Genomic DNA, 57671 nt, shown 5'->3' on the forward strand with positions numbered 1-57671 from the left:
GGACAAGTAACGTTTAGTTATCTCTAATTTTAATTCATGGCTGTAACGGATACAACCTACATGTTTCGATTCTGACATAAGTTTACTTTGGTATTTTGTCAACTTATTTCAGGACAGGACACCGTTACCATTCTGCCTGCCGATAATTGTCAGCAGGCCTGCGCATAATTATCGACAGGCTAGCCCACAATTGTCGACAGACCTGCTTATAATTATCAACAGGCAATTCCATTGGCAAAAATTCAGACAAACATGATGATGATATTTAAAGAGGATCACAATGTTCCGGTATTTTCCAGGTGAAGAAAATGGTTTTCCCGATATTTTCTTAACTTTGCGAATAGTAACGTTGACTAAACAATAATGCGATGAAAACAAACATTCCGGAACGTATTGCCTCACTCAGAGAGGTAATGAAAGAAAAAAATATAGACGCTTATATCATTCCCAGTTCAGATCCGCATCTGAGCGAATACCCTGCCGACCGTTGGAAATCACGCGAATGGATATCCGGTTTTGACGGTTCTGCCGGAATAGTGGTCGTAACAGCCGATAAAGCTGGGTTATGGACAGACTCACGGTATTTCCTTCAAGCCGGTATTCAACTGGAAGGTTCAGGCATCGAACTATATAAAATGGCTTTGCCGGAAACTCCGACAATCCAGGAGTTCCTGCTTCATGAATTGGAAAGCGGACAAACCGTCGGAACAGACGGACAGACATACAGCGTAGCTGAAACGGCAATACTTGAAAAGGCCCTGCGCCGAAAAGAGATCAAACTGGAAACATCCTACGACCTGATCGACCTGGTCTGGAAAGACCGGCCTGCCATCCCCGGTAATCCGCTGTTTGAAATGCCTGTCGAGCTAAGTGGAAAATCCGTCCGCGAAAAGCTGGATGAATTAAATAACATGCTTCGCAAAGAAGGAGCCGACAGCCTGATCCTCGCTGCTCTCGACGAAGTGGCCTGGACATTTAATATACGCGGAACAGACGTCGCTTACAATCCGGTGGTAATCAGTTATGCGTTTGTCTCGGAAGACGAAAGTGTGCTTTTTATCGACCCTAAAAAGATAACGGCAGAGTCTGCTGAAAACCTGAAAAAAGAGGGGGTTATACTGGCCGACTACACGATGATACAGAAATACCTGTCCCGGCTTCCGGAAAACAGCCGCGTATTCATCGACCCGGCAAAAACAAATATATCATTGTACAACGCCCTTCCCAAAGGCTGCACGATCATCGAAGGCATCACACCCGCCAACCACCTGAAAAGTATCAAGAACGAAACAGAAATAAAAGGATTCCGCAACGCTGTGATAAAAGACGGTATTGCCCTAACCCGTTTCTACATCTGGCTGGAAAAGAAATTAGCAGCAGGAGAAAAAGTAACAGAACTCAGCGCATCAGCCATGCTGACGACTCTACGTGCAGAACAACCGCAATACATCATGGATAGTTTTGAGACCATCTGCGGATACGCCGCCCACGGAGCCATCGTGCATTATGCCGCCACGCCCGAGACCGATGTGGAGATTAAAGCAGACAGTATGCTTCTGATGGACTCCGGTGCCCAGTATCTGGACGGAACGACCGACATCACCCGTACGATAGCCCTAGGTGAACCGACCGAACAGATGAAAAAAGATTTTACCCGTGTACTGAAAGGCACGATCGGGATTGCCAAATGCAAATTCCCGGCCGGAGCAAAAGGTGTTCAACTGGATATCCTGGCCCGCAAAGCATTGTGGGATGCCGGCATTAATTACCTGCACGGAACGGGACACGGAATCGGTCATTGCCTGAATGTACACGAAGGCCCGCAGAGTATCCGTATGGAAGCAAACCCTGTCCCACTGAAACCCGGCATGGTAATCAGTGATGAACCAGCCATGTACCGGACAGGCGAATACGGCATCCGGACAGAAAATATGGTTCTGGTCCGCGAAGACAGTGAAACGGAATATGGTAAATTTTACGGATTCGACACACTGACTTTATGCTACATCGACACCAAACTGATCGTTGTCCCGATGTTGTCTGTCAGGGAGCGTGCATGGATCAACAAATACCACCAAATGGTATACGACTTGTTAAGCCCTCATCTGAATGAAGATGAAAAGGCCTGGTTGAAAGAGAAAACAGCAGAAATCTAAAACACTTGTCTACTATAAAATTATGGCAATAATAAAATCAGTAAGAGGCTTTACCCCAAAGATCGGTAAAGACACATTTTTAGCAGACAACGCCGCAATTATCGGCGATGTCGAAATAGGAGACGGTTGCAGCATCTGGTTCGGGACTGTCCTCCGCGGTGACGTAAACTCGATCCGCATCGGAAACGGTGTCAACATACAGGATGGTTCCGTACTGCATACATTATATGAAAAGTCAACCATAGAGATTGGCGATGACGTTTCGGTGGGACACAACGTTACCATACACGGAGCCAAGATATGCAACGGCGCCCTGATCGGAATGGGATCGGTTGTCCTCGATCATGCCGTGATCGGTGAAGGAGCGATCGTAGCTGCCGGTTCAGTCGTACTGAGCAAGACGATTGTCGAACCGGGCAGTATCTATGCCGGCGTACCGGCTAAGTTTGTAAAGAAAGTAGACCCGGAACAGGCGAAAGAGATTAATCAGAAAATTGCTAAAAACTACCACATGTATTCAAGCTGGTATAAAGAAGATTCGGAATAAATGAAAAAAACAGGTTGGGCAATACTGCTGGCTCTATGTTGTATCGGAGGCTATCTGGTATTGCCCTCCAATTATTATCTGCGTCGTGCGCTGATTCATCTGCTCCCGAAGATCGACCAGTATCCGATCTTTGAAAACCGGACCATAGAAGCAGGAGCACCACAAGCATGGATACAGTCTGAGGACTACAACAAACTCTCCATCCCCGAAAAATACCTGCCGGTATTTGATGAACTGGGAACGGTCGCTTTTGTCATTATCAAAGACAGTTCTTTACTTTTCGAACAATACTGGGAAGATTATTCCCCTAAATCGCACAGCAACTCGTTTTCCATGGCCAAAAGCATTGTTTCACTGGCTATAGGATGTGCTATTGACGACGGATTCATCAAAAACGTAGATCAACCGGTCAACGATTTCTATCCGGAATTTCAGGGATACAATGGAAAAGTACTGACCCTCCGTCATCTGCTGACAATGAGTGCCGGTGTAGATTTCGACGAAGCCTACTCCTCCCCTTTCTCGCCTACCACGAAATTGTATTACGGGGATGACCTGGAAAAGATCGCTTTAGGCATGAAAGAAACGGAAGAGCCGGGCGTTAACTTTATCTACCAGAGCGGGGTGACACAACTACTTTCCCTCATTGTAGAAAAAGCGACCGGAGAGAACATCAGTTCGTACGTTTCTAGAAAATTATGGACTCCAATAAATGCGGAAGAAGATGCGCTCTGGAGTCTGGATAAAAAAGAGGGTATCGAAAAAGCATATTGCTGTTTCAACAGTAATGCCCGCGACTTCGCCCGTTTCGGACAACTGATCTTAAACAAAGGCAGCTGGAACGGCAGGCAACTGGTTTCCGAATCCTATATAACGGAAGCGACAACACCCGACACCAGCCTGACCTTCAAAGAGTATAATGAGACAAACCACTGTTACGGTTTCCAGTTCTGGCATCTTACCTATAAAGGCATGGAAATTCCTTACATGCGGGGAATTCTCGGCCAATATGTTTTCGCCATCCCGGAACTGAATGCCGTCGTCGTACGCCTGGGGCATAAACGCAGTGATACACGTTCCGCCCAACATTATCCGGATGATATCGATACGTGGCTGGGAGCCGCGGTGGAAATGATACAGGAATCAACTAAAAATCAGAATAAATCAGAATAAACATACTAAATTAAACAACAAATGAAGAAAACAGTTTTAACTGCGCCAATCGCAGCATTGTTACTCCTTTCTTGTGCAGAAGCGCCACAGGAGAAAGGTAAAGAGATCACTTACACGCCGCAGGCTGCTTACAATCCTCCGACGTATGTATGTTACAAAGCTCCGGCTCCGATCAAGATAGACGGCAAGCTATCTCCCGAAGAATGGGATGCGATTCCCTGGACTACCGACTTTGTCGATATCGAAGGTGACAAACGTCCTAAACCACTTCTGCAAACACGGGCAAAAATGACTTATGATGATAACGGTATGTACTTCGCCGTTCTGATGGAAGAACCGCATGTATGGGGCACCATCACGGAACACGATGCCGTAATCTATCAGGATAACGATTTTGAAATATTCCTCAATCCGACAAACGACACGCATAACTATCTGGAATATGAAGTAAACTCACTGGGTACGGAATGGGATCTGTATCTGAGCAAACCTTACCGGGATAATCCGCAAGTCCTGAACAACTGGGAATTTGCCGGTATGAAATCGGCCGTTCATGTAGACGGGACTTTGAACAACCCGAAAGATACCGACAAATCATGGAGCGTGGAAGTTTTCATTCCCTGGTCTTCCATCTATCAGGTAGCAAGAGGGAAAAACAAGCCTGTACCCGGCGAACATATCCGTACGAACTTCTCACGTGTGGAATGGACAACGGATATACAGGACGGAAAATACGTAAAAGTCCCTATCAAAGGCGAAGATAAGATTCGTGAATACAACTGGGTATGGGCTCCGACAGGGGTTATCAATATTCATATGCCGGAATACTGGGGATTCGTACAGATATCCGATAAAGTGGCCGGAACCGGCGAAACACCATTCGTAACAGACCCGAATGATGAAGTTAAATGGCTTCTGCGCAACTTGTATTACCGTCAGAACGAATATGCTGCTACCTTCGGCGAGTATGCACCATCTGTAACCGCTCTCAAACCCGAAGAATTATGTCCGGCAGAACAGGCCAAACAGATCAAACTGTTCAATACGCCTTCCATGTATGAAATCACATTGCCCGGAACAGACGGTAATGTATGGCATATCCGACAGGACGGATTGGTTTGGGCTTCCAAGAAATAATTGAACCTACTTTTCCCTTGATGGAAAAGTAGACAAAAGATCAAGGCTTAACCGGCTTCACTGCTACGGTGAAAGACTACGCTGTCGCCTCTGAACTCGCTACGCTCAAACAGCAGACGCTCCGAACGCTTCGTCTTTCCCCTTCGCGGACGTTCACCCGCTTAGGCCTTTCCCAAGAAGCACAGCTTCCTCTTTGGATTGCCGATACCGACATCTAAATATAACAGGTGCTTTCTCTTTCAACAGCCGGTATCGGCAATCCCAGGAGAACGCTTTGCGTTCTATGAAAGGCCTCATCTGGTGAGCGTAAAGCGAAGCATCCGGAGTGAGCGCCCGGAGGCTGTGCTGTTTGAGCGTAGCGAGTTCACAGACGACAGCGAACGGAGGATGCGCAGTAGCGAGGCAGATGTAGCCTTGATCTTTTGGTTACTTTTCTATCAAGAGAAAAGTAACATTCAATTCTGATAACAAATGAAACAATACAAATACCTCCTTTTTGATCTCGACGGTACAATTACCGATTCGGAAAGCGGGATTACCCGCTGCGTTGAATATGCACTGAACCATTTTGGCATTCAGGTAAACGATTTACGCGAATTATCACCGTTCATCGGTCCTCCTTTGATGGATTCATTCAAAGACTTTTACAATTTCACCGATGAACAGGCAACTATCGCCGTTGCCAAATACAGAGAAAGATACGCAGTCAAGGGTATTCTGGAAAATGAGTTATATCCGGGGATTAAAGAATTGCTGGCACAAGCCCGACAAAACGGCAAAACCGTCATACTGGCCACATCCAAACCGGAAATATTCGCCAGACGCATTCTGGATTATTTTGAATTAAGCAGTTATTTCTCTTTCGTCGCAGGAAGTGGCCTGGATGGTTCGCTTCATACCAAAACGGATGTAATCAACTATATATTAGAGGCAAACGACATAACAGACCGAGATTCAGTCGTCATGATCGGCGACAGGAAACACGATATCATCGGTGCCAAAAACACAGGAATAGATTCTATCGGCGTTTTATACGGATTCGGAGATTACGAAGAACTATCGGAAGCCGGAGCGGATTATATAGCAGAAGATATTCCGGCACTCCGCAGATTACTTCTGTAGTTTTGCATTATTCTTCCGATTTTATTCACGTTTTCGGTGTTTTCCTCTTACTTTTGCATATGAAGGAAAGCAATTTAGGATTTGCCTTATGATGAATGTTATAGAAAAGATAAACTCTTCGTACCCCATTTCAGATGATACGATACGAATATTGAAAGAAAATGTGACTTTATGCCATTTCCCTAAAAAATATCAATTGATAAAGGCAGATATGTTTTGCAAATCAGCTTATTTCATAGAGAAAGGAATGACCCGCTCTTTCTGGCTGGTAAACGGGGAAGAAATAACAACTTCCTTCTCTGACGAAGGGGGAATTGTTTTCAGCATGGACGAATTATACTATAACAAACCCAGTGAAGAATTTGTGGAAACACTTGAAGACGTTGTTGCCTATAGAATATCACTGACCGACTTACTCCGGCTGTTTGAGACAAATATTGAATTAGCCAATTGGGGAAGAGTCATTCATCAAAACGAATACAGACGATTACACCGTTCACATAAGGAACATCTTACATTATCGGCCAAAGAGAGGTACGAAGAATTTAAACAGCAGTTTCCTCTGGTTTGCCAGCGGGCACAACTGGGATATATCGCTTCATATCTGGGAATAACGCTGTCGACACTCAGCCGTCTCAGAGCTCAGAAATAATCTTTCCCCGGCAAAATTTGACGTAGGACAAATGTTAGGAAACAGAAGTTCTCTAATTTTGGGGCGTCATTGACAACAGCTTACAATAATAATCTAAATTATAAATTTTATCATGCAAAACATTTCTTCCGCTGCATTTACAGACACTAAACCTCATTACGACCTTCTTGACGGATTAAGAGGGGTAGCGGCCCTTTTAGTCGTATGGTATCATGTGTACGAAGGCTACGCTTTTGCCGGAGGCAGCGATACCATCGGAGGTATCAACCATGGCTATCTGGCCGTTGATTTCTTTTTTATCCTATCCGGCTTCGTTATCGGCTATGCTTACGACGACCGTTGGGCAAAGAGTTTAACCCTGAAAGATTTCTTTAAACGCCGTTTAATCCGTCTGCATCCGATGGTTATCATGGGAGCGGTTCTGGGTCTTATCACTTTCCTTATTCAAGGCAGTGTAAAATGGGACGGAACACATGTGGCTATCTCCACAGTTATGTTATCCTTACTTTGCTCCCTGTTTTTCATACCCGCCATACCGGGAGCCAGTTACGATGTCAGAGGGAATGGTGAAATGTTTCCGTTGAACGGTCCCAGCTGGTCATTATTCTTCGAGTATATCGGTAATATTCTTTATGCCTTGTTTATTCGCCGATTATCCACCAAAGCATTGACTGTAGTCGTCTTTTTAATGGGTGTGGCACTGGCTGCGTTCGCTTCCCTCAATGTTTCCGGATACGGTAACATCGGAGTGGGTTGGACACTGGACGGTGTGAACTTTATCGGCGGATTGTTACGAATGCTTTTCCCTTTCTCCATGGGTATGCTCTTATCCCGTAACTTCAAACCCATAAAGATTAGAGGCGCTTTCTGGATTTGTTCAATTATATTACTGGGATTGTTCTCAGTTCCTTATCTGGAAGGAACCGACCCGATTTGCATAAACGGACTTTACGAATCGTTTTGTATCATCATCGTTTTCCCTATCCTTATTTGGTTGGGAGCATCGGGAACTACTACGGATATAAAGTCTACGAAGATTTGTAAATTTTTAGGGGATATCTCTTTCCCGCTTTATATCATACACTATCCGTTCATGTACCTGTTCTATGCCTGGCTGATCGACAAGCAGCTTTTCACTCTCGGAGAAACCTGGCAAATGGTTCTGGGCGTTCTTACCTTAAATATAGTTGTGGCTTATCTGTGCCTGAAACTATATGACGAACCAGTAAGAAAATGGTTAAGCAAAAAGTTTCTGGCTAAGAAATAAGTATTCTATACATTAATTATAATACAGACGCGGATTTTACGGATAACACTTTATACAAGAACCGTAAAATCCGTGTCTGCAATATATTAATAACATAAACCTATCAGATACCGGCAAAGAATATCCCCGCCAAACACAGCCACACAATAAAGAATACCTAACGGATATCCTTTCAAATTACAGGACACTTTCAAAGCCTTGAACATCCATACCAATGCCCACACCAAAAATATCATACCGATCAACGACAGCCATATCCCGACCAGGAAACCGGGTTGAGCCATTAGCTCCATCGGCGGCACATTCATATCGATCTTCGTCAGGTTTTGCATCGGAGGCAGCATATTGAATAAATTCATAAAGATAAAAGGTAACTGGGCAAAAGCAACAGTCCCCAATACATCGATCACCCTTATCCGTGAACGTGACAAGATCAGTCCGCCCAGATAAAACAACACGGCCGGAACTATCCAGACAACCAGATGTTCCACTGCATAACACCACCAGGCCGGATTAGGCGCCGGACCGAAATGTAACAACCCGTGATAATGCCAGCCGGAGAGATAACATATAACTGTAGAAACTACCATTCCTAATAATCCCCACCCTAACGCTTGTCCTCCGGCAATCCATTCAAACGGATTAACAAGAAAATCCAACCACTGTTTTTTCATAACTACTCTATCTTATTTAATTTATCAATCAGATCATCCAGAACATTCCTGACGGTAGGATAACTCACCCCCATACTCTTCGCCATGTCTTTCAGGCTTCCGCTCGACTTAATAAAATCAACGATAAACTGTTGTTCTTTCTCAGTCAACCGTGCCAAAAGAGGCAGTTCAAAGTTCCCGCAAACCTCCGTGTCGCATTGTCCGCAAAACAACCTCCCCACTCTCAGAGGGGAATCACAGGCAGGACACTGCAACGGCAAGCGTTTTCTGACTTCTCCCATAATCACTTTTTCTCTTTAATAAACGAACTTAACGACGAAATCAAAGTGGCATTAACCGGTAAAGAAGGATTTGCATACACCGCCATCTGTTTTTGAGGATCAGTCGTATCACAATCTTTCAGTACATGATTCATCTTTTCTATCAAAAGAAGTGTTGCAGAAGGAGCCGCTTTCTTCAACAACTCCGCATCTTCCACCAGAACCTGTATATCATTTTCCCCTTGTACGATCAACACCGGAATTTTCAACTCCTTAATTATCTGTTGAGGATTATATTTATACCATGATATCATATAGGGTTGGACCGATTGCCTGAACAATGCCTCCATACCGAACGGTACATTCGGGACTAATTTACCCTGCTTCAACGAATCATTGATAGAAGCGACCATATTCCTGACAGATTCAGGTTGGGACGAAAGTTGTTTTTCTATTATCTCATAAGCCGGTCTTCCCGCCCCAGCCAAAGAAACAAATGCTTTTACTTTCGGATTATTACGGCATGCCAGCATCCCGATCAACGAACCTTCGCTATGGCCGATCACCGTAATACCGGTAAAACGTGAATCCTTTCCCAGATAATCGATCCACCCTTTCACATCGTTGACATAATCCTCAAAACGCAAGTCAGACTCTTTCTTTCCTGCCGGTGCACTGGATGCTATTCCCCGTTTATCAAAACGTAAAGAAGCTATACCCTGCTTTGCCAAATCTTCGGCCAGATACTTCAAAGAATTATTCGTCATCTGTCCGATCGCAGAATTACCATCCATATCGGTCGGTCCTGATCCGGCAATCAACAAGACTACAGGAGAAGATTTCATTCCTGGGGGAAGAAGTATTTTTCCATGAATGGCTCCGTTTTGAGTATTCAGGGTTACCGCCTCATCAGCCAGCGGTTGTAATTGCCCGAAACAAACAACGGTAACAAAAGAGAAGATAATGCTGAATAATAATTTTACCTGTTTCATATTATTGCTTTTCTAATAACTTATCCGGACAAATATATGAATTATATTGAATAAAATTCAACACGAGATAAATTTTATTCAATTACAGATAAAAATAATTCATACCAGGTAAGATATTCCTGTCCCGGAATATCCCTTATTTTTCTTTTACCATATTTTAGCCATTCCAATTTGTATCCCTTATCTTTGCAACAGATTAAATACATAACATAAACGAACTATATCATGAAACGAAACAACCTATGGATAACCACCCTGGCCTTGGGTATCGCGTTATCCGCCTACGGACAGCAAGCCGACGGAGGTATTTCCGCGGAGATGCTGCAACAGATCAAACAATCTTACAAAGGAACACCGACTGATAAAGCAATTCATAATGCGATCAGTAATAACGACATCAACAAACTGGCTGTAAACGCTGAAAGCAAAAACAATTTCGACACTTACTTTTCTCACAAAGTAAACGGTAAAGGCATCACCAACCAGAAATCTTCCGGACGTTGCTGGTTATTTACCGGACTGAACGTATTCCGTGCACAGGCAATCGCTAAATATAATATGGGAGATTTCCAGTTCTCACAAAACTATTCTTTCTTCTGGGACCAACTTGAAAAAGCAAACCTTTTCCTGCAAGGCATCATCGATACCCGGGAAAAACCGATGGATGACAAGATGGTGGAATGGTTATTTAAAAACCCGCTCAGCGACGGAGGACAGTTTACCGGAATATCCGATATCCTGGGAAAATACGGCGTTGTTCCTTCCGACGTAATGGTAGAAACCAATAGTAGCGAGAGTACCGGAAGAATGGCAAACCTGATCAGTCTCAAACTGAAAGAATTTGGCTTGCAACTACGCGACCAGTCAGCCAAAGGGGCTAAAGTAGCCGCACTGGAAAAGAATAAAACCGAAATGCTGGGAACTATTTACCGGATGCTGGTCCTCAACCTGGGTGAACCGCCTACGAAATTTACCTGGACACGCAAAGACGCCAAAGGCAATCCGGTTGAAACGAAAGAATACACGCCCCAGTCATTCTTCGATGAATATATCGGCAAAGACCTGACAAACAATTATGTCATGTTGATGAACGATCCGAGCCGCGAATACTATAAGTTATACGAAATCGACTTCGACCGCCACCGCTATGACGGCAAGAACTGGACATACGTTAACCTGCCGATAGAGGACATCAAGGAAATGGCTATCGCCTCTATCAAAGACAGCACCATGATGTACTTCTCTTGCGACGTGGGTAAATTCTTCGATCGTGAACGTGGCCTGCTGGACGTGAACTATTACGATTACGGCTCACTGATGGGTACTACTTTCGGTATGGATAAGAAACAACGCATCCAGACATTCGCCAGCGGTTCGTCGCATGCCATGACCTTAATGGCAGTGGACCTGGACGCCAACGGCCAACCGAAAAAATGGATGGTTGAAAACAGTTGGGGACCGGGTGCCAACAACGGACATTTGATCATGACCGACGAATGGTTCAACGAATATATGTTCCGTCTGGTAGTCGATAAGAAATATATCACCGGCAAAGTAAAAGACGTCCTCAAACAAACACCGACCCGTCTTCCGGCCTGGGACCCGATGTTTGCTGACGAAAATTAATCGTTATATTGGAGAATGCAGATAAAACAAAAGCGGCAGACACAGTCTTACCGCTTTTGTTTTATCTACGCTTTATACCCATCGAATGGTGAAACTATGGATCATCTATTTTCCCCAATCCGAAGGCTTTGCTCCCATCTGCAATACTAAAGTTCCTCCCTTCATCAGATCGGCATGCATCAGATAACATTTATCGTAAGGCTTTCCATTTAGAGTTGCCTGCTGGATATATATATTTTCAGGGCTATTATTGTGAGCTTCAATCACGAAAGTCTTTCCCTCAGCATAGTCCGGGTCCAGATTGAAGACGACCTTCTCAAACACCGGACTCGTCAGTTCATACCGCTGATCGCCCGGACAAACAGGATGTAATCCACTAGCCGCCAACACATACCAGGCAGACATCTGGCCGACATCTTCATTACCGACCAATCCCAGCACCGAATTTTTATAAGCATTCCGGCAAATATCCCGCGTCCATTTCTGTGTAAGCTCCGGAGCACCCAGGCGGTTGAACAAGAATGGCACGTGATGTACCGGCTCATTGGCATGATTATAATATTGATTCCATAAATAGTTGGCAGGTGTTTGTTCAAACATATCCGTCAGATCGGCCAGCACCTTTTCCCGTCCGCCCATCAGTTTAATCATACCTTCCACATCATGAGGTACAAACCAGCCTTGCTGGTAGGCATTACTTTCCACACAGCCATATCCTTCGGCCAGTCTTCCCTGTTCCGGCAACGGCAAATATTCCCCTTTTTCATTACGGGGACGGAACCATCCGTAATCCGGATCGTACAGGGTCGTATAAGTTCCTGCCCTACGATCAAAAACATCCTTATCCGCCTCTTTCCCTAGCCATTCGGCCAAACGGGCCATACACCAGTCGTTGTAAGCATATTCTAATGTATGGGAAATGGAGCCCGGTGTATATCCGTTCTCATTATTTCCAAACATCCGGGATGTATTCAAAGCATACTGATAAGCCTTGTCTATATCATACGAACGGATTCCTTTAGAATAAGCGTCACATAACACGGAGATAGCCGGATTTCCCAGCATACAGCCGGAATAAGCATTCAGCAACTCCCAACGTTCCAGATAGTTATTTCCGCTCTGGTCCGCAATCTCAACCAACGAATTAATCTGGTCATTGATCAGGGTCGGATTAATAATCGTCTGCAAAGGCATCTGGCTCCGGAAAACATCCCAACCGCTAAAGATCGTCCGTTTAGAAAAACGGTCTGTTACATGTACCTGTTTATCCGCTCCCATATACTCTCCGTTTACATCACTGCAAACACGGGGATCGATCATCGTGTGATAAAAGGCTGTATAAAAGATATGCTTTTCGTCTTCCGTTCCGCCAGACACGAATATTTTGGAAAGTGCGTCATTCCATAGCTGCCGGCAGGATGCCAGTGTCGCATCAAAATCCCACGCATTCATTTCCGAATGCAGGTTCTCTTCTGCATTCCTCATACTGGTAAAAGAAATACCGCTTTTCATCAGAATCTGATCGCCGGTTTCCGTATCAAAGTCTGCATAGAATCCAAGATGTTTGCCTACATAAGAAGTCACGTCCGGAATGATCCGGGCATTCCTCACTACTTCCTGATAGCGTTCGCTCTCTATATCTCCACGTTTGCGCGTCCAGTCGTCCGGTATATCGGCCGACCATACGCCATGCGACCGGAACGGTCTCGAGAACTCGGCATAGAAATAGACGGTATAATCTGCTTTACCGTCGCCATTCCCCCAACCGCCGCCTTCGGGAGGACATTTCATCTCTCCGCGGATCGTATGATCGTTAATCACTTCAACAGCTTGCCAAGTGGAAGTTCCCCCCACCCTTCTCGCCAGGTCTATCTGGATACGCGATTCTTTACTTTCAGGGAATGTAAAACGCAACATTCCGCTATGAGGAAGTGCCGTTGCCTCCGCTTTTATCTGATAATCCGTCAGCATCACAGTGTAATAACCGGCAGAAGCTTCTTCCGAAGACTTGTCGTACCGGGACCGATATCCCTTATCCGGATCGTCCGATGTACCCGAAAATGTATGCAGTTTCCCTACCGTGGGCATAACCAACAGGTTTCCCAGATCGCCATACCAGCCAATCCCGCTCATTTGTGTAAAAGCAAAACCTTCGATAGAAGTATGCTCGTCACTATACCCGGGACCGTTATCCCCTCCGGTAATCGTATTGGGACTGACCTGTACCATACCGAACGGTGCCGTTGCTCCGGGAAAAGTCTTCCCCAGACCATGATAAGAACCTCCTGCATCCATACTGGTGGATGCCCCGATAAAAGGGTTTACATAAGAAGAAAGGGCCTGCTGCTCCTCCGACCGGTCTTTCACTGAGCCACAGGAAGTATAAATTGCACCAAGAACCAATAAACACAAACTAATCTTTTTTTTCATAATGCTATCGATTGATAAGAATGGGACAAAGATACTATTTTATCTCCAACACTTCATTTCCCGTTCTCCGCATTCTAAGTGTTTATTACATCATCAGAGGATACAATCACAAACTAACCGGCGAAAGCAGGGATACTAATTTATTCCTCCCTACTAACTAATTGACAAGTAAGGACTCATTATTGCCAGGGTGTACAGGGTAACCGATTAAGGTGTACAGGTTAATTCGCCAAGGTGTACAGGCTGGTCAGTTATCCTGTACAGGGTAATTATTCAGAGTCGGGAGTTAACTATTAGTTTGTTATAGGCTATGATTTAGTAAGACTGGAGGATAGCAATAGTTTAAAGAAGGGGGCATGATAAAAACATCCTTTATACACAAAGTTTTCAACATTCTATTTGTTATTTGCAATATACCGGTGTAACTCACTGTTAATAAGGATAATGAAGCATTGCAAATGGACTTTTTATTTGCAATGCTATTTGTCATTTGCCATTATTCTTCTTGCTGTTTATATATGACAAATGACAGGTTCATTTATTTCTAATCTTGAATATAACACCATTTAATAGGGATTAATCATCATTTTGATGCAGTAGCTCAGAATATTATGCCATCATCTAATGAAAAACTTTTTCGTTTTTATTTGCTTTATTCAACACTTCTCCATACATTTGTTGCCGTACACACTGGTAAAGCGTTATTGGTCGGTACATTTTATTGATTACGGAAGCGTTTTAAAGATATTATCTTAGTTGGAAACTTCGACACTTTTCAATGTAGCTAGATAATAGACAACTAGAACGCTCACGTACCTTTCCTTGTTATATCTGTTCATAGGCATTGTTATATGCATATGTCTTTATGGATATACTAGATAAAAGGGCGTGAGTTGTTGTTTATATTAGCTACAGGGCAGTCGAAGGCCTCCAACTAGATATAATCAACAATCCTCACGCTTTCTTTATTTGTATAACCATCCACTTGGGGATTGATGGATATCTAGTATTTGTATTTGTATGAAAAATCATGTTCTCAGTTTTTTTCATCGGTTCGCCTTGATACTATTCTTATCAGGGATGTTTATCTGTCAGGCCTATGCGCAAAGAACTACCGTTAAAGGTATTGTAAAAGATCATTCAGGAGAAGCACTTATCGGTGTGAATGTTATGGAAAAAGGAAAGACCAATGGGACCATAACCGGTAGTGATGGAATGTTCAGTCTGAATGTATCTGGAAAAAAGCCGGTATTAGTATGCTCTTATATCGGTTATGTAACGGAGGAAGTTCCTGTCATCGGCCAGGAAATGCTCACAATCACGCTAAAAGAAGACACCGAAGAACTGGACGAAGTGCTGGTTATCGGTTACGGCACGGCTAAGAAAAAAGACCTGACTGGTGCTATTTCCCGTGTAAAAGCAGAAAAAATGGAAGCAGAAGCTCCACGGTCTGTCCAGGACCTGCTACGTGCCAGTGCAGCCGGTTTATCCATCAGTATGTCTACCGATGCAGCCGGTACTGCCGACCTGCAAATACGAGGGAAAAACACGTTAAGCGCAGGTTCGGCTCCCCTGATCGTATTGGATGGTGTCATTTACGACGGTTCCATGCAGGATATCAATGCCATGGATGTCGAAAGCATCGATGTTCTGAAAGATGCCAGTTCAGTCGCTGTCTATGGGGCCAAAGCTGCTAATGGCGTTATTGCCATTACGACAAAAAAGGGGAATACGGGTAAGCCGGTTATCACTTTTAATGCCAATGTCGGCCTGGTACATAATTCCCGACTGCCTAAGACTGTCGACGGAGCAGGCTTTCTGGCTTTCCGTCAGGAATATGCAGAAGGCTTGTTATCACAAGACGAGTTAACCGCACAACCTGGCAAATATGCCGACCCGCGAACCTTGTCATTGATGGGAATCGATCCTTTGACATGGTATAATTACGATCAGAAAAATCCGGGTTCAGCCCTGCCTGATGACAAGACACTAGTCACGACCTGGCTGACCCGTCTGAATCTACAGAATATCGAGATTGAAAATTATCTGAACGGCGTGGAAACCAATTGGGATGACATTGTTTATCAGACCGGCCTGCAACAGGATTATACCACCAGTATTTCCAACCGTACGGATAATTTCTCTTATTACTGGTCGTTAGGATATGCCGACCGTGAAGGAGTAAAAACCGGTGACCGCTACCGGAACTTCCGCTCACGACTGAATCTGGAATCAAAGGTTACTTCTTTTCTTACTGTCGGACTGAATTCCCAGTTCGCAACCCGTATCGGCGGTTACCTGGCTGCCGATGTCGACCAGCGTGAACATAATTCGCCTTACACGACCAATGAAATTGACAACCTGGATAGTCCGTACCGAATGTATCCCTCCGGCGACAACAATACAAAAAATCCATTCTTCGACAACCTGTACCGTGACAGACGCGATATAAACCATGATTTCAATGCCAATTTGTATGCCATCCTGAAACTACCCTTCGGCCTGGAATATCAAATGAATTTTACTCCCCGTTACCATTGGTACGAATACATGAACCATGAATCGTCCCAGCATCCCGAATGGGCCGGAGAAGGCGGCAAGTCGGAACGTAAAAACGAGAAAACGTTTAACTGGCTACTTGACCATATTGTACGCTGGAAACAGGAGTTCGGAAAGGATCACCGTGTAGAAGCGACATTCCTGTTCAATGCGGAAAAAGGACAATGGTGGCAAACGGTAGCCAAGAACCAGCAATTTACCCCGAGCGACGTACTGGGGTATCATAATATCGGAGCAGGAGCCATTCCATCCGTTTCCAGTAACGATACTTATAAAACCGGGGATGCGCTGATGGGACGTATATTCTACTCTTTCAAGGATAAGTATCTGATCACAGCCTCGGTACGCCGTGACGGTTATTCCGCTTTCGGGCAGATGAATCCGCGTGCCACATTCCCTGCCGTGGCTTTAGGATGGGTCTTTACTTCCGAAAAATTTATGGAGGCATCGGGTAGCTGGCTGAATTACGGGAAGCTCCGTTTCTCCTGGGGACAGAACGGGAACAGGGATATCGGTCAATATGATGCGCTGGCTTCCCTTAACTCCGGACTGCATCCCTATATCGACCAGAACGGAAATGTGTATGTTACCTCCCAGATATACATCAACCGTATGCCGAACAATACATTGAAATGGGAACGTACTGCCTCTTATAATATAGGTATCGACTTCTCTGTGTGCGGTGACAGACTGAGCGGTAGCATGGAAACCTACATGGCCGAAACCAACGATCTGCTGGTTAACCGCTCCCTGCCCTCTATTTTAGGATATGACAATGTGAAGGCCAACCTGGGAACACTGACCAACCGCGGTTTTGAACTGACCTTAAATGCCAATGTGATAGAGAACAGAAACTTCTCCTGGAATTCAAGCGGAACCTTCTCTTTCAACCGGCGGAAAATCAAACATCTGTACGGAGACAAAGAAGAAATAAAGGATGCCGACGGGAATGTGATCGGTTATAAAGAAGCGGACGACCTGGCAAACAAATGGTTTATCGGGCATGATACGGATCAGATCTGGAACTATGAACGCGACGGCGTCTGGCAACTCGGAGAAGAAGAAGAGGCTGCCAAATATGGGAATAAGCCGGGTGATTTCAAATATATCGACCAGAATAACGACGGGGTAATGGATAATGATGACAAAATATTCCAGGGTTACACCACTCCACGCTTCCGCTGGTCCTGGAGAAATGAGTTCACATTCTATAAGAACTTCAATTTATCCTTTATGGTGTATTCGCACATCGGGCAATACGGGACCTTCAACCGGGCAGCCAATACGGGAGGAATGTTCGACCGCTACACCGTTGTAGATATCCCGCGCTGGACAAAAGATAATCCGACGAACGATTATGGACGCCTGGGCTCCAAGAACATCGGCAGTAATTACGTAAAGAAAACATTCGTACGTATGGAAAACATCACACTGTCATATAATGTGCCGCAGAATTTCCTGAAAAGATTCTCCGTACAGAACATGCGTTTCTCCGTTGCCGTCCGTAATCCGTTCGTCATCACGGGATGGACTTTCGGTGATCCGGAAGGCGGCGACACAACGCTGAGAACCGTCAATTTCGGCGTAAACTTTACTTTATAAACATTGATTAACCCATAAGAATTAAGATTATGAATCAGAATAATAAAAAATACCTGGTACTGGCTTTAGCAGCCTTACCTTTACTGAATTCCTGCAATGACAGTTGGCTCGACCCGAAGCCGCTATCTTTTTATACTCCCGAAAATACCTATGTAGATGCTGCCGGTTTGTATTCGGCACTGGTTGCCTGTGAACGTAATATGCGCCACGAATTCTTTACGGACGGTGCCCCGATCCTGACGGAAATGTATACCGCAGATATTGCCGTACATGGGAAAACCGACGAAAGCGGTTCGTTGGTGGACTTCGATAACGAGATGCTTCCTGCCCGAACCAAGAATGATATGAAAGGCAAGAACGGCTGGTATTGGGCAGAAGGTTTTAAAGGAATCAAGTATGCCAATATTGTGATCAGTCGTCTGGATGCCGCCACTTTCAAGGATGAGGCGGAACGGAATGCCGTACTGGGCGGAGCCTATTTCCACCGCTCCTATCGTTACTATAAACTCACCCACCAATTCGGAGACGTTCCCTGGTTGAGTGAAGAAATTACCCGGCCGAAACTCGACTTTTACTCCTATGACCGTTGGAGCATTCTTGAGCAATGCAAAAAAGATATGGAATTCGCTTACCAATGGGTACCCGAACAAATGGACCGGGGCCGAGCCAACAAAGATGCCTGCGGTATGTTACTGATGAAAATATGCATGTCATTGGGAGACTTTGACCGGGCCATCGAAATCGGAAAGGAAGTCGTCGCACGGCACCCGCTGATGACACAGCGCTTCACGACCAACCAAAACAAGCCCAATACGAATTTAATGCATGACCTGCATAGCGTAGAAGCCAAAATAGACATGAGCAACACGGAGGGCATCATGTATGTGGTAGCCTACCCCGACATCGTCGAAGCCGGAAGCAAACGCATTTATACGATGCGTAACGGACTCCCTTACTGGGCAAAAGGGGCAGCGATCAAGACACCCGACGGGAAGTCAGGAACAGCCATCGTCCCAGCATCCGAAGATAAAAACACGGAAATTGACAATGATGCCAATTACGGCCGTGGCATCGGAACCTGTCGTCCTACGAATTATTTCCAGTATGAGATCTGGACCGACAAGGAAAAGAATGACCTGCGCAGTCCGAACAATCATGACAGCTGGAAACGTATGGAAGACCTGCGGTATAATGAGCCGAGCCTGAAGAAGAACAACAGCCCGTGGTATGGCCAGCAACTGGTACGTCCGAACGACATCTCCGTGGCAGACTCCATCCGTTGCTGGTACATGTGGCCACATTATAAACTGTTTGTCCCAGACCCAACGAAAACCCAGGATCTTCAGGGTGGCGAAACACCCTGGTACATCTACCGTTCAGCAGAAACCTATCTGATGATGGCCGAATGTTATTATTGGAAAGGCGACAATGCCAACGCCGCCTCCATGCTGAATATCGTCCGTGCACGTGCCGGAGCCGAGCCTTTGAGCGGCACGATCGGTATAGCAGAAGTACTGGCTGAACGTGCCCGTGAGTTGTATTATGAAGAGAACCGCCATGTAGAACTGGTCCGTATATCCTATCTGTATGCCAAAACAGGCAAAGCATGTGAGGCTTTCGGAGGACGTATCTATACCCTGAATAATTTCTCAGGACCAGGTGGAACCGGAACAAACAACAAAGACGCAGGCGTGAATTTCTATTTTGACTGGGTGATCAAACACAATAACTTCTATAATAAAGGTATCGTTATCCCTTATGGCGAATATCGTCTGAGTGTACATCATGTACTGTGGCCCGTTCCGGAAAATGCGATCAAGACAAATACCGGAGGAGTTATCAATCAGAATATCGGATATCCGGGAGCAGAAAACAATATCACTCCCCTGAAAGTAGGCGAAGTAATTCCTGAAACAGAATAGACCAATGATAAGAAGCGCAATTCATTAGAAACATCAACAATGCGCTATGCCCCGGACGATCGGAAGAAAGTGGAATACACCGGATTCGGAGACTCCGGGGCTAAAAAACAAAATACCGATTGACTGGTGTCCAATTCCTTATCGGCATAAACCTCAAATCAAACACCAGATCAATCGGTATATTTTTTACAACTTTATTATTCGTAATATCTTATCCGTCGCCCCGGCATTGCCATTTACAAACTGTCCGGCACTTTCGCCCGCAGCGTCCAGCACTTCATGATAGGTCAGCAGTTCGTCCATCTTCTCGCAGAAAGATTGTTTATCTGATACGGAGAAGCCGCCTCCCACCTTGATCAGGTCTTTTGCTTCCTTGAACTTATGATATTTCGGACCGAATAAAACCGGAATGCCATAAACTGCCGCTTCAAGCGTGTTATGAATACCCGCTCCGAAACCGCCGCCAATATAAGCGATCGTTCCATACCGGTAGATAGAAGACAATAAACCGAAACTGTCGACAATCAGACAATCTTTACCTTCCGCCAGAGACTGGTCATGAAACACATCCGACAAACGGACAGAAGGACGTTTCAACAACGATTCGATATACATCAGATGTTCACGGTGAATCTCATGCGGAGCGATAATCAGCTTCATCTCCGGATGCTCATTGAAATAAGGGATCAGAATCTCTTCATCCTGCGGCCAGGAACTTCCGGCAACAAGGGTCAATCTTTTCTCCTTTCCTCCTTCACAGACAAAATGTTCCACTGGCGATAACTCACGTGCCTGGTTACGGACATCCAGTACCCGATCGAAACGGGTATCTCCCGTAACAGTTACATTTGTTATCCCGAACTCTTTCAGCAAAGCTGCCGAACGGTCATCCTGCACAAACAAATGGGTAAAGCAATAAAGCATCTTCCTGTACGGATAACCGAACCACTGGAAGAACAACTGATCGCGACGGAATATGGATGAAATGATGTACACCGGGATATTGCGATGCTTCAACTCTTGCAGATAGTTTCCCCAAAACTCGTATTTAATAAATACAGCAATGGAAGGATTTGCCAGATTCAGGAATTTCTTCACCCGGTAAGGCGTATCGAAGGGCAGATAGCAAATGACATCTGCCCCGTTATAATTCTTACGGACTTCATATCCCGAAGGGGAAAAGAAAGTAAGTAGTATTTTATACTCCGGATGTTCCGCCTTGATCTTCTCCATCATCGGACGTCCCTGTTCGAACTCGCCCAGGGAAGAAGCATGAAACCAGATATATTTTGCATTCCGGTCGATCTTCTCACGAAGAATGGAATTCGTTTTCCACTGCCCCAGACGCATGATCCGGGCCTTCTTATGGAATGGAGAAATCAACGCAATGATAAATGCGTAAAAGTGGATTGCCAGACTATACATAACTTATTTAAGCACTTCAATCGCTCTTTCGATACGGCGAATAGATTCTTCTTTTCCTAATGCTTCTGTAATATCAAAGATATGAGGACCTTTTCCTTCACCGACTAATGCCAGACGGGTAGCATTCATTATATTACCCAAATGGTAGCCTTTGCTTTCGATCCAGGCTTTCACCTCTTCTTCCGTTCCTTCGATATCGAACGGTTCACGAACGCGCAGTACTTCGATCAGTTCTGCCAACTGGGCAGCAGAATCGGCCTTCCAGCGTTTTTTCGTTGTCTTCTCATCGTATTCGGTCGGAGCAATAAAGAAGAATGCACAAACATCCCATAATTCCTTAATAAAAGAAACACGGTCTTTCATCATGCCGACAACCTTCTCCACATATGCCGGATCGGCTTTTATACCGTGGCTTTCAAGGATAGGCATGAACAATGCTGCGACTTCTTTATTGTCTTTTTTCTGGATATACTGGTGGTTGAACCATTTTCCCTTTTCATAGTCGAACTTGGCACCGGCTTTGCTGCAACGGGTAAGATCGAAATAGTTGATCAGTTCGTCCATACTCATGATTTCCTGATCGTTACCTGGATTCCATCCTAACAGGGCCAGGAAGTTAACAACCGCTTCCGGCAGGTAACCGCTTTCACGGTATCCTGAAGAGATATCACCGGTTTTAGGGTCATGCCATTCCAACGGGAATACAGGGAATCCCAGACGGTCACCGTCACGCTTGCTCAGTTTACCGTTTCCTTCCGGTTTCAATAACAAAGCCAGGTGGGCAAACTGCGGCATCGTATCTGCCCAACCCAGATAACGGTACAGCAATACATGAAGGGGAGCGCTCGGCAACCACTCTTCGCCACGGATCACATGAGTGACTTCCATCAAGTGGTCATCGACAATGTTTGCCAGGTGGTATGTAGGCAACTGGTCAGCCGATTTATATAATACCTTATCATCCAGGATAGAAGAGTTGATTACCACTTCACCACGGATAATATCATTCACATGAATATCTTCGTTCGGCTCGATCTTGATACGGACAACATACTGGTTTCCGACATCGATCAACGCCTTTGTCTCTTCAGCAGAAAGTGTCAGGGAGTTACGCATCTGCAAACGGGTGGAAGCATCATACTGGAAATTGGCAATTTCCTGACGTTTGGCATCCAGTTCAGCCGGTGTATCAAATGCAATATAAGCCAGACCGTCATTCAGCAACTGGTCGACATATTGCCTGTAAATAGCTTTTCGCTCGCTCTGACGGTACGGACCGTATTCGCCACCAAAGTTCACACCTTCGTCGAATTTGATACCCAACCAGGTAAGCGCTTCAATAATATAAGCCTCCGCTCCCGGAACAAACCGTTGAGAGTCGGTATCTTCAATACGTAAGATCAAATCTCCGCCATTCTGTTTGGCAAATAAATAGTTGTATAAAGCTGTACGAACACCTCCGATATGCAGCGCCCCTGTCGGGCTGGGTGCAAAACGGACTCTAACTTTCCTTTGAGTCATAATTATTTCATTCTATAATAATGCGGCAAAAGTAGTCCTTTTTTTTCTCTTACTAAACTTTTTTATGTACATTTCGCCCTCAAATGAGAATCTTATGAAACTAAAAAACTATAGCATACACCCAGCCGTATATTTCATCGTGGCATCTTTGCTGATCGCCTACTTTTTTCCTCGCGAGGGAAAGTTCCGTTACCAGTTCTACGAAGGCAAGCCCTGGAGGTACGGATTACTGACGGCACCAAGCGATTTTCCTATCTACAAGACTGATGCAGAAGTCGATGCCGAGAAAGATAGCGTTTTGAAAAACTTCGAACCGTATTTCCGTATGGATGCGACTGTCGAGAACACAGAAGTCGACAAATTGCGAGCCGCCTATGCCAATGGCCTGAACCGAAAAGCGACACCAGCCTATATGCATTATATCGAAAATAGTTTGATCAGCCTATATAAAAACGGGATTATCTCATCACAGGAACAGGAAAAACTGAAAATGGATAACTATGAGCGTGTCAATCTGCTGAAGAACAACATCGCCCACTCCCGGTATGCCAGTGACTTTTTCACCATAAAAACGGCTTATGAGTTTATCATAAACAATTGTCCGTCGCGTCTGGACAAATCGGTCCTGCAATCCTGCGATATAAATAACTATCTGAAGGAAAATATATCGTATGATGAAGCGATGTCGGAGAAAGTGAAAGACGATATGCTCCGGAGCGTATCCCTGGCAAACGGTATGGTACAGGCCGGAGAACGTATTGTAGACAGGGGAGAGATTATTGATAACCATACCTATAATGTACTGCGTTCATTGAAGATTGTGCACGAGACCAAGTCGGGCGGTGCACAACGCCAAAGCATTATTCTCGGAGGGCAGTTTGTATTGGTCTGCGGCATCATCTTCTGTTTCTGGTTATACCTGTGGTCTTTCCGGTTAAAGATATTGCACAACAGGCGGAATGCGCTTTTCCTTATTCTATGCATATTTGTCAGTTGCATATTAACGGAGTTATGCGTCACTTATGCGCTGTTCAATGTTTATATCCTGCCTTATGCGATCGTGCCTATTGTTGTCCGGACCTTCTTCGATTCACGTACAGCCTTATTTACGCATCTGGTCATCGTGCTGATCTGTTCGCTGATGGTACCTTTCCCGCATGAGTTCCTGCTGTTGCAGATCATCGCCGGAATGGTGGTTACATTCAGTCTGAGAGACCTGTCGGAACGTTCGCAACTGATTCGCTGTGCATTCCTGATCTTTATGTCCTATACGTTATGTTATATCAGCCTTGCCCTGTATCAGGAAGCGGACTTCAACAAGATCAACTGGTTGATGCTTCTATACTTCGGTATCAATTTCATCCTGCTGATGTTTACTTACATCCTGGTTTATATGCTGGAAAAAACATTCGGATATGTATCGAGCATCACGCTGGTGGAACTATCCAATATCAATACGCCTATTCTTAAAAAGTTGTCGGAAACATCTCCCGGAACATTCCAGCATTCCTTGCAGGTTTCTATCCTGGCATCGGAAGCCGCTGCAAAAATCGGGGCAAATGCCCAACTGGTCCGTACAGGAGCCATGTATCATGATATAGGAAAGATGGCAAACCCGGCTTTCTTCACCGAAAACCAAAGCAGCGTGAATCCGCACGGCCAACTGACTTTCGACCAGAGTGCCAAAGTAATCATAAATCATGTCACCGATGGAGTCAGGATTGCAGAAAAGGCATTGTTGCCCAAGGCCGTCGTTGATTTCATCCGTACACATCACGGATTAGGAAAGGCTAAATATTTCTATAATTCATTCAAAAACCAATATCCGGATAAAGAGATCGATGAAAAGGCGTTTACTTATCCGGGACCTAACCCGTTCTCGAAAGAGACTGCCGTGCTGATGATGGCAGACTCCGTTGAAGCCGCCTCCCGCAGCCTGAAAGAGCATACGGAAGAAAGCATCAGACAGTTGGTGGATAAAATTATTGACGGACAGATAGCAGACGGATTACTGAAAAGTGCCCCGCTGACGTTCCGGGATGTAGAGACGATCAAAAGCGTGTTTGTCGACAAGCTGAAAACAATGTTCCACACCCGTATCAGTTATCCCGACCTGAAGAAATAGTTTCAAGCAATCCTCCACAGGCGTCTTCCAGCAAATCGAGTACCAACTCAAAACCGGAGGCGCCCCCGTAATACGGGTCGGGGACATGATCATACAACTTATTACGGGAATATTCCGTCATCTGATGTATTTTAGCTACAGATTCCAGATCGGGAGCTTTCCGTTTCAGGTCATCTATATTCCGGTCGTCCATTCCGATGATCAGATCAAAATCATAAAAGTCAGTCGTACGAACCGGACGGGAAATAGAATCCAGCACATATCCCCGGCGGGAGGCATGCGCCCTCATCCGCTGATCGGCTCGTTCTCCCTCATGGTATCCCATGATACCTGCCGAATCGACTTCTATATAATTGTCAAGGCCGGCATCTTTTACCAGTTTCTTCATCACCGCCTCAGCCGACGGAGAACGACAAATATTCCCCAGACAAACAAACAATATCTTATACTCTTTCTTCTCTCCCATAATTTTCAATTCTCAATTTTCAATATTCAATTATCAAGCCGGGTCCACATCATAATGCACCAGCAATTGCCTGAATGGCAAATAGCGTTGCATCTCTGAATGGACAGCCTCCAGTATTTCCCTGACAGGGGCAATGGCGGCGGCTATCTCTATTTTCAACACAATCTTCTTGATATGCAAAGTCTGCACACGTGTTACCGGAGGGGTGACAGGCCCCAGTACCCGTTCTCCGAGACGGGCATGCAGTTTCTCGGCATAGATCACCGACAGTTCCTGCAAAACCGACTCATTGCGGCTCCGGAGCACCAATACGATCAACCGATAATAAGGAGGATACCGGAACATGCTGCGCTCGCTCAACTGCAAACGAACCATTTCCTTATAAGCAAAATGCTGCACCATCCGTATCAGAGGATGTTCCGGCTGGGAAGTTTGCAAAACAACCGTACCACGTTTATCCCTTCTCCCCGCTCGTCCGCTTACCTGCACCATCAGTTGGAAAGCACGTTCGTGAGCTCGGAAATCGGGATAGTTCATCAGGTTATCGGCATTCAGGATTCCAACAATACTGACATTTCCAAAGTCCAACCCTTTCGACAACATCTGTGTTCCGATCAGTATCTGCGTCTTTCCTTTCTCGAAATCCGAAATAATACGTTCGTAAGCCGTACGGGTACGGGCGGTATCAAAATCCAGCCGCTCTACTTTGGCTGCCGGAAACAGGGAAGCAATCTCCTCTTCCACTTTCTCCGTACCGAATCCCATCATTTTCAACTCCGAACTCTGACATTCCGGACAATGGGGCGGTAACTGGATTGTATATCCGCAATAATGACAAACCAGTTGATTATGGTATTTATGGTAAGTCAGACTGACATCGCAATTCACACAATGAGGCACCCATCCGCAACTCTTACACTCGATCATCGGAGCAAACCCACGCCGGTTCTGAAACAGGATAGCCTGTTCACCACGTGCGATAGCGGCATTCACCTTTTCAACCAGCAAAGGAGAGAAAAGCGTATCCTTCATAATCTTTTTACGCTTCAGTTCCTTTATATCCGCCGTGATAATCTCCGGCATCAGACAGTCGCCGAAACGGGTTGTCAGTTCGACCAGTCCATATTTGCCGGTCGTTGCATTGAAATAGGAATCGATCGAAGGAGTAGCCGATCCCAGTAAAGTCTTTGCCCCATGCATCCCAGCCAATACGATCGCGGCATTACGGGCATGATAGCGTGGTGCCGGATCTTGCTGTTTGTAGGTGTTTTCGTGTTCCTCATCTACGATAATTAGTCCCAGATCCTTAAACGGGAGAAAGAGAGAGGAACGAACACCCAGTACGACCATGGGCTCGCCACCGTGAAGAAGTTTGTTCCATACCTCCACACGTTCATTATCGGAAAATTTAGAATGATATACCAACAGTTTGTTTCCAAACAATTTAGCCAGCCGTTCCGTGATCTGGGTAGTGATGGCTATCTCCGGAAGCATATATAAAACCTGCCTGCCCATCTTCAGGACCTCGTCGATCAGTCGGACATAGATTTCCGTTTTTCCGCTCGAAGTAACGCCGTGAAGCAGGCAAACCTCTTTAGATGTAAATACATCGTGTATTTCGCCGTACGCTTTTTCCTGTGCCGGACTGAGCGGACTGAGCGATTGCAACCGGCATACCGGCACCTGCAAGCGTCCGACTTCTTTTTCATAGCTTTCCAAAACACCCCGCTTCAGCAGCCCGTCCAATATGGCAGCAGAACAGCCACTGTGTTCCAGCAACTCCTTTCTTGAAACCTCCTTACTCAACGACGGGTTTAAGGCATGACTCAAATCTAGAAAAGAGACCAGCAGAAGTTCCTGTTTCTTTGCCCGCTTAAAATCAGCAAAAACCTCTTGCAAACGCTCCTCGCTGGCATATTCCTGCGACAGCCGGATAAATGTCTGCATCTTCGGCACAAATCCGCGTTTCATCTCTTCGCTGACCTCGACAGCGCCGCGCACCATCAAGGAAGCCACAATCGGCACGACATTACGCAAACCGGTTCTTTTCTCCAGTTCGGATACGGTCAGTTTGAGTACGCCTTTAAAGGCATCCAATACAGCCTGCTCGTTGGGACGCAAAGGACCGTCAGCTACAAAATCGGCTTTATAGGTAACGGCTGTTTCACTTTCCAGCTTCAGCCCGGAAGGCAGGGCGGCTTTATAGACATCGCCCAGCTTACACATGTAGTAAGAGGAAATCCATTTCCAAAAACGAAGCTGCTGCCGGCGAAGCACAGGGGTTGCATCCAGCAGGGCATAAATTTCTTTCGTCTCAAAGTCTGTATCGGGCTTACGCTCGTGCACATCCATTACGATGGCCGTATAATAGCGTTTCTTGCCGAAATGAACGATTACCCGGCAACCGGGAATAACGGCTGTTTCCAGATCGGAAGGAATGCTATAAGTATAGCTATTTTCCAACGGCAGGGGTAGTATGACATCTGCATATTTCATTTACGAGGTCAAAAGTAACAAAAAAAGGGACATTAAAAAACTATTAGGGGACACAGACAACGCTGTCTGCATCCCCCAATACGAGCATATATTCCGGTTAGAACAAGATGGCAGCCGTAATAGACCATCCACGGTTCCTGGCATTCATATCATATTTTTCAGCACTGTAATTATCGGTCAGTCCCAAACCATAGTTTATACCGACCTGCAAATGACTGATCAGTTCCACTCCTGCTCCAAAATTAAGACCGGCACTAAAGTTCTTGGCCTTCACCTGTCCTACTACACTTCCGGGAATCTCCCAGAACTTATCGCCTCCTACACGGAAACCGATATACGGACCGGCAGCCAGATATCCTTTAATGATAGGCAGTCCGAACTTCCATTTCAAATTCACCGGAACATCGATATAATCTGTTTTCACATTCGTGGAAGTTCCTGCCTCCGACTTCACATCCATCCCTTTCTGTGAATAGAGGATCGCCGCATCCAATCCTATGCCTATCAACGGAATGGTTGTCTCGATCATCGGACCGATCTGAAACCCTGTCACATTATCCGCTTTCAGGATATCGGAATTCATATGAACGGATGATATGTTCACCCCACCTTTTATCCCAAACTTCAACTGGGACTTTGCCGGTACAGCTATGAATACCATCAAAATAACCAAAACTAAACCTGTAACCTTCTTCATATTGCCTGTTGTTAATTAATTATGCTTGCAAATAAACATACTTTTCGTAGAATAAACAAGTATAATATGAAAGGGTTTAATTTTATCATTCACCTTCGTTCCAGCCAGGATTCTGTGTCAATGCCGGATTCAAGGCAATCTCATCCGTCGGTACACAATACAAATAATATTTGTCCAACCAACCAAAACCGGAAGAAACAGGATCCTGATAACGATAGATAAACCCAGGTCCCGTACGAGGATCCGTTTCATTCTCTCCTACAGTCTGATATTTTTCCAAATAATCTGCCTTACCCGAAAGATCCGTGCAGGTTTCATCTATCCACATACCTTTCTGTTGACGGTTCACATACCATTTGGCACATTTCCAACGGCGAACATCATAAAAGCCAAAACCTTCTCCCATCAATTCAATCATACGTTCACGACGAATCTCCCACAGAACCGGGGCTATCAACTTTCCAGAGTCGTCAGTACCACGTTTCGGATCAAAGCTTTCGTTAATTTCCGAAACCGTCATTCTTCCCACTCCGACACGTTCACGTAATTTATTTATGGTACGATCGGCTATTTGCTGGTCAAACTCGCCCAACTCATACTTACACTCTGCGTAATTCAACAGGATTTCCTCTATTTTAAATATCGGCAAATCCGGACTGTTTAAATTCGCAGATTGATTTCTATCCCAGTTGTTGTAACATTTCCATACGTAATAACCACTATTGCAAGTCTGATAAGCTCCGTTCGTACGGGTTGCATTGTTCAAATGGGGTGCCTCGTTCATGGGAGCATCTCCCCAGTTTTGAGTAGGAAGCCGCTTCATACCACGATTCAAATCACCTCCGAAAGGCAACGTCGCAGTAGAAACAGACTGACCGTGATTGGCTCCGAAAATATCGATAAACTCACGATCTTCCGGTTTATTGGTGAAAAACCAGTTCTTATCAGCCGGAATACCATCTTCCTGATAAGCACCCAACTCCGGATAAGCAGTAGCTTCCGTTTTTGAAAGTACCCTGAAAGGCGGCATTACGACATGCCACAAACGTGGATCACGATTACGGAATACGGCATGTATGCTTCGGTTCTCCGGTCCGAATTGATATTGTTTCGAATTAGATATTGTTTTACCATCCTGACACAAATACATATCCACCGTATATTGCGGCATTTCATAATTATGTGCAGCAATATGTTCATAATCGCTAAAACGGTGAGGATTCACTTCCCCTACAATCCGTTTATAAAAGATAACCCCAGGAACACCTTTCAAGTTCAGGCTTGTCCATAATTCTCCATAACCGGCTCCCGGAACAGGTTCTCCCTTATCATTCTTAGCCACACCCTGGTATAAAGAAGGGTAATCGGCCATCAACAACTCGGAATACTTCGCACAGGCCTGCAAATATTTCTCTGCATCTCCCAATCCATGATATTTACGCCATGTGCCTTCACGCAGGCCGAAACGTGATATCAATACACGGATACAATCCCGGTTTACCGAATTATCGCCATCTTTGGCGGAGCTTCCGATGTTTGCTTCTGCCCAAATCAACCGATCCAAAACCTTTGCAGCAACTTCGTCTCTCGACATCCGTGCCATAAAACGTTCTTCCGAATTATCCGTAATAATTTTATCGACCCAAGGGATATCCCCAAAACGGTCTATCAATTCCATATACCAGAAAGAATGGAAGAAAAAGCCTACTGCTTTCCAATGATCCATTTCTTCAGCAGAAAGCACGCCATCTTCCAAGTGAGAAAGCATAATATTTACACGACGGATATATTGAAAATCCCAACCATTACCGGATGCAGAGCGGGTGACATCCTGAAAAGCATAATTGTTATATCCGTTTTTCTGTCCTAAATAACCGGCCCAGAAATCTCCGCGGTATATCGATTTTGCCCCATAGCCGTTCACTGCCGTCCGAATGGTTACATCTGAGAACATTTCATAACATGGGTACATAAAATACCGATAATTATCATATGATAAAAAGGAGTTTCCTTCCGTTAAATCCGTTTTGGGATACTTTTCGAGAAAGTCATCGTTACACGCAGAAAATATAACTCCCAACATTACTAAAAATCCTATAACTAGTTTTTTCATTGTGATCGTATTTTATAAAATTAAAACGTAACATTCAAACCAAACGATATAGTACGATAAGCAGGATAACTCCAACTTAATGTTTCCGGGTCAAAGCCTTTAGGCAAAGAAGAGAAAGTCAACAAGTTTTCAACATTTGCAAAAAGTTTCAACTGCTGTACCAATATCGGAGTCAACCATTGTTTCGGGAACGTATAAGCCAATGATATGTTTTTCACTCTCAAATAAGCCCCGCTATTCAAATACTTGTCAGAGATACGTGTATTGGATCCCACCGAGTTAGCAACCGTATAATCATAGATACGTGGCAATTGGGCATTCGGATTCACCGGATTATAGTTTCCGCCGGCGGCATCAACCGGTTGCCAGTAATCTGTCTGATTATAATAAACGGGAAGATAAACAGCATCGGTCGGGCCTGCAGCACCAAACGGGAAGATAGCAGATCCCCCTAACCATACATCTCGTTTTCCGACTCCCTGCAATAAAATACTCAAATCAAACCCTGCGTAATTAACTCCCAAACTAGCTCCCAACTGATAGCGGGCACTGCTGTTTCCCAAAACCTTACGGTCTCCCGGGTCTTCCACAGTACCGGCACCGGCTGTAATCGTATTGACAGTACCGTCCGCATCACTCAGGTTTTTAAATTTAATGTCCCCCGGACGTAAGCGGCCATTGTAGCCTTCTATACCGGTCACACCTTCTTTCAATTTCCAGCTGACCGCATCCTCAAAATCATCTATCGTATAAAAGCCGTCCGTTTCATATCCCCAAATTTCACCCATGTACATGCCTTCACGATAGCGTTTTCCATCCTGCGCATCGTTTCTGTCATAGAACAAACCAGAGGTATTCTTATACTTAGTTACTTTCGTACGAGAATCGGATATGTTAAATCCGACAGAGTATCCTACCTTTCCTATCCGATCTCTCCAGGAAACAGCCACTTCCCAACCGTTAGTACGGATATCCGCCGTATTCTGATAAGGAGCAGAAGCCCCGACAATAGCCGGCAATTGTTCTCCGGGTGCCAACATCCCTGTTGTATTACGCTGGTACCAGTCAAATGTTCCACGTAAACGGCCATTCAACAAAGTCCAATCCAAACCGACATCCGTTGTTGCTACATCTTCCCAGGAAAAATTAGAACGGACCAAAGAAGGAACACCGATAACATTTACAGCTACATCATTATTCAACCATACATTCTTGTTTTCCAAAGTCATGGATGGAGTATACAGATAAGGTTTGATATTCTGGTTTCCAATAACGCCCCATGAAGCACGAATCTTCAATTCATCCAACCAACCTTGTGTACTTTCCATAAAAGCCTCCCGTGCGACCTGCCATCCCAAAGAGACCGAAGGGAAAAATCCGAAACGAGAATTTTTAGGAAATTTGGAAGAACCGTCATAACGTCCGTTCACCTCCACCAGATATTTATTCGCATAATTATAATTCAAGCGGAAAAAGGCACCGCGGATCGTATATTCCTGGTACTTGTCTACCAACTTTGTCAAAGTTTTATCGGTAGTACCTCCCAACGAAGGCACTTCAGGCACAGCTTGATTATATACGATAGACTGTACATCTTCGTAATAACTGGACTCCTGATTAAAACCAACCATTACATTCATGTTATGATCTTTAAAAGACTTCGAATAATTGGCATATATATTAAAGGCGTTATAATCCGTAAAATAATGTCGTTTCTCATAACTATCCTGATTAACGTTCCATCGAGGAGTCTCCTGAATATCTATAAATTTTTTCTTCGCATCATAGAAATCATACAAAACATCATTCTTATCAAATGTATATTCAAATACTGCTTCCAAATCGGCAATAGGTTTAAATATCGATTTTAAGAAAATACGTGGATTAGCCGTAACCGTCTTCTTCTTATTATTATATAATATACTGTTTAACGGAGTGTTATAAGGTAAATTTTCCTTATCTGCCACACCATAAATATCACCGGATGTTCCATTAGGGGAATAAGATATCAAACGGGTCGTATACAAATTATCGCCGGAAGGCATTGATTTCGTTCCTTTAGCATACTTAATATCTACAACCTGCGTAAACCAACTCGTCACATCCGCAGACATATAAGCCCCGACATTAAGACGCTCATACTTATCGGCAGAAGTCACCAACGGGCCATCCTGGGAAGTATATCCTCCGGAAAAACGATAACGAACCTTATCCGTTCCGCCCGATGCCGACAAGTTATGATTCATAATAAAACTGGTTTCCATAAAAGCTTTATACGGATCTTGTTCATTCAAATAATATACATTTCCGTCATCCCCTTTATACAAGCCGTCATTTACGATATTAAAAGCGCCCGAATTGGCTTTATAGTCCTGCAAATATTGTTTCCATTTAGCTACATTTTGTTTGCCCGCCCAATAAGAATCGCTAAACCCTGCTTCCAGATACATTTTAAAATACTCGTCAAGCATGGCTTGTTCGGGTAAATTCATCGCTGTTTCAAAACCTATATTGTTATTATAGTTCAAATGAAACCGTTCACCCTTTTTCGGTTGCTTGGTGGTAATAATAATTACTCCGCCAGCGGCACGCGCACCGTAAATAGCTGTTGATGCTGCATCTTTCAAAACAGAAATAGCATCGATATCATTCGGATTGATCATATTCAGATCCCCTTCGACATTGTCGATCAAAACCAGAGGACGAATCACCTCGCCTGAGCCTAAAGAAAAGGCATCGCGAATCTGTATTTTTTTATTCGTTCCACCAGGTTCATGATTTCCCGAAACAAACAAACCGGGAACAGCTCCCTGCAAAGCTTGTGTCGTGTTTGCCAATGGGCGGTCACCCAATGCCTCTTCCATTTTCACCTGAGAAATAGCACCTGTCAGATTCTCTTTTTTCTGAACACCGAAACCTACGACCACAACTTCATCCAACGTCTGCGTATCTTCTTTCAGCTGAACATCGACAACAGAAGATGTTACTTTTATGGTCTGCTTTGCATATCCGATATAAGATATCTCTATTATCTTTTCCGTTCCTTGAAACTCCAACGTCATTTTCCCATCCATATCGGTAATGCCGCCATTGGTCGTACCTTTTTCGACAACACTGGCTCCTACTACCGGTCCCAAAGCATCTGTCACCCTAACAGTAATACGCCTCACTTGCTGCTGATCAGATACTCCGTAATTTTTCTGTTTAGAATTTGACTTATAAATGATAATTCGCTTATCATTTATAACAAAATCAGCATGCTGATTTTGCAACGCTTTTCTCAAAAGAGTTTCTACGGAGTTTTTTTCCCAGTCGACAACTACCCGTTCATTCAAATTCAGGTTTTTGTCACGAATTAAAAAAGAGTAATCAAACTTCTCTTCAATCAAATCGAACAGCTCCTGCAAAGTGGTACTCTGGTTCTGAACAGATAAGTAACAAGATTTTAAGTCCGCAGCAAAAACCGCCTCTGTGGTCATCGGCAAGCTTGCGAACATACACAAGGTCATCAAACACCTTCCATTTCTCTTCAAATTGGTTAATTTCATGAATTTCAGATTTAATAAGATTATTATTCAGTCTAATCGTAATGTCCTTTCTCGGATCAATTATTTATCCCGGATTACAAACATATTTCCGGTTTGTTCCCATCGATATTGTTTTTCAACATCAATTTCATTCAAAATATCATATATCGTATGCTCGGAAGTAAAACTCCCCGTAAAAGCCTCTTCCTGCAAAGAGTTGCTCTCTATTACAATCTTTATGTTATATTTTCTCTCTAAATCTCTCGCTAATATGCCAAAGGGAATCTTTGTAAATTTCATTTTCCCATTTACCCAGTCACAAACATCATCCGCATTTACTGTTGTTTTCTTCAGCTCATTATCTATTTTATTATAACTCAACTTCTCATTAGGTTGTAAGCGTATTATTTTTGTATCCGGTTCGTTATTCAACGCCACGTCAACTTTTCCGGTTCGCAACACAACATTCACCAACTCCTCATCCTGATAGGCCCTGACATCAAAAGTCGTTCCCAATACTTTTACACTCAGATTGTCAGAGTTCACTATAAATGGTTTCAAAGAGTCCGGGGTTACTTCAAAATATGCCTCCCCTGTCAGGTAAACATCACGAGACTTTTCTGAAAAATCTTTATTATAGGAAAGAGAAGAACCAGCATTCAGCCAAACCACCGACCCATCGGCCAAAGTTACTTTCGAACGTGATCCCAATGGTACAGAGGTCTGAAAACGAATAATCTCCGAATCCTGTTCATCCGTCAATACACCTGCATAATAAGATAAACCGCCTATAGCCAGCATGATCATTACTGTTGCAACGATTTGTAACCAAGGACGAATAAAGAATATTCTTTTTGAAGAAACCCCCGCCTCTTTAGCCATCAACTCACCAAAATGTTTCTGGAAACCAAGCTCCACCCGGGAAGAAAAATAAGGAACATGGGAGATGGCCCACCAGTCCGACATTTCCGAAAACAACTGCTGATTCTTTTTATCAACCTGCAACCACTGGAAAAGTTCTTTTTTTTCAGTGTCTGACAAATTGCCCAAAAAGTGGCCGATTATCAGTTTACGTATATATTCTGTATCCATAATATTTTCAAATAAATTCATATCTACATAAATAGATACGCCATTTTTCAATAATCCGTTTATACTAAAATGAATTATTTTTGAAAAATATCCAATAATAAGCAGACAACAGGATATAAATTCCCCAATAATACTTTCAACTTAGATAATCCTTGCTTAATTTGTACCCGGACCGTACTGGAAGAAATATTTTTCATCCGGGCTATTTCTTCATAGGTTTTATTATAATAAAGGTGTTGAATAAAAATTTCGCGACACTTCGCAGGCAACTGGTCGATAGCCCTACTTATCAGATCGGTTAACTCTTTATTTTCCAAACAAGCCAAAGGTGAAGATTCTAAACAGATCAATTGCTCATGAACATCAATCACATAGCCGTTTATATCAGAGACCGGCACCTCTTCTAAGCGCTTTTTCCTGTAAAAACTCAAACACTGGTTTTGAACGGCACGTATCAAATAAGCTTTGACGGGATAAACTAATGACGACCGATTATTCCATACATTCAAAAAAACATCATTTACAATCTCTTCTGCTATTTCCGGCTTATATACATACTTTACTGCAATCGCGCACAAATAGGTATAATAGGTCGCATACAATAACTTAAAAGCATTTGTATCTCCCTTATTAATACGTAGTATGGTCTCTCTTTTTACATCCATTAATTTAGATTTAAATAAACCCGCCAACAAACTTAAATATTTTATTTCAATACTCGCACAATCTTTAACCTTTTATTCATCACAAAAATAAAAGCATGAACCACCGACGGAGCTCATCCCGTCAAGCGATCCATGCCTCTTTTCCTAATTATTATGGCAAAATAATTAAAAACAGATCTTAAAAGACGGCAAACAGGGAATGGAACAAGAATAGAAAGACATCAGATGTCTTGTTTTTCTCATCCGGCCTTTCCTCGAAGCCGTCGAAAGAATATGCCTTGCAGGTCTTCTGACTTACTTCCGGTTTGAGCGCCTTCCCATTCAAAGAAGAACAGTGGCACTAGTGTTGCCCAATCCGTTATGAAGCTTACAGCAGCGGGACTGTCCGGGATTTTCACCCGATTCCCTTTTAATCCTTTCCTGCGAATACAGGTCCGGAACAATGCATGTCGCAAATATAATACATTTTTACTAGATTTGTACAAAATCTTTATTTTCTTGTTGGGGTGATTAGAACCTTATCTGCCAATCGCTGATAGTATGTCGCTCTCGGTCGAAACCGATGGCAACTTTCACGACGGGCAACCCGCACAAAGCAAAACGTTCGGGATAATTCCGCAAATCTATCTGGTTCATGGCTGCATCCGCCGTTTTATCGAGCTTTAACTCCACGACATAAAGCGTCGTTTTCGTCCGCATCACCATATCCACACGACCACGGGGGGTACGAACTTCCACATCCACATACATGCCAAGCAAACTGAATATGGTATATAGCAAAGACTGGTAATGCCCTTCATAATCGGTATTATCGCATTTGGGGATCGTGGAAAGGAAAGTCTGCAATAAACAAAGGGCATCGTCCATCCGCTCTCCGGCTATCGCCTCGAAAAGAAGCGCAACCGTTGTAAGACCATCGGCGGTATGTTGGTGAAGATAACCGGGCAACAAACTTTTCATCAGCCCCATACGTACCTCTTTATTGGGAATGTCGAGCGTATAAAGTTCCGTGAGTTCGGAGTAGTCTTTTATCGTGATATAACCGCTTTGATAGAGCAGCGGGGTGATGTCCGTCATCCGCTCTGTCGGTGCATCGAACGATTCGGAGATAACTTTCCGACCTCCGATCTGCTGAGGCTTTACATGATATTTGTTCAGCATCTCGATCAAATAGGTTGGTGTACCACTGCCGAACCAATAAGAACCGATTTTACCGTCCGCAAAAGCATTCAGCAAGCTGAAAGGATTATAGATGTCGGGCGATGGGTAAGTAAAATGATAACCGTCATAATTATCCCTCAAACGTGCAACAAGTTCCAGACAGGTAATCTGCATCCTGCTCGCAAGCAATTCCAAATCATGATTCATTTGCGTCAACATCTCCTCTTGCGTGATACCGCAAATAGCGGAATATGAACCGTCCATGCTGATATTCTTTATATTGTTCAGTTCACTGAATATACTTAATTGGGAAAACTTCGTAATACCGGTCAGGAAGACATAACGCAGATAAGGATCGCAAGCCTTCAGCGGACTGTAGAAATTACGCATCACGTTTCGTAACACAGGCAAGTTTTCCTCTTCGTGCATCACGTCAAGAAGCGGCGCATCATATTCATCGATCAGCACGACCACTTGCCGTCCTGTCCGCTTGTAAGCACATTGTATCAAATTCGCCAGCCGGATATTGACATCTTTCTTCCCTATATGGCAATCATAACGGTCCTCATATCCCGACAAGAGGAAATCCAGCATACGGTTCAAACGGGCCTCATCCACATGCTTCGCCATACTGACATCAAAATGGAGTACCGGATAGGCTACCCATTCCTTCTCCAGCCCCTCCATAGCCAATCCTTCAAACAACTCTTTACGTCCCTCGAAATAGGCATGTAGCGTCGAGGTAAGCAGCGATTTGCCGAATCGACGTGGACGGCTCAGGAATACATATTTAGAATCAGCATGTGTCATGCGGTAAACATATTCCGTTTTATCAATATACAAATAGTCCTTTTCTCTAATCTCGGAAAAAGTCTGTATACCTATCGGATAAAGTCGTCGTTGCAATTCCATAATCGTAATTTCTTTTACAACAAAGTTACGACAGTGATTCTGTTTTGCAAATTCATCTGCCACAAAAATTCTATAAATGAATTAAGAGACTCTCCAAGTGAATAACCAACCATTTTCCTACTCGTAAGTTAACGACTCTCCCCAGCCGTTAGTTATTCACTAGAGAAGACTTTTTTGTATTGTTCAAGATTCGGATTCCTTGCCGTATAAGTTCAATAAATTTTCGATTTTATCGATCAAGGCCTGTAAAGAAGATGCCTTTTCATACTCCTGCGCTTCCGAAGCCTCTTTTACTTTTTTCGTCAAGTCCTCCATGCAATCTTGCAACGTAACCATTGTTGCTTCACGTCCGTTGGAAATGGAAGCCTCCCAAAAACTAATCGCCTGCTCCAAGTCTTGTTCCACCTCTTCCCCTTTGTAATATTTGATTCCCAACAGATATTGTGCTTCCGGATCATTTTGTTCCGACAACGAAACCAATGCTGATATCTCATCTTGCTTCTTTTGATTTCCATCTTCGCAAGATAGGATTCTGAGTAATTCTACAAAATGGTCGTCCAATATATTCAGCAAAGGGCAAAAGGAATATCGAAACACTTCTTTGTCTATGCGAAAATCACTTCCTACATTCAATGCAGATTGGGACATTAGCTTGTTGCAGTCCTCATTAATAAACAAACAAACCGAATCATAATTTTTCATGTGTATCTTATTGATAAAACGGAACACGGACATGTATAGACTTTCTTGTATCTTGATTGGCACATACGCAAATAAGAGTACCTGTTTGTCCTCTTCCCTGCAAATAATCCTTACCTCCAAGCAAACATGATTCATGTCAATTGAAAAGTTAAATTCTCCTTTCTCCTCATCAAACAGAAAGTTCAGTTCATACTCTTTTTTCAAGTAGTCATTTACTTGCTTCGCTAAAATATCCATAATTCAAACGTTTTAATCCATTAACGATACATTTTGTCACTACACCTACATCAAATAAACACAACAAATATAAATCAGATAATCTGTCATATCTTGTCTGAGTCCGAGAGATTTTTATCTGTCTTATTGGCTAATCTATACCGCTTCAACTCATCCGATGTCACATTCAAGACCCAAGAAATAATCATCAAATCATCCATCAACCCCAAAGGCAACATATCCGGAACAAAGTCAACCGGAGTAATCAAATAAGTCGCAGCCGCAATGATAAAGATTAGGCTGTTCGTATGATAATCCTTATACTTCCCGGTTGACACATCTTTCAGGTAGCTATATAACAACTTTGTTTGCTCCTTCAATCGAGTGGGTCCCTTCTTCGACAAATAAATCCCAAGCCGAAGGACCAAAGCCCTCAGCCGCTTGGGATTATAAGCATAATGTGCAGTTTTCTTAATCCAATCGGATCGCAGAAAGCGAGAGATTAAATCCATTCTTACATTTTCTTAAAATCAAAAAAGGCACCACTCAATATACTTTCATGACCAGATATGTCAATTCCTCTGGCCAATAGACAATTTTTCACCATATTCTTTGATGCTATGGAATCAAAGGGCAAATGTCCGAACGGAATTTCCACTATAAAAGGAACTGTTCCTTTCTCTATCTTTATCCCATGACTAAGCGGGATGTTACATTTGGGGGTTAATACAAATGTTGACATAATTCTATTATCTTATTCCTCTGTTTATACACTCCTTCGCCAACTCCGGTTCTTTAATCAACCAATCCATTGTCAATAAAGCGGCAGGATAGGTCATACTAAATTTTTGTTTTAGCTCGGACAATTTAAAACCTTCTATCTGAAAGTCTTGTTCTTCTTCCGTATTCAACCAACATTGAAAAGCTGTTTGAAACAGATTATCCATTTCCTGCAAATCACAGGCAACCGATAACGCCTGTTTTTCAGGATAACCACGTTCTATTAGAATTTTTGTTATTTCTTCTTTCATGTCAATTTATCTTGATATGATTTTACAACATCTTCCGCAAAAGCCTGTGCATCTGACTCCAAAGGTTGCAATTGATATGCTTTGAAGCCACAATGTTCCACATCTTGATAACCGTGAAGTTCGTTCAAGTTCCAATTGGAGACCTCTCCATGACGAGGATGCGTCTCACGTACATTCAAGTTATAATCCTGGTAAGCATGACGCCCCTCATGAATCAATGTGTCCAAGACCGCCTCATAGCACTCTGTTGATTCTACATAATCTTTATTAATTGTAATACAATTGCTTCCTTGCTCATAATACCCCCAATGCCCCTCTCCCAAACTTTGAGATACAACAACACATGATGGTCGATGAGCGATTCTGGCAACTTCATTTTCTAATTGCTGTAATACTCCCATCCGTTTATCAAAAGAAAGATCTTTCCATTTATCATATTCCAATCCCTCCACTCGGAGCATTACATCGGAAATCGCCTCTACTTGAGCATTGTCTGCTGGAGCTTCCAAATAAAGTGAATCTATTTTATCCTTTATAGGTTCAAGCAACTCCGCTATAGCCCGATCCGAATCAATGGCCTTAGGAGGTTTTCTACCATTCAATTCATCAATTCGAGCTATTAGCAAATCCGTATTTTCTAATGGAAGAATCTCTCTAACATATTCAAGTTCAGGCATTGCAAATTTTCCACAAACATACCTGTCTGTTTCCATATAGTCTTTGACATTCTCCAACTTAGAGATGTCAATCAGATGGCTTTGAATCCAACGGTCATTCCAAGTAGCCATTCCTCCAGAATGTTGATGTTCTTTAAAAGAATGAACTTTTTCATCAATCAATTTCATCCTTCCAAAATTAATATCATGATGCCACGTCAAACCTTCTATTTTATCTTTCTCAGCCATGATATCCGCAAATTGCCGATCACTCAAGTTTAAGGTATCCTTTAATGAAGGATCTTTCGTCAATTCTTCTTTTAATCCGACAGTTGCATATTTCATTTGCATTCGGTCTGATCTGTTACCATATTCACTCCAAAACTCATCAGACATACAATAATCTGGAAGAATGATCTCACATTTTTCCAGAAATTCAGGGAATACACCTCGGTAAACTTTTCCCGTAGATGAAACGAACGGTTGCATCGTGTATTTCACATCATTGACCGTCTTTCCATCCCATCCATATTGTCTTGTTCTGACGGTTTCTATTTCCGGGAAATAAACTTGGAAGATTGCGTCTTTAGATAGTCCTGTTTGTTCTTGTATTTCAGCAATACGCGAATCAATAGCTCTCGCGTACTCTATCTTGTCTTCCAAACTTTTTTCTTTCCAATCGGATTCAGAGATCTTCAAATTCTCCAAGCTTTGTGAGCTTAAAGAATCTGAAGAGGCATTCTGTTCCATTTTTCCTATATAAGACATATCTCTTACTTTATTTTATCCACCTGTATCCAATAAGTATCAGTCGATAACGAACTGGAAACAATACATTGCCCGGTCATCAATTTGACAATCACCTTCCGCTGTTCTTCACTCAATCCCATCGATTCACCAATGGCTTTGCAATCATCTTCGGCAACCAATCGGTGAGTGATCTTTAAGTTCGTGTTCTTGATAGCATCCGGTATCAATCTTGTCGGCACTTGATCCACTAGGAACATACCTTCACCGTATGCACGAATTTCTGAAAGCATATTGCAGAACATCATGGCCGATTTATATTGAGGTAACTCTTGATTGTCGCATTTTGCCATTACCCGATGAGCTTCCTCTATAACAGTAAGATGCTTACAACTATTGTCATTGAAATCCACTTGTCCAATTTCAGCTAAAGCCGCACGATATTCATATAAGAATTGTAAAATCAAAGCCATAAAGAAAGACTTATCCCCATCATCCCCAACATAAGACAAATTGATTATACATGGCTTATCAAACAATTCTTTCCAAGAAGTTGAATGGACTGTATTCAACATTTCTCCTTTCCACCCCCGTTTCAAACTATCAATACGAGTGTTGAGACATGCTTTCATATTTCGTTCGATACGTTCTTCATATTGATGATTGGATATAACTTTATCCACGCTTATACTCATGCTATTTAATGTGGGTGGCAAAGTTACCCCGAATTTGGGTTCTCCACCTAACCAATCTGTTGATTTGTTCTGATATATGGTATAAATCAGATCTTCCATTAAGACCGGAAGAATATCATACATCGGAAATGCTGCGGCAAAAGTAGATTTCAAACGGTCGATGTGTGTCAATACATTCGGTACCTGTTCTTCATTCAACCAAACCAACTCAAACGGATTTAATTTCAACTTTTGGGGAACAAAACCTGTCTTATATTTCTTGCAACCGGGAATATAAATGTCGATTGGATTTTCCGAATGTTCTTTGTTATATTGCAATGCCCAATCCACATATTCTGTTTTTGCCGGCTCAATCACCAAAAAAGGGATTTCGCCTTTGATGCCATTCAAAATGGCTTGTACGGTATTTGTCTTTCCACTTCCATTGATACCGGATAATAACGTGTGTCGAGACAATGAACTTGTCGGGATATGATATTCCATGTTGGTAGGAGAACCTCCATAAAGTAGTTTCCCGATCCCGATAGTTTTATCTTCTTCCTTTTCTTGTAAATTCAAGCTAAACTCAGGTGAACTGTCAATCACACTGATACCGGGCACGGAACGCAACGGAAAGTTAACCAAGTAAGAAAGTTCTTTGGTAGTGAGAACTGTTTTAAGTTCTTTGAAATGATTGCCTAAAGGGTGATCAAACGGTTTGTTGTTTGAAGTACTATCCACCCGGATAATAGGTGATTGAAAACGTCCTATGGATTGTTCCGCTTCAATCACGTTACTAATATCCGTTATGCGAATCGGCTCAAAGATAGATTCCTGCCCACTAAGGATCGAACGCAATTGCATAGCCCCCCCCCTTAATGTCCGATTCTTTGCTCGCCAACAAATAAGTCCCGACTTTCCACATACCGATGGCCTTGCCTGTTTCCAAACGTTTACTGTGATAGAACAGGTGTTCAGATACCGATTCGATATGTTTGTTCACAATATTCCGGCTCAAACTTTGCGACTGTCCTTCATTAGTAGAAATAGAATCTGAAACCGAATGATTAGTTCCTGTTGTAGAACCAGTTGTTTTGGTAGGAGTCAATGAGCCAACCAAAGAATTAGCAATTCCCAATCCCATCATGGAAACAGCTCCGGCAACCAATTGTCCACCAACCTCTGTAGCTCCTTCCAAAACAGATTGAGCAGCCGGGAAAAACGATGCGGCCAAAGCGATACCTGTTCCCTGCATGGCTAATTTTCCTAATTTGGAATAGTCTTTTTTTTGAGTGGAGATGCTCTCTGATGTAGATGTTCCATCCGTTACAGAATGAGAATTGGAACTTCCTTGTGAACGACCTTCTGTCACGTTGAATGATTTCAAGGATTCCGCCTGCCCGTTCATTTCTCTGCATTGGAAGAGCATAGCATCAATTTCATTCGCCTCTATGGGATCAGCAACCACTAAATAGGCATAATGTTTGCTCTGATTCATCCCGGCCATCAGCTTATCAATGGTTGCCGGGTAAGTCGTTTTATATTGGCTTTCCATCGAGGGTATTCCGGTCAGGGCATAAACATACTCCAATGAATCTTTTTGTATGAGTGAAGAAAAGGTTTGCAACCCCTCATCTTCCGATTCGTCTTTTATGGTATGACATTGCAGTCCCGGCCACACACCTTTCATAAATTCAGATAGGTATTTAGTGATATTCTTTTTGATACCGATACTCATCGGACGCACTCCCAAATACAATCGATTCCGCTTTTCACTTCCTGTGATCAAGAATAACAGTTGAGTTTCTTTAGGCATGAAACAGGAATAAAGTATCTTCTGCATCGCCGTAAAGCAATTCTCCGCACTCTCTTCCAATGGTTTCCCAATCTGTGTGATTTCCAACCATGAAACATTGTTCTTACTGGTTGATGTGACTTCCTTTAAAGCAAAATAAGGATTCAGATTGGCATTATCAATCTTTTCCAAATACTTTCGTTCCATACAGAAAGACAATGACTGGGAAATGGAAGTTGCTGCTAATACTTTAGCCATACTTTCTGGCACCATAGGTGTTGCTGTGTTCTCCATCTTATTCTACCATTAAACGTGTTTGTTCAATACATTCTTTCACATAAGCCTCAATTGTAGCTTTGCTTTGAGATTGGATCGTTTGTTGTAACATGTAATTACTACGAAGGGATTGTTCAACAGATCCTCGTATCTTATTACAAATGTCATCCCAATTGTTATTAAACTCATCAAACACTTGTTGCCGTTGATCGCGATCCAAATCTTTAGCCAACGCTTCTTGTCGTTTCTGTTCTTCTGTCTTTTCTTTCCCAAAGAACCAGTTGGCGAGAAGGGCACCTCCACCTATTAACCAAGCCAACGGACCACCTAATAACATGGCGATAACCCCTCCAACCGCAGCTCCAGCGATACCTGTAACCAATCCGCTCATTAAAGAGCCATCGGTAAAATTAGCACTCAACTGACGCATTTGTTCTGCGATGATACTCATATCTATATCAGGTAAAGAAGACAGGGTAACTTGAGAACTTCCCATTTGAATTCCTTGTTGTGAATAGTTACTTACGATTTTATCCAGTCGATCACGAATCTCTTTTGTTTGATTTTCGAAAGCTTCCTTGTAACATTCCATCGCCCAATCTCCTACTTGATTGAGATCTTCGCTTATATTTTCTTCAATATAGGCTTGCAAGTCATTGATGGAAACATCCGTATCATTATCTCTGAAATTCGTTACGCAAGCACCTACCGTTCCAATAATTTCATCGGATAATTTATCACATAATGAATTTATAAATGGAGTGTAAATATTTGATTCGACGACAATATCATTCAACAATTGTTTGGTATTACCAACTCCTCCTGACCGAATATCACTTCTTGCTAATTCTGCGACACCTCTTGAAATGGTTAAAGATGGATCTTGATCTCTATATACTAAATCTATTGGAAGTCCCCAACAATCTTCTATCAGTTTTTGAATAAAATCCATACGAGAAGCCCCACCTGTTAAGAATGCAGCTTTTATGGGATTTCTGCCAACATGATTATTTTTAAAATCAAGCATAGCTTGGCGAATTTCTGAAATATACCCCTTTGTCTCTAACATTAGGTTCAACTCTCCAGGCTGAAACACAAATTTCATCTTTGAATCCTCAAATTCTTCATCATCAACAATATCTTCAAAATTTACAGTTTTCTTATAGCGGATATTGGGATCAAAATAAATATTTTCTTTGGCACATCGAGTTTCATATAACAACGTGGCAATCAGTTTTGGATATTGTTTCTCGAATGCAACAATATCTTCGTTTCTACCACGAATATCCGCATACATTAACTTTTCTACTTGTGAAGCCCCACAATCATACCCAAAGTCTATCGGAGCATTTCCTGCTCTCAAGTATGTAAAGTCTAAAGTACTTGACCCCATATCAAAAACGATAGCTCCCTGTGATATGTATTGGGGAAGTCCAGAAGTTGTATCTAACTGTGCCTTTATAAAAGCCGCACGAGATTCTGAAGTAATACCTGCAATCGGCAAACCGGCTTTAGCAGCCATTTGTCCATAGAGATTTTTAGCTTTTTCATCCCAACCGGAAGGTGTAGCAATATAAATAAGATGGTTGCTATCACTGAATAACGCTCCATTCTTTTCTCGGATGAGCGCGTAGACTTCGTGCATATAGCGAATCATCAACTGTTCTTTTTCACCATTAATATTCTCCGGTTTTTTCTTAAATAAAACTTCAACTATTGCCTTTTTTAATCTTTCTGGTGAAAAAGCGGCTTCTCCTAAAAACGCTTGACCATCCGGCTGTATATTAATAGCAGTAGGAAGAACTTTACGATTGGAACCAAAGTCTATATCCTTTACTATCTCTAAATCTCCCCGGGCTAAATCCCAACCAATCGGACAAAAAGCCGCAGAAGTTTCACCATGACCGAAGTCGATTCCAATCACATATTTATGCTTATTCTTATCGGGAATAATTGCCCAATCATACTTTCTATCAACTTGCATATTCTTCATTAAATTAAAGTCACTTATTGAATAGTCATTATTCCCTTCTGAATAATCATAATCTTTTGTTCTATTTTGCGTTTTAGCTTGGTAATCATCTCTATCAATATAAGATTGTTTTCTCCAATATTCTGCTTTAGAATAATTTTTTTCTAAAATTGCCGTACCTGTAGAATATCTCAATGACAATTCCATACAAGCATCTTTATCTCCGTTATTCGCTAACCTAATTACAGTTTTAGTCGGGGTATCTGTATATCTTCCCATAATTTTTAAATTAAGCTTTCACAAACACTTTACCTCTCTTAACTAAAATCCCATTCTTTATAATTGCAGGATATATCATGGTTGGAGTATCAACCTTAGTTGATTCCATCTGTTCAAACCAACTCATTTTGTCTTCGCTAAAGGAAACGACTTCTAATCCATAGCTTCCCAATGAATCAACAACTTGTTCGATCCGTTCATCCATTTTAGTCAATCGTCTACCATCCGGTTGTTGAGAATAAGCCACCCCTAATAAAGACTGAATACTTTCCAATAAAAGACTATAATCTCTTTCTAATGTCGGCTTTTCCTGCGATTCATATTTATTGACAACTTTCTGTATTTGATTACGGAAAGTACTGATCAATGAATCAATACTATCACAAGTTTGTTGTATGATATTCAAGAATGTAGTTACATCAATCTCCGTATTTACAATTGTAGCTTCTACTTTTGGCTTAGTTGTAATTGCTTTTGCATTTTCGCCCACATTCTTTTTACCGGATTTTGTTGCCAAATAAAGAACAATAGCAGTTCCGGCAATCGCACCAAATACAGCTCCCCAGCCACTACCTAAAGCCATTTTTCCAAATACAGCACCGCCACCTGCACCGATCAGTGTCTTTGTACCATCTAACTTTTGAGATAAGAACATTTCAATAGGATTACTCTCTATTTGATTCTTTTTTTCTTCTGCAAAAGAAGTTTTTATCTCAATCTCCTTTTCCGTCAACTTTCGACCCATTTCTTGCTGTGCTTTAAGCAGTGATAATGCAGCCTGCAAAATATAATCTTCCGAGACTGAAAGATTCTGCCGATATTCTCCACCTTGATTAAACAATGAATCAAAGTAGTTGGTAACAACGCTTTGAATCTTGTTTACATCTTTCGGTAACATTAAACCTGTTAACTCTTTTGCTAATGCCTGTTTGTTTGCTCCAAACAGCGAGGCCAAGGTTTGTTTTGTTTGCATATAATTTTGTTCTTAATCTTTTATTATTAAATAGTCTTTGATTTATTGCATAATTACTTTATTTCTCATTATTTATATAATTCAAACATCTCATTTTTCCATACATTATCATCCTTAACCATCTGCCTAAAGAAACGACGGATATAACCCAAATAAATCAGACCGAATATGCCAATCCCTACCCAATAGAAGGGAGTCCATGTAAACGAAAACCAACCGGTTGGTGGAACATAAATGTGATATTTATATATAAGATATAGAAGAATGGGAAGATTCCATAATGAGCTTAGAGCAAAATGCCGAATCTCTTCACTCAACTTGCTTTGTTTATATACTTTTGTTTTCGCACTGATCACATTGTTTAATCGATTTGCATAGAATGAATCCGGCATCAAAAAAGCAGTATCTTGCCCATAACAAAACTCACTCAATATACCATCATAATCTTTTGTTCCCGGAATGCTGTTAGTGCCAATTTTATCCATTAACAAAGCTTGTAATTTATGATATTCAAGCTCATCGCTATATCGAATGGCTTGATGAATCAAGTCGCATGCTTGTGAATAATAAGATTGCCCGTTTTGAGGTTGTTTGTCAATTGCTTCATAAAGGCAAAGAGCAGTAAGAAATAAAAATTTAGCCTTTATTCCACTATTCGTAATTTGATTGTACGATACTTTTTGTATAAACAAATCTATTTGCTCGGATGTAGATAAAATCTCATTCTTATGAGTAACATACTGTTCCCAACAACCATCAAATATCGCTCGATCTTTTTCTAATGAATTTACAGCCGCACCAGTTAATGAACCTATTGTTTTCTTCATTTCCGGTTGCGCATTTCCACTTAATACTACACTTTTGGTAAGATTTTTATCACTTATTCCCATACTCCCAGGCATCTCTTTCCCGCCCACCAAGTCCCCAAATTCAGGCTAACATACATATATGCAAAGAAGCGTGAGACTTGTCCTGCTGTTCATCTGATTCAGGCATCGCCAAACGCCTCGCAAAAATGAACGAAGAAACAATATTCCCACGCTGTATGTTTATGTATAGGTATGAGGAATACATACCAAGTACATATACAAAACAGAATGAGCGTCACATTGTCTCTATCCCTTTGCTTGAAATTGGCGATTTCGAATCAAGGATAAAGCAAAAAACGCATTCTTATCTATACCGGCGATTTCTCCCGCCGGATGAGGCAAAGATACGTTTTTCTTTTACAATGCAACGCTCTATGAGAATATTATTTCTTCAAAAGTAGGTATTTTATTATAACCAAACAAAAGAAGCCCCTGCCTCGATAGTTTTCTTACTATCAGGCAGGGGCTTTCCGTTTACTTCCCTAGACCGCTCTTATTCTATCTCAGGTCTATCATCTCCATCATCGGAAGCTGTTTTGGAATCCTTTGTACTATCCACCACGTCGAACTCAAACTCCATCGAGTTCATCACCGCCTTCAATTCCGCACTGGGAAGAAAACGCAGTTTTACTTTGTGGATGGAAGAAACATTCACCGCCTCTTCCGCCACACTGCTCTTCGCATTGAAAGAGGGGACAAAAGTTCCAAAACCAGCCACTTGCACGGAGTGGCCTTGACGGATGAAAGTCGTCATGGATTTCACCAACCCATATACCACGGACTGAACCAGTCCTAGATTAATACCAGAGACCGTAGCGACCTGCTCGCAAAGAGCCTCAAATTTAACTACTGTTGCCCGGTCAGGGACAAGCACATACTTTTCGGTCTTCGTTTTATCAAAACCGAAAGCTTTTTTCACTCTTCTAACTCGTAAAGCCATACTCTTTTTTGCTTATGAGTTAAACAGCTACAAGAATTTAACTCTCACATATTTATTCCTACATTCTTGCTAACTCGGATAAATCTACCCCACCCAAACTGTATGAAAACACAAACATTCTCCACACTGCTTGCGGGCAGCAACAAAAATTGATTTTACGGGAGAGAAAAGTTTTCGTTAAGGCTAACTTAATCATTGAATTTAAAACCACCAGAAGAAAGGCTGAAAAATGATACTTCTCCTCGATAACGTACCATCGACTTTAAATGTTCCATCATTAAGATGAATGATGCTTCTATTTAGAACGCTTCATCAAGCAATCAGAATTGCTACTCCCGTTACGAACGGCAAACTTACAAACAGGATTATTAATAAACAAATATGCCGTTGTCTTCTTTTTAAGGAATAACATTTTTTAGCAATATATCTCTTTTTATCAAGAAAACAGAAAACTACTTAGTAAGTAGACCTTCATCTGCTTAGTAAGTAGACAAACCTCTGCTTATTAAGTAGCCAAGGGGGTTACTTAATAAGTAGTTTTTACCTGTGTAGGGGTTGTTCAAAGCTCTACTTTATATGGAAGCCTTTCGATAAGCATCGACCGCTTCTTTTACCGAGCCGTACATCAGAAGTAACCGTTGCGACTGACCATAATTCAATCCTAGTTCCTCAGCGACCATCCGTGTCCCACGGTCGATCAGTTTCTGGTTGGTAAGTTGCATATTTACCATCCGGTTGCCTTTTACACGTCCCAGTTGGATCATTACCGAAGTAGAGATCATGTTCAGGATCATCTTTTGCCCTGTTCCGGATTTCATTCGCGAACTGCCGGTAACAAACTCCGGACCTACGATCATTTCAATGGCTACATCTGCCTCCGCTGCCATCGGAGAATCCGGGTTACTGGAAATGGAAGCTGTCAGGATTCCTTGCTCACGTGCCTTGCGCAAAGCTCCTATTACATAGGGAGTCGTCCCGGAAGCGGCAATGCCGATTACTGTATCTTTTGTTGTGATATGATGCTCCTGCAATTCCTCCCAACCGCGGTTCAGATCATCTTCCGCATTTTCTACCGGATTACGAAGCGCTTTGTCTCCACCCGCGATCAGTCCGATCACCAGGGTTGGCGGCATTCCGAAAGTAGGGGGTATCTCCGAAGCATCAAGTACGCCCAGACGTCCGCTTGTGCCGGCGCCCAGATAAAAGATACGTCCCCCTTGTTTCATCCGGGGGACGATCTGTAACACAAGTTCTTCAACTTTAGGTATCGTTTTCCGGACTGCTGACGCGACCTTCTGGTCTTCCGTATTTATATCGTCCAGTAATTCCCGGACCGACTTGCTTTCCAGATTATTATATAATGAGTCTTGCTCTGTTATCTTAGTAAACGACATATTAAATATGTATTATGTATGTTGCTAAACAGATACAAAACTAACAAAATTTATGTCTGCGAACCTCTTCTTACTTATACATTTCTTTCAACCATTGGAACCGTGCCATATTTTGTTCCGGATAAGTCCAGTGACCAGTTTCCAGATAAAGATGTAGTTCTTTTGCTCCCGGAATGACATTATAAGCGGAATACATGGAAGTTGGAGGACAAGTCACATCATTATATCCCCAGCTATACCATCCCGGTGCATTTACGCGACGGGCAAAATTAACCACATCGAAATAAGCTAATGTCTCCACCTCATTCGGACCAGGTTTTGCATTCCGGTAATAATGAGGCCAGCCACCGGCACGCTGATGTAAATAACCGGCATAATCACATAAGGCCGGATAGAATGCTGCCAGAAACTTAATACGCGGATCCAATCCTGCCGTAACGATAGAAAGCGCTCCTCCCTGGCTACCACCGGTTACACCGACAGTCGAACCGTCAAATTCAGGCAAAGAGAAAATAAAATCCACCGCTCTCACACAACCGAGATACACCCGTTTGTAATAATGGGCGTCACGATCATTCTTATTGATCCCGGGATATCCGTTCAAAGCACCAGATGCCAGGTTATTATATACTTCCTGGGGCATATTTACCGGAATTCCATGAATACCGATCTCTAATGTGATAACATCATCCCCTAAATTCATGCCGTTATACGGACGGATACCGGCACCCGGAACCTGGAGGATAGCCGGATATACCCCTTCCTTTTTTGGGACAACCAGAATACCATACATACGGGACCCTGGACGCTCATTCTGAAAACTGACATGATAAACGTTTTGCGTAGATGTACATCTTTCCGGCATCAATACCATTTTAGGGTCTAGAGAGGTTTTACGGGCATCTTCAATCGCCTGCTTCCAGAAACTGTCGAAATCTTTCGGATCAGCGGTTGTCGGCCGGATTCTTTCTTCATCTACGGCAACCGTAGCCATTCCCTCATAATTACGACCATCTACTTTTGCTATGACCTTACAACGCAAAAAACCAGGTTCATTCATGGAGCCTTTTAATGTTGTTTTACCATTTTTCAAAAGCACATCCGCTTCTTTCTTTACGGGGAAATACTCCGGCCCCACTTCATAATCAACTACCACGTCTTTCAGGAGATTTTCATTTCTAAAGACTTGAACAGTAAAAGTAACTTCCTCTTTTTGTTTGTATTTCCAGTCTGTCCGATCCGGAGATACCACCACATTGACCAATTTCTGGGCCGGCTGAGCCTCCAGCCCTAACGAACTTCCTACCAGCAATACCAGAAGGAAGCAGAATGAGAATAACACTTTTTTCATCTTGAGAATTTATTAAATATAAGATTACAAACACAACAAAGATAAATACGATCTATCAGATATCAAAGCGTTGATTGGCCATGATATGCAATCAGTCCTTCCATCGGACTTCGAGCGACCATCCCCAGACGGATTCCCAAATCAAACGCCATCTCCTTCAATACATCCTGATAATACCAGGCTACCGAACCTACCAGGTGGACAGGCTGTTCAAAATAATCGTACTGTTTCACATTCCGGGTAAAAAAAGCCAGAAAACTACGGGTAACCAACTCCCAGATAGCCGGTTCATCCAGATGCTCCCGTATAAAAGGAGAAAATCCTGCCAGAAAACGATTAGGGAAAGGCTGCCGGTAAACCTTGTCCATAATCAGGGCCGGGGTCAACTCATATTGTGTCAGGAACTGATCTTTCAGGGCCGGAGGCAACTGGTCTTTCAGGACATCACCAATCAATAATTTCCCCAATACCGCACCACTCCCCTCATCGCCCAGGATAAATCCCAGAGGAGAGACATTCTTTACAATCTCCCTGCCATCATAATAACAGGAGTTGGAACCGGTCCCCATAATGCAGGCAATCCCCGGCTGATCTCCGCACAGGGCACGGGCAGCCGCAAGCAAGTCGCTCCCTACCTCTACCGGAACAGGCAGATACTGGTTGACGGCCCGCCTGATCATATCATTCTTCTCCGGAAAAGCACATCCTGCTCCATAAAAATAAATAGCTGAAGGTTTGAAACCTTTTAGAGAAGGTAGCAGGCCGGCTTCTATCTCCTTCCCGATTTCCTCTTCTGTCTGAAAAAAAGGATTCGTACCCCGTGTTTTGAAACGGAGGATAGATTCACCATTCTCTACCACACACCAATCAGTCTTCGTGGACCCACTATCAGCTATCAATATCATATTTCACTTTATTATAAAATCAATCAATACGTCTGTCTTTTCTGCCAAATGCAGGATCAATCTTCAGGAAAGCCGTCACTGCCAAAGTGATCAGGCAGCATCCCATCACCCACCAGAAAAAGTGCTCATATCCCAACTGCTCCTGCAACCAGCCGGCAATCATTCCCGGCAACATCATACCTAAAGCCATAAATGCCGTACAGATAGCATAATGAGCCGTCTTATGTTCGCCCTCTGAGAAATAAATAAGAAACAGCATATAGGCCGTAAAGCCGAATCCATACCCAAACTGTTCCATAAAGACACATACATTTATAATAAGCAGATTCTCCGGCAGGGCACTGCTCAGGTAAATAAAGACCAGATCCGGCAAAGTAATAGCCAGCGCCATCGGCCAAAGCCATTTCTTCAGTCCGCCTTGTGCCGCAACAATACCTCCGATGATCCCGCCTAAAGTCAGCCCGATGATCCCGATCGTTCCATAAACAAGGCCGATCTCTGCCGTTGATAATCCGAGTCCTCCTACATCACGCGGATCGATCAGGAAAGGAGTGACCAGTTTTACCAGTTGTGCTTCCGGGAAACGGTATAGTAGCATAAACAGGATCGCAATCAGGGCCTGTTTCTTCTTAAAAAACGAAACAAATGTAGCAAAGAATTCTTTAAACAGGGTAGAAGCCGTCACAGCGACAGCCGGCCTGTCCGATTCGGGTGTCGGCAATATATATTTATGATACAGGCATAGCCCGATAAATAGACCTGCCAGGATCAAAAATGTGACCGACCAGGCCAGCGGTATCTTTCCGGTACTTTCCTCCAAAGTACCTGCCAGCATCACCAACAGACCTTGTCCGGCAATAGTTGCGATACGGTAAAATGTACTTCGTATCCCGACATAAAATGCCTGGTCATGCGAATCCAGCGCTAACATATAGAAACCGTCAGCTGCAATATCATGCGTCGCAGAACTGAACGCCACTAACCAAAAGACAGCAAGGGTCACCTGAAAGAAATAATCCATCGGAATAGTGAAGGCAATACCCGCCAGTCCTGCACCTATCAAAAACTGCATGGTAACCACCCACCAGCGCTTCGTCTTCAGCAAATCGACAAAAGGACTCCAGAAGGGTTTGATCACCCAGGGGAGATAAAGCCAACTGGTATAGAGGGCAATATCTGTATTACTGATCCCCAAACGTTTATACATAATGACAGAGATCGTCATCACTGCCACATAAGGAAGGGCCTCCGCAAAATAAAGCGTGGGTATCCAACTCCATGGAGACGATACTGTGGATTTTCCGGTTAATAGTTTCATTTTCGCGGGCTAGATTGTATCATTTTACGTACTATTTCATTCTTCTCTTCTTCTGAAATGCTTACTTCCCGCAAAATAGTTTCAAGATCTTCAGACGTCACCTTATCAAAATCCTTCTCTAAAGGGGTGATAAAGAGACCGGCCATCTCAACCGTTGCCGGACTGATCAGGATATTAGCATCTCCTTCTGCATAAAAACAGGACGGACGCAATTCCTTACGAGGGAATATACAGGATATCCAGTTATCCTCATCCTTCCAAGCATCCTCATCCTTCCAAGTAACCACATTCATCATCGGTTCAGAATCTCCTTCTTTTATTTCCAGTTGTGCGTATAATTGTTTAAAAGCATAATCGGCTTCGCGCAAATCACTGGAGATCAGCAGAAATGCAGACGCCATAAAATCGTAAAGTACATAAAGAACCGTATTACGCCCCTCCCAGACTATACCCTTGGAAGCCTTTTTATAGTTTACTTCTATCGGCAAATTTCCCCGTTCCATTGCCTGGAAATGCATATGATCCGGAGCAGAAGCTCCACATTTCGGACCATTGTAAAAGACGGCATAATCCTGAAGATCGTGTGCCAAGCACAGCATATCCTCATAATAAGGAAGAATTTGCTGATCTTCATGCCACTTCAATGGTATCGTCAGATGTCCGCCGGAGATTGGATAAGGATTAACCAGTATATCGAAAGCATCATTGTAATCAATACCATATTGTTCTTCCGGCCGGTGACAAAAAAAACACGGTCGTGCCTGCAAAGAAGCAGCGTCTGTTTTAGCAGCTGATGAACGGATACGCTCCGGATTGAACTGTAATATAACAGGGAAATCTCTTATCCAAAGATTCCGGGTCTTAAGGTTTGCCAAAGCATAGGTATTCGTGCGAACCAACTCCCAATCTCTTATCTGTTCGTCGAGAAGATCTTCTACGCGTTCTCTCAACTCATTCATTTCAGACTTATCAATCATATCATTTTCGATTTAACGTTCTTCGGGTAGCTAATTCAATGGTTCGGATACTGTCTTTATAGGCATTATGTTCGTTGGTTTTCCGGATATCCAATGCGGCATCGGTATTGTCCTCCCAACGGCGGCAAAGATAAAGGACATCGTAAATACGTCCGATCCGGTAAATACGCGATATAGCCAATCCTATGGCATAATCTTCGCCATAACTCACATTCGGCATTTTCAACTCGCGAAGAATCGGGGTATAAAAAGCACGGGGTGCTCCCAGTCCATTGATACGCAAAGCATTATTACGCCCATTCTCTTCCGTCCATTCCCGGTGGTCGATAATGCCGGGCGCTATTTCATTCAGGTCAAAATCAGTCATTTTATAGGTTCCGATCACCATTGCACAACTTTCCGCATAAAAAGCATCTACAATCTTTTGCAAAGTATCGGGACCGCTATACACATCATCACTGTCAAGCTGTACACAGAACTTACCGCACGAAGGATGGGCAGCCGCCTCATTCCAGCAACCGCCGATTCCGAGATCGTCACGTTCGGGGATCAGGTGTATCAGACGTTTATCTTCAGCATACCGCTGAATAACCTCTGTTGTCCCGTCGGTCGAATGATTGTCGACAATAATCAGGTTGAAGTCAAAATTGGTCTGCTGCCTAAAAACAGAACGGATCGCATCCTCAATCGTACGGACACGGTTGCGGACAGGGATGATCACAGATGCTTCGCAAGGGAAACCTTTCTTCTTGAACTTTACCTTCAAAGGTTTCTTCTTCAAAAAAGCACCCAAATATTTCAGATAGACAGTACAGGCCGATTCCATTTCCTCCTGCACCTCACGGTTCTTTGGATCCACATAATCAAACTGTTTCTCGCCGCTTTTCCGATTATCTTCTTCTGTAAAAGAATAAAGATACTCCCGGATATGAACAATAGTCTCCGGCATAAATGAGGCATCGAGCTGGTAAAGATAGAAACCTGCATAGACATACTCCGGAAACATTTTTTTACGAGATTCGAAATAATAGTTCAATTCATCGTAATTAAGCAGCAATAACGGACCGAAATCAAAATCATCCCGTATGCTTCCCTCCTGATAATCGTTCAACGGATGTTCCTGCCGGATACCGTTACATATTTTATAATGATCGGCATAAACGATTTTACAACATCTGTTTTCAGCGACAAAAAGCATCCGCTCCAGTCCGTTTTGTCCGAACCTCAAAGGAGTTGTACCAGTATAAAATAAGACATTCCGCTCATCGGCATGTTCCCAAATAGTACGCAAAGTATTTGTACCGGTCAGCGTATCGACCTGCAGGATTTCGCAACCGTCACAAGCTTCCGCCTGCAATGAATCAGAAGCTAAAAGATATATTTTATTAACCAGCCCGGTACTCCTGAGTTCGTCTACAGTCAGTTTCACCATGGCTGGAGAAACATAAGGCAAAAAACAATTTACTGTTTGCATAATAGCACTTTTAAGATTGTCGGGTAAAGATAACAAAAAGATTAATCCTCCTCCCAGTAAAAGTCATCATAAAGCTCTTCTTCTCTTTGTTTTTTCCGGTATTTTTTCAGAAAAGCTCGCATTCCCGTAAGTGTAGAAACGCTTTGCATATACTCTTCCACTGTTTTCAGCAGGTTTTTCTGCTGGGATAAAAGAATATCCAGGTGAATATCTATCTCTTTCAAAGGAACTGTTCTCAATTGCGTATAAGCATTTTCCACACCAGGCAAAGGAGCCTGACAAATCAGGTAAAATTCTTCTTCCAAGCGATTCAACTGTGCACGCAAAATCTTATTATAACGTTTCAGAACCTCATCCGTCTGCGATTGAGGTGTCTTTGCCGATTCTTCCTGCAACCAGTTAATCTGCATCATCAACAAGGAAGCCAAGTCTTTTTGTTTATATGCTTCCGTCAGTTGTTTCATCCGTTCTTCCTTCTGTGCACGCAATGTTTCATCTGTTTCCCGGTCCGGATGAAGTTCCTTCACCAGTTCCAGATATATTTCACGCATTGACTTTAAAGTTTGTTCCTCCTGCAATTTCTGATTCAATTCGGCTTTGGTCATTTTCCTTTCCCTGGACTGCGACGATTTCTGTTCCTCTCTGGCTGCACGCCTCTGTTGTTCTTTTTCTTCCGCCGCCTCCATTTTCTCCATCTCATTCTTCATTAAATCATTAAAAGCGTTGAGCAGTTCCTCTTCCGTCTTTGCGTTTTTCATTTTCTTATTGAGTTTAAAACCCATCATTTGGATAGCGAACAACGT

At 43.1% G+C, this 57671-nt stretch carries 43 protein-coding genes and 1 riboswitch (1 of these 44 running past the window's edge); of the genes, 12 read left to right on the forward strand and 31 right to left on the reverse strand.

From position 1 onward, the window contains the following. Positions 1 to 368 precede the first annotated feature (368 nt). The 8 genes from NBH15_RS16960 (at position 369) to NBH15_RS16995 (ending at position 8054) form a co-directional block, all read left to right on the forward strand. Positions 369 to 2156 (forward strand): aminopeptidase P family protein, encoded by a 1788-nt coding sequence (locus NBH15_RS16960; RefSeq protein WP_250823130.1) that lies wholly within the window; start codon positions 369 to 371, stop codon positions 2154 to 2156. Between the two features lie 22 nt (positions 2157 to 2178). Next, positions 2179 to 2703 carry a gamma carbonic anhydrase family protein gene (locus NBH15_RS16965; RefSeq protein ID WP_007654214.1) on the forward strand — a complete coding sequence of 175 codons (525 nt, stop codon included), beginning with the start codon at positions 2179 to 2181 and terminating at the stop codon, positions 2701 to 2703. Beyond that, positions 2704 to 3876, forward strand: coding sequence for a serine hydrolase domain-containing protein (locus tag NBH15_RS16970; RefSeq protein ID WP_250823131.1), 1173 nt, complete (start codon positions 2704 to 2706; stop codon positions 3874 to 3876). A gap of 21 nt (positions 3877 to 3897) precedes the next feature. After that, entirely contained in the window at positions 3898 to 5013 is a 1116-nt protein-coding gene (locus NBH15_RS16975; RefSeq protein ID WP_250823132.1) for a carbohydrate-binding family 9-like protein, read from the forward strand. Positions 5014 to 5313: 300 nt separating this feature from the next. Further along, on the forward strand, positions 5314 to 5478 hold the full coding sequence (locus NBH15_RS16980) for a hypothetical protein (protein WP_250823133.1): 165 nt from the start codon (positions 5314 to 5316) through the stop codon (positions 5476 to 5478). A gap of 6 nt (positions 5479 to 5484) precedes the next feature. After that, positions 5485 to 6135, forward strand: coding sequence for an HAD family hydrolase (locus NBH15_RS16985; protein ID WP_250823134.1), 651 nt, complete (start codon positions 5485 to 5487; stop codon positions 6133 to 6135). An 88-nt stretch (positions 6136 to 6223) separates the two neighbouring features. Beyond that, positions 6224 to 6787 carry a Crp/Fnr family transcriptional regulator gene (locus NBH15_RS16990; RefSeq protein WP_128133210.1) on the forward strand — a complete coding sequence of 188 codons (564 nt, stop codon included), beginning with the start codon at positions 6224 to 6226 and terminating at the stop codon, positions 6785 to 6787. Between the two features lie 112 nt (positions 6788 to 6899). Next, positions 6900 to 8054: an acyltransferase family protein gene (locus tag NBH15_RS16995; RefSeq protein WP_010800500.1), complete on the forward strand. Its 1155-nt coding sequence runs from the start codon at positions 6900 to 6902 to the stop codon at positions 8052 to 8054. An 86-nt stretch (positions 8055 to 8140) separates the two neighbouring features. On the opposite strand, the gene NBH15_RS17000 is transcribed toward NBH15_RS16995, so the two are convergent. Genes NBH15_RS17000 through NBH15_RS17010 form a run of 3 tightly spaced genes read right to left on the reverse strand, consistent with a single transcriptional unit; the run spans position 8141 to position 9980 of the window. Then, the gene (locus tag NBH15_RS17000) at positions 8141 to 8728 is read right to left on the reverse strand and encodes a YIP1 family protein (RefSeq protein WP_250823135.1); all 588 of its coding nucleotides are present in this window, start codon (positions 8726 to 8728) and stop codon (positions 8141 to 8143) included. Positions 8729 to 8730: 2 nt separating this feature from the next. Next, positions 8731 to 9009, reverse strand: coding sequence for a DUF2089 family protein (locus NBH15_RS17005; protein WP_007654224.1), 279 nt, complete (start codon positions 9007 to 9009; stop codon positions 8731 to 8733). A gap of 2 nt (positions 9010 to 9011) precedes the next feature. After that, positions 9012 to 9980: an alpha/beta hydrolase gene (locus NBH15_RS17010; RefSeq protein WP_250823136.1), complete on the reverse strand. Its 969-nt coding sequence runs from the start codon at positions 9978 to 9980 to the stop codon at positions 9012 to 9014. 225 nt (positions 9981 to 10205) lie between these two features. On the opposite strand from NBH15_RS17010, the gene NBH15_RS17015 reads away from it, so the two are divergent. Beyond that, entirely contained in the window at positions 10206 to 11606 is a 1401-nt protein-coding gene (locus tag NBH15_RS17015) for a C1 family peptidase (protein ID WP_128133207.1), read from the forward strand. Between the two features lie 105 nt (positions 11607 to 11711). Here NBH15_RS17015 and NBH15_RS17020 read toward each other — a convergent pair whose 3' ends face one another. Continuing rightward, the gene (locus NBH15_RS17020) at positions 11712 to 14036 is read right to left on the reverse strand and encodes a GH92 family glycosyl hydrolase (protein WP_250823137.1); all 2325 of its coding nucleotides are present in this window, start codon (positions 14034 to 14036) and stop codon (positions 11712 to 11714) included. 1020 nt (positions 14037 to 15056) lie between these two features. On the opposite strand from NBH15_RS17020, the gene NBH15_RS17025 reads away from it, so the two are divergent. Beyond that, on the forward strand, positions 15057 to 18197 hold the full coding sequence (locus tag NBH15_RS17025; protein WP_287626195.1) for a SusC/RagA family TonB-linked outer membrane protein: 3141 nt from the start codon (positions 15057 to 15059) through the stop codon (positions 18195 to 18197). Positions 18198 to 18226: 29 nt separating this feature from the next. Further along, complete coding sequence (locus tag NBH15_RS17030; RefSeq protein ID WP_244050710.1) at positions 18227 to 20119, forward strand: RagB/SusD family nutrient uptake outer membrane protein; 1893 nt, start codon at positions 18227 to 18229, stop codon at positions 20117 to 20119. 186 nt (positions 20120 to 20305) lie between these two features. On the opposite strand, the gene NBH15_RS17035 is transcribed toward NBH15_RS17030, so the two are convergent. Both NBH15_RS17035 and gltX read right to left on the reverse strand, forming a co-directional pair. After that, positions 20306 to 21544 (reverse strand): 3-deoxy-D-manno-octulosonic acid transferase, encoded by a 1239-nt coding sequence (locus NBH15_RS17035; RefSeq protein WP_244050709.1) that lies wholly within the window; start codon positions 21542 to 21544, stop codon positions 20306 to 20308. 3 nt (positions 21545 to 21547) lie between these two features. After that, positions 21548 to 23065 (reverse strand): glutamate--tRNA ligase, encoded by a 1518-nt coding sequence (gene gltX, locus NBH15_RS17040; protein ID WP_250823139.1) that lies wholly within the window; start codon positions 23063 to 23065, stop codon positions 21548 to 21550. A 94-nt stretch (positions 23066 to 23159) separates the two neighbouring features. On the opposite strand from gltX, the gene NBH15_RS17045 reads away from it, so the two are divergent. After that, positions 23160 to 25190 carry an HD family phosphohydrolase gene (locus NBH15_RS17045; RefSeq protein WP_250823140.1) on the forward strand — a complete coding sequence of 677 codons (2031 nt, stop codon included), beginning with the start codon at positions 23160 to 23162 and terminating at the stop codon, positions 25188 to 25190. Here NBH15_RS17045 and NBH15_RS17050 read toward each other — a convergent pair. From NBH15_RS17050 to NBH15_RS17170, 25 genes are all read right to left on the reverse strand, one after another. Then, on the reverse strand, positions 25165 to 25656 hold the full coding sequence (locus tag NBH15_RS17050; protein ID WP_122329206.1) for a low molecular weight protein-tyrosine-phosphatase: 492 nt from the start codon (positions 25654 to 25656) through the stop codon (positions 25165 to 25167). The genes NBH15_RS17045 and NBH15_RS17050 overlap by 26 nt on opposite strands. A gap of 33 nt (positions 25657 to 25689) precedes the next feature. Further along, positions 25690 to 28152, reverse strand: coding sequence for a replication restart helicase PriA (gene priA / locus NBH15_RS17055; RefSeq protein ID WP_250823141.1), 2463 nt, complete (start codon positions 28150 to 28152; stop codon positions 25690 to 25692). Between the two features lie 97 nt (positions 28153 to 28249). Beyond that, positions 28250 to 28849, reverse strand: a complete 600-nt coding sequence (locus NBH15_RS17060) for a porin family protein (protein WP_128133201.1) — start codon at positions 28847 to 28849, stop codon at positions 28250 to 28252. Positions 28850 to 28934: 85 nt separating this feature from the next. Then, a complete protein-coding gene (locus NBH15_RS17065; RefSeq protein ID WP_244050706.1) occupies positions 28935 to 30962 on the reverse strand; it encodes a RagB/SusD family nutrient uptake outer membrane protein in 2028 nt (675 codons plus the stop codon). A gap of 20 nt (positions 30963 to 30982) precedes the next feature. Beyond that, positions 30983 to 34510, reverse strand: coding sequence for a SusC/RagA family TonB-linked outer membrane protein (locus NBH15_RS17070; RefSeq protein ID WP_250823142.1), 3528 nt, complete (start codon positions 34508 to 34510; stop codon positions 30983 to 30985). Positions 34511 to 34570: 60 nt separating this feature from the next. After that, positions 34571 to 35581, reverse strand: a complete 1011-nt coding sequence (locus NBH15_RS17075; protein ID WP_158579636.1) for a FecR family protein — start codon at positions 35579 to 35581, stop codon at positions 34571 to 34573. 74 nt (positions 35582 to 35655) lie between these two features. Beyond that, a complete protein-coding gene (locus NBH15_RS17080; protein WP_244050704.1) occupies positions 35656 to 36273 on the reverse strand; it encodes an RNA polymerase sigma-70 factor in 618 nt (205 codons plus the stop codon). Positions 36274 to 36508: 235 nt separating this feature from the next. Beyond that, a riboswitch (cobalamin riboswitch) is annotated at positions 36509 to 36706 on the reverse strand. A 50-nt stretch (positions 36707 to 36756) separates the two neighbouring features. Beyond that, positions 36757 to 38319, reverse strand: a complete 1563-nt coding sequence (locus NBH15_RS17085) for a PD-(D/E)XK nuclease domain-containing ATP-binding protein (RefSeq protein WP_250823143.1) — start codon at positions 38317 to 38319, stop codon at positions 36757 to 36759. 183 nt (positions 38320 to 38502) lie between these two features. Next, on the reverse strand, positions 38503 to 39258 hold the full coding sequence (locus NBH15_RS17090; RefSeq protein ID WP_250823144.1) for an SEL1-like repeat protein: 756 nt from the start codon (positions 39256 to 39258) through the stop codon (positions 38503 to 38505). Positions 39259 to 39344: 86 nt separating this feature from the next. Further along, entirely contained in the window at positions 39345 to 39749 is a 405-nt protein-coding gene (locus tag NBH15_RS17095; RefSeq protein WP_250823145.1) for a YkvA family protein, read from the reverse strand. A 237-nt stretch (positions 39750 to 39986) separates the two neighbouring features. Further along, positions 39987 to 40268: a hypothetical protein gene (locus tag NBH15_RS17100; protein WP_250823146.1), complete on the reverse strand. Its 282-nt coding sequence runs from the start codon at positions 40266 to 40268 to the stop codon at positions 39987 to 39989. Further along, a complete protein-coding gene (locus tag NBH15_RS17105) occupies positions 40265 to 41692 on the reverse strand; it encodes an HNH endonuclease (protein WP_250823147.1) in 1428 nt (475 codons plus the stop codon). Before NBH15_RS17105 ends, NBH15_RS17100 begins: the two co-directional genes overlap by 4 nt. 5 nt (positions 41693 to 41697) lie before the next feature. After that, on the reverse strand, positions 41698 to 43209 hold the full coding sequence (locus NBH15_RS17110) for an ATP-binding protein (RefSeq protein ID WP_250823148.1): 1512 nt from the start codon (positions 43207 to 43209) through the stop codon (positions 41698 to 41700). Then, the gene (locus tag NBH15_RS17115; RefSeq protein WP_250823149.1) at positions 43187 to 44434 is read right to left on the reverse strand and encodes a hypothetical protein; all 1248 of its coding nucleotides are present in this window, start codon (positions 44432 to 44434) and stop codon (positions 43187 to 43189) included. The genes NBH15_RS17110 and NBH15_RS17115 overlap by 23 nt, the downstream gene beginning before the upstream one ends. A gap of 1 nt (position 44435) precedes the next feature. Continuing rightward, the gene (locus tag NBH15_RS17120) at positions 44436 to 46667 is read right to left on the reverse strand and encodes a hypothetical protein (RefSeq protein ID WP_250823150.1); all 2232 of its coding nucleotides are present in this window, start codon (positions 46665 to 46667) and stop codon (positions 44436 to 44438) included. Positions 46668 to 46677: 10 nt separating this feature from the next. After that, positions 46678 to 47640 (reverse strand): hypothetical protein, encoded by a 963-nt coding sequence (locus NBH15_RS17125; protein WP_250823151.1) that lies wholly within the window; start codon positions 47638 to 47640, stop codon positions 46678 to 46680. Between the two features lie 68 nt (positions 47641 to 47708). Beyond that, positions 47709 to 48530, reverse strand: a complete 822-nt coding sequence (locus NBH15_RS17130) for a hypothetical protein (RefSeq protein WP_250823152.1) — start codon at positions 48528 to 48530, stop codon at positions 47709 to 47711. Between the two features lie 472 nt (positions 48531 to 49002). Next, the gene (locus tag NBH15_RS17135; RefSeq protein ID WP_250823153.1) at positions 49003 to 49449 is read right to left on the reverse strand and encodes an HU family DNA-binding protein; all 447 of its coding nucleotides are present in this window, start codon (positions 49447 to 49449) and stop codon (positions 49003 to 49005) included. A gap of 572 nt (positions 49450 to 50021) precedes the next feature. Continuing rightward, positions 50022 to 50843 (reverse strand): N-acetylmuramic acid 6-phosphate etherase, encoded by an 822-nt coding sequence (gene murQ, locus NBH15_RS17140; RefSeq protein ID WP_250823154.1) that lies wholly within the window; start codon positions 50841 to 50843, stop codon positions 50022 to 50024. 70 nt (positions 50844 to 50913) lie between these two features. Then, positions 50914 to 52194, reverse strand: a complete 1281-nt coding sequence (locus tag NBH15_RS17145; RefSeq protein ID WP_128133198.1) for an acetylxylan esterase — start codon at positions 52192 to 52194, stop codon at positions 50914 to 50916. Positions 52195 to 52256: 62 nt separating this feature from the next. Beyond that, positions 52257 to 53099 (reverse strand): ATPase, encoded by an 843-nt coding sequence (locus NBH15_RS17150; RefSeq protein WP_128133197.1) that lies wholly within the window; start codon positions 53097 to 53099, stop codon positions 52257 to 52259. Between the two features lie 19 nt (positions 53100 to 53118). Further along, positions 53119 to 54417 carry an MFS transporter gene (locus NBH15_RS17155; protein ID WP_250823155.1) on the reverse strand — a complete coding sequence of 433 codons (1299 nt, stop codon included), beginning with the start codon at positions 54415 to 54417 and terminating at the stop codon, positions 53119 to 53121. Beyond that, on the reverse strand, positions 54414 to 55394 hold the full coding sequence (locus tag NBH15_RS17160) for a DUF4922 domain-containing protein (RefSeq protein ID WP_250823156.1): 981 nt from the start codon (positions 55392 to 55394) through the stop codon (positions 54414 to 54416). Before NBH15_RS17160 ends, NBH15_RS17155 begins: the two co-directional genes overlap by 4 nt. A 1-nt stretch (position 55395) precedes the next feature. Continuing rightward, positions 55396 to 56868, reverse strand: coding sequence for a glycosyltransferase family 2 protein (locus NBH15_RS17165; RefSeq protein WP_250823157.1), 1473 nt, complete (start codon positions 56866 to 56868; stop codon positions 55396 to 55398). A gap of 41 nt (positions 56869 to 56909) precedes the next feature. After that, positions 56910 to 57671, reverse strand: partial view of a J domain-containing protein gene (locus NBH15_RS17170; RefSeq protein ID WP_250823158.1) — the 3' portion only. It continues 465 nt past the right edge of the window; only the last 762 of its 1227 coding nucleotides appear in the window; its start codon lies beyond the right edge, outside the window; it ends in the stop codon at positions 56910 to 56912.

Source organism: Parabacteroides caeci (genome assembly GCF_023656795.1).
Classification (GTDB): domain Bacteria; phylum Bacteroidota; class Bacteroidia; order Bacteroidales; family Tannerellaceae; genus Parabacteroides; species Parabacteroides segnis.

Coding starts and splice junctions, on each gene's coding strand:
- NBH15_RS17035 (WP_244050709.1), bottom strand. CDS start 21,544: ATGTATAGTCTGGCAATCCACTTTTACGCATTTATCATTGCGTTGATT.
- NBH15_RS17075 (WP_158579636.1), bottom strand. CDS start 35,581: ATGGATACAGAATATATACGTAAACTGATAATCGGCCACTTTTTGGGC.
- NBH15_RS17005 (WP_007654224.1), bottom strand. CDS start 9,009: ATGGGAGAAGTCAGAAAACGCTTGCCGTTGCAGTGTCCTGCCTGTGAT.
- NBH15_RS17045 (WP_250823140.1), top strand. CDS start 23,160: ATGAAACTAAAAAACTATAGCATACACCCAGCCGTATATTTCATCGTG.
- gltX (WP_250823139.1), bottom strand. CDS start 23,065: ATGACTCAAAGGAAAGTTAGAGTCCGTTTTGCACCCAGCCCGACAGGG.
- NBH15_RS16995 (WP_010800500.1), top strand. CDS start 6,900: ATGCAAAACATTTCTTCCGCTGCATTTACAGACACTAAACCTCATTAC.
- priA (WP_250823141.1), bottom strand. CDS start 28,152: ATGAAATATGCAGATGTCATACTACCCCTGCCGTTGGAAAATAGCTAT.
- NBH15_RS17120 (WP_250823150.1), bottom strand. CDS start 46,667: ATGGGAAGATATACAGATACCCCGACTAAAACTGTAATTAGGTTAGCG.
- NBH15_RS17000 (WP_250823135.1), bottom strand. CDS start 8,728: ATGAAAAAACAGTGGTTGGATTTTCTTGTTAATCCGTTTGAATGGATT.
- NBH15_RS17085 (WP_250823143.1), bottom strand. CDS start 38,319: ATGGAATTGCAACGACGACTTTATCCGATAGGTATACAGACTTTTTCC.
- NBH15_RS17130 (WP_250823152.1), bottom strand. CDS start 48,530: ATGGGAATAAGTGATAAAAATCTTACCAAAAGTGTAGTATTAAGTGGA.
- NBH15_RS17065 (WP_244050706.1), bottom strand. CDS start 30,962: ATGAAAAAACTAGTTATAGGATTTTTAGTAATGTTGGGAGTTATATTT.
- NBH15_RS17020 (WP_250823137.1), bottom strand. CDS start 14,036: ATGAAAAAAAAGATTAGTTTGTGTTTATTGGTTCTTGGTGCAATTTAT.
- NBH15_RS16985 (WP_250823134.1), top strand. CDS start 5,485: ATGAAACAATACAAATACCTCCTTTTTGATCTCGACGGTACAATTACC.
- NBH15_RS17150 (WP_128133197.1), bottom strand. CDS start 53,099: ATGATATTGATAGCTGATAGTGGGTCCACGAAGACTGATTGGTGTGTG.
- NBH15_RS17155 (WP_250823155.1), bottom strand. CDS start 54,417: ATGAAACTATTAACCGGAAAATCCACAGTATCGTCTCCATGGAGTTGG.
- NBH15_RS17160 (WP_250823156.1), bottom strand. CDS start 55,394: ATGATTGATAAGTCTGAAATGAATGAGTTGAGAGAACGCGTAGAAGAT.
- NBH15_RS17030 (WP_244050710.1), top strand. CDS start 18,227: ATGAATCAGAATAATAAAAAATACCTGGTACTGGCTTTAGCAGCCTTA.
- NBH15_RS16960 (WP_250823130.1), top strand. CDS start 369: ATGAAAACAAACATTCCGGAACGTATTGCCTCACTCAGAGAGGTAATG.
- NBH15_RS17050 (WP_122329206.1), bottom strand. CDS start 25,656: ATGGGAGAGAAGAAAGAGTATAAGATATTGTTTGTTTGTCTGGGGAAT.
- NBH15_RS16965 (WP_007654214.1), top strand. CDS start 2,179: ATGGCAATAATAAAATCAGTAAGAGGCTTTACCCCAAAGATCGGTAAA.
- NBH15_RS17015 (WP_128133207.1), top strand. CDS start 10,206: ATGAAACGAAACAACCTATGGATAACCACCCTGGCCTTGGGTATCGCG.
- NBH15_RS17145 (WP_128133198.1), bottom strand. CDS start 52,194: ATGAAAAAAGTGTTATTCTCATTCTGCTTCCTTCTGGTATTGCTGGTA.
- NBH15_RS17135 (WP_250823153.1), bottom strand. CDS start 49,449: ATGGCTTTACGAGTTAGAAGAGTGAAAAAAGCTTTCGGTTTTGATAAA.
- NBH15_RS17110 (WP_250823148.1), bottom strand. CDS start 43,209: ATGCAATTGCGTTCGATCCTTAGTGGGCAGGAATCTATCTTTGAGCCG.
- murQ (WP_250823154.1), bottom strand. CDS start 50,843: ATGTCGTTTACTAAGATAACAGAGCAAGACTCATTATATAATAATCTG.
- NBH15_RS17165 (WP_250823157.1), bottom strand. CDS start 56,868: ATGCAAACAGTAAATTGTTTTTTGCCTTATGTTTCTCCAGCCATGGTG.
- NBH15_RS17125 (WP_250823151.1), bottom strand. CDS start 47,640: ATGCAAACAAAACAAACCTTGGCCTCGCTGTTTGGAGCAAACAAACAG.
- NBH15_RS17025 (WP_287626195.1), top strand. CDS start 15,057: ATGAAAAATCATGTTCTCAGTTTTTTTCATCGGTTCGCCTTGATACTA.
- NBH15_RS17090 (WP_250823144.1), bottom strand. CDS start 39,258: ATGGATATTTTAGCGAAGCAAGTAAATGACTACTTGAAAAAAGAGTAT.
- NBH15_RS17095 (WP_250823145.1), bottom strand. CDS start 39,749: ATGGATTTAATCTCTCGCTTTCTGCGATCCGATTGGATTAAGAAAACT.
- NBH15_RS17060 (WP_128133201.1), bottom strand. CDS start 28,849: ATGAAGAAGGTTACAGGTTTAGTTTTGGTTATTTTGATGGTATTCATA.
- NBH15_RS16975 (WP_250823132.1), top strand. CDS start 3,898: ATGAAGAAAACAGTTTTAACTGCGCCAATCGCAGCATTGTTACTCCTT.
- NBH15_RS17010 (WP_250823136.1), bottom strand. CDS start 9,980: ATGAAACAGGTAAAATTATTATTCAGCATTATCTTCTCTTTTGTTACC.
- NBH15_RS17105 (WP_250823147.1), bottom strand. CDS start 41,692: ATGTCTTATATAGGAAAAATGGAACAGAATGCCTCTTCAGATTCTTTA.
- NBH15_RS16990 (WP_128133210.1), top strand. CDS start 6,224: ATGATGAATGTTATAGAAAAGATAAACTCTTCGTACCCCATTTCAGAT.
- NBH15_RS17115 (WP_250823149.1), bottom strand. CDS start 44,434: ATGGAGAACACAGCAACACCTATGGTGCCAGAAAGTATGGCTAAAGTA.
- NBH15_RS17070 (WP_250823142.1), bottom strand. CDS start 34,510: ATGAAATTAACCAATTTGAAGAGAAATGGAAGGTGTTTGATGACCTTG.
- NBH15_RS17100 (WP_250823146.1), bottom strand. CDS start 40,268: ATGAAAGAAGAAATAACAAAAATTCTAATAGAACGTGGTTATCCTGAA.
- NBH15_RS16970 (WP_250823131.1), top strand. CDS start 2,704: ATGAAAAAAACAGGTTGGGCAATACTGCTGGCTCTATGTTGTATCGGA.